Annotated in this window: 39 protein-coding genes, 1 tRNA gene and 1 riboswitch; of the genes, 24 read left to right on the top strand and 16 right to left on the bottom strand. The window is 61.7% G+C overall.

Annotated elements, in window-relative coordinates; all coding sequences use genetic code 11:
• Positions 1-283 precede the first annotated feature (283 nt).
• The 6 genes from ASO19_RS02690 (at position 284) to ASO19_RS02715 (ending at position 8433) form a co-directional block, all read left to right on the top strand.
• Positions 284-1546: an NAD(P)/FAD-dependent oxidoreductase gene (locus tag ASO19_RS02690; protein ID WP_081562941.1), complete on the top strand. Its 1263-nt coding sequence runs from the start codon at positions 284-286 to the stop codon at positions 1544-1546.
• A gap of 237 nt (positions 1547-1783) precedes the next feature.
• Positions 1784-2521, top strand: a complete 738-nt coding sequence (locus tag ASO19_RS02695; protein WP_103765339.1) for a 2OG-Fe dioxygenase family protein — start codon at positions 1784-1786, stop codon at positions 2519-2521.
• 78 nt (positions 2522-2599) lie between these two features.
• Positions 2600-3148, top strand: coding sequence for a hypothetical protein (locus tag ASO19_RS02700; RefSeq protein WP_052349154.1), 549 nt, complete (start codon positions 2600-2602; stop codon positions 3146-3148).
• A gap of 335 nt (positions 3149-3483) precedes the next feature.
• Complete coding sequence (locus ASO19_RS02705) at positions 3484-4464, top strand: homocysteine S-methyltransferase family protein (RefSeq protein WP_043560884.1); 981 nt, start codon at positions 3484-3486, stop codon at positions 4462-4464.
• A gap of 42 nt (positions 4465-4506) precedes the next feature.
• Positions 4507-7017 (top strand): TonB-dependent receptor plug domain-containing protein, encoded by a 2511-nt coding sequence (locus tag ASO19_RS02710; protein ID WP_258036041.1) that lies wholly within the window; start codon positions 4507-4509, stop codon positions 7015-7017.
• Positions 7018-7056: 39 nt separating this feature from the next.
• Entirely contained in the window at positions 7057-8433 is a 1377-nt protein-coding gene (locus tag ASO19_RS02715; RefSeq protein ID WP_081562940.1) for a purine-cytosine permease family protein, read from the top strand.
• A gap of 32 nt (positions 8434-8465) precedes the next feature.
• Here the strand turns inward: ASO19_RS02715 and ASO19_RS02720 are convergent.
• Positions 8466-8539 (bottom strand) — tRNA-Gly (locus ASO19_RS02720).
• A 169-nt stretch (positions 8540-8708) separates the two neighbouring features.
• Positions 8709-8789, top strand: a riboswitch (SAM riboswitch).
• Positions 8790-8867: 78 nt separating this feature from the next.
• Between ASO19_RS02720 and metZ the strand changes: the two genes are divergently transcribed.
• The 3 genes from metZ to ispF all read left to right on the top strand — a co-directional run bounded on the left by metZ (position 8868) and on the right by ispF (position 11967).
• The gene (gene metZ / locus ASO19_RS02725) at positions 8868-10079 is read left to right on the top strand and encodes an O-succinylhomoserine sulfhydrylase (RefSeq protein ID WP_103765340.1); all 1212 of its coding nucleotides are present in this window, start codon (positions 8868-8870) and stop codon (positions 10077-10079) included.
• 161 nt (positions 10080-10240) lie between these two features.
• Complete coding sequence (apaG, locus tag ASO19_RS02730; RefSeq protein ID WP_154981641.1) at positions 10241-10717, top strand: Co2+/Mg2+ efflux protein ApaG; 477 nt, start codon at positions 10241-10243, stop codon at positions 10715-10717.
• A gap of 26 nt (positions 10718-10743) precedes the next feature.
• Complete coding sequence (gene ispF / locus ASO19_RS02735) at positions 10744-11967, top strand: 2-C-methyl-D-erythritol 2,4-cyclodiphosphate synthase (protein WP_086431165.1); 1224 nt, start codon at positions 10744-10746, stop codon at positions 11965-11967.
• Positions 11968-12066: 99 nt separating this feature from the next.
• Here the strand turns inward: ispF and ASO19_RS02740 are convergent, their stop codons facing one another.
• From ASO19_RS02740 to aat, 8 genes are all read right to left on the bottom strand, one after another.
• A complete protein-coding gene (locus tag ASO19_RS02740; protein WP_103765341.1) occupies positions 12067-12780 on the bottom strand; it encodes an ATP12 family protein in 714 nt (237 codons plus the stop codon).
• 20 nt (positions 12781-12800) lie between these two features.
• Entirely contained in the window at positions 12801-15413 is a 2613-nt protein-coding gene (locus tag ASO19_RS02745; RefSeq protein ID WP_103765342.1) for an AsmA family protein, read from the bottom strand.
• 69 nt (positions 15414-15482) lie between these two features.
• Positions 15483-16454: an RluA family pseudouridine synthase gene (locus ASO19_RS02750; RefSeq protein WP_043560896.1), complete on the bottom strand. Its 972-nt coding sequence runs from the start codon at positions 16452-16454 to the stop codon at positions 15483-15485.
• Positions 16451-17836, bottom strand: a complete 1386-nt coding sequence (locus ASO19_RS02755; protein WP_373364564.1) for a replication-associated recombination protein A — start codon at positions 17834-17836, stop codon at positions 16451-16453. The genes ASO19_RS02750 and ASO19_RS02755 overlap by 4 nt, the downstream gene beginning before the upstream one ends.
• Positions 17837-17879: 43 nt before the next feature.
• Positions 17880-21173 carry a YhdP family protein gene (locus tag ASO19_RS02760; protein ID WP_146046904.1) on the bottom strand — a complete coding sequence of 1098 codons (3294 nt, stop codon included), beginning with the start codon at positions 21171-21173 and terminating at the stop codon, positions 17880-17882.
• Positions 21174-21275: 102 nt separating this feature from the next.
• On the bottom strand, positions 21276-21791 hold the full coding sequence (locus ASO19_RS02765; RefSeq protein WP_103765344.1) for a peroxiredoxin: 516 nt from the start codon (positions 21789-21791) through the stop codon (positions 21276-21278).
• A 4-nt stretch (positions 21792-21795) separates the two neighbouring features.
• On the bottom strand, positions 21796-22713 hold the full coding sequence (locus ASO19_RS02770; RefSeq protein ID WP_052349159.1) for a hypothetical protein: 918 nt from the start codon (positions 22711-22713) through the stop codon (positions 21796-21798).
• 35 nt (positions 22714-22748) lie between these two features.
• Positions 22749-23423, bottom strand: a complete 675-nt coding sequence (aat, locus tag ASO19_RS02775; protein ID WP_081562935.1) for a leucyl/phenylalanyl-tRNA--protein transferase — start codon at positions 23421-23423, stop codon at positions 22749-22751.
• Positions 23424-23455: 32 nt separating this feature from the next.
• On the opposite strand from aat, the gene ASO19_RS02780 reads away from it, so the two are divergent.
• A complete protein-coding gene (locus tag ASO19_RS02780) occupies positions 23456-23653 on the top strand; it encodes a hypothetical protein (protein WP_043560907.1) in 198 nt (65 codons plus the stop codon).
• Positions 23654-23732: 79 nt separating this feature from the next.
• On the opposite strand, the gene ASO19_RS02785 is transcribed toward ASO19_RS02780, so the two are convergent.
• On the bottom strand, positions 23733-24548 hold the full coding sequence (locus ASO19_RS02785; protein ID WP_043561605.1) for an EcsC family protein: 816 nt from the start codon (positions 24546-24548) through the stop codon (positions 23733-23735).
• A gap of 57 nt (positions 24549-24605) precedes the next feature.
• A complete protein-coding gene (locus tag ASO19_RS02790) occupies positions 24606-25025 on the bottom strand; it encodes an EVE domain-containing protein (protein WP_081562934.1) in 420 nt (139 codons plus the stop codon).
• A 201-nt stretch (positions 25026-25226) separates the two neighbouring features.
• Here ASO19_RS02790 and ccmC point away from each other — a divergent pair, with 201 nt between their 5' ends.
• The 10 genes from ccmC to ASO19_RS02845 all read left to right on the top strand — a co-directional run bounded on the left by ccmC (position 25227) and on the right by ASO19_RS02845 (position 33841).
• Complete coding sequence (ccmC, locus tag ASO19_RS02800; RefSeq protein ID WP_086431171.1) at positions 25227-25976, top strand: heme ABC transporter permease CcmC; 750 nt, start codon at positions 25227-25229, stop codon at positions 25974-25976.
• The gene (gene ccmD, locus ASO19_RS02805) at positions 25973-26164 is read left to right on the top strand and encodes a heme exporter protein CcmD (RefSeq protein WP_103765345.1); all 192 of its coding nucleotides are present in this window, start codon (positions 25973-25975) and stop codon (positions 26162-26164) included. Before ccmC ends, ccmD begins: the two co-directional genes overlap by 4 nt.
• Before the next feature lie 33 nt (positions 26165-26197).
• Positions 26198-26746, top strand: coding sequence for a cytochrome c maturation protein CcmE (gene ccmE / locus ASO19_RS02810; RefSeq protein WP_052349160.1), 549 nt, complete (start codon positions 26198-26200; stop codon positions 26744-26746).
• Between the two features lies 1 nt (position 26747).
• Positions 26748-28772, top strand: coding sequence for a heme lyase CcmF/NrfE family subunit (locus ASO19_RS02815; protein WP_258036042.1), 2025 nt, complete (start codon positions 26748-26750; stop codon positions 28770-28772).
• Complete coding sequence (locus tag ASO19_RS02820; RefSeq protein ID WP_103765346.1) at positions 28763-29365, top strand: redoxin domain-containing protein; 603 nt, start codon at positions 28763-28765, stop codon at positions 29363-29365. Before ASO19_RS02815 ends, ASO19_RS02820 begins: the two co-directional genes overlap by 10 nt.
• The gene (locus tag ASO19_RS02825; RefSeq protein ID WP_103765347.1) at positions 29362-29814 is read left to right on the top strand and encodes a cytochrome c-type biogenesis protein; all 453 of its coding nucleotides are present in this window, start codon (positions 29362-29364) and stop codon (positions 29812-29814) included. Before ASO19_RS02820 ends, ASO19_RS02825 begins: the two co-directional genes overlap by 4 nt.
• Before the next feature lie 3 nt (positions 29815-29817).
• On the top strand, positions 29818-30279 hold the full coding sequence (gene ccmI, locus ASO19_RS02830; RefSeq protein ID WP_103765348.1) for a c-type cytochrome biogenesis protein CcmI: 462 nt from the start codon (positions 29818-29820) through the stop codon (positions 30277-30279).
• Positions 30276-30644, top strand: coding sequence for a hypothetical protein (locus tag ASO19_RS02835; protein WP_052349162.1), 369 nt, complete (start codon positions 30276-30278; stop codon positions 30642-30644). Before ccmI ends, ASO19_RS02835 begins: the two co-directional genes overlap by 4 nt.
• 79 nt (positions 30645-30723) lie before the next feature.
• A complete protein-coding gene (locus tag ASO19_RS02840; protein ID WP_103765349.1) occupies positions 30724-32391 on the top strand; it encodes an NAD-dependent malic enzyme in 1668 nt (555 codons plus the stop codon).
• A 43-nt stretch (positions 32392-32434) separates the two neighbouring features.
• Positions 32435-33841 carry a class II fumarate hydratase gene (locus tag ASO19_RS02845; RefSeq protein WP_103765350.1) on the top strand — a complete coding sequence of 469 codons (1407 nt, stop codon included), beginning with the start codon at positions 32435-32437 and terminating at the stop codon, positions 33839-33841.
• Between the two features lie 79 nt (positions 33842-33920).
• On the opposite strand, the gene purF is transcribed toward ASO19_RS02845, so the two are convergent.
• The 3 genes from purF to ASO19_RS02860 all read right to left on the bottom strand — a co-directional run bounded on the left by purF (position 33921) and on the right by ASO19_RS02860 (position 36434).
• Complete coding sequence (gene purF, locus ASO19_RS02850; RefSeq protein ID WP_086431176.1) at positions 33921-35363, bottom strand: amidophosphoribosyltransferase; 1443 nt, start codon at positions 35361-35363, stop codon at positions 33921-33923.
• A gap of 140 nt (positions 35364-35503) precedes the next feature.
• Positions 35504-36058 carry a CvpA family protein gene (locus ASO19_RS02855; RefSeq protein WP_081562928.1) on the bottom strand — a complete coding sequence of 185 codons (555 nt, stop codon included), beginning with the start codon at positions 36056-36058 and terminating at the stop codon, positions 35504-35506.
• Between the two features lie 52 nt (positions 36059-36110).
• A complete protein-coding gene (locus ASO19_RS02860) occupies positions 36111-36434 on the bottom strand; it encodes a hypothetical protein (RefSeq protein WP_052349163.1) in 324 nt (107 codons plus the stop codon).
• 492 nt (positions 36435-36926) lie between these two features.
• On the opposite strand from ASO19_RS02860, the gene ASO19_RS02865 reads away from it, so the two are divergent.
• The 3 genes from ASO19_RS02865 (at position 36927) to ASO19_RS02875 (ending at position 41166) form a co-directional block, all read left to right on the top strand.
• A complete protein-coding gene (locus ASO19_RS02865; protein WP_219811879.1) occupies positions 36927-38411 on the top strand; it encodes a Hint domain-containing protein in 1485 nt (494 codons plus the stop codon).
• Between the two features lie 149 nt (positions 38412-38560).
• Complete coding sequence (locus ASO19_RS02870; protein WP_103765352.1) at positions 38561-39268, top strand: hypothetical protein; 708 nt, start codon at positions 38561-38563, stop codon at positions 39266-39268.
• Positions 39265-41166 carry a ShlB/FhaC/HecB family hemolysin secretion/activation protein gene (locus ASO19_RS02875; protein WP_103765353.1) on the top strand — a complete coding sequence of 634 codons (1902 nt, stop codon included), beginning with the start codon at positions 39265-39267 and terminating at the stop codon, positions 41164-41166. Before ASO19_RS02870 ends, ASO19_RS02875 begins: the two co-directional genes overlap by 4 nt.
• Here ASO19_RS02875 and hemA read toward each other — a convergent pair.
• The gene (hemA, locus tag ASO19_RS02880; RefSeq protein ID WP_043560936.1) at positions 41163-42371 is read right to left on the bottom strand and encodes a 5-aminolevulinate synthase; all 1209 of its coding nucleotides are present in this window, start codon (positions 42369-42371) and stop codon (positions 41163-41165) included. The genes ASO19_RS02875 and hemA overlap by 4 nt on opposite strands.
• Positions 42372-42567: 196 nt before the next feature.
• On the opposite strand from hemA, the gene ASO19_RS02885 reads away from it, so the two are divergent.
• Positions 42568-43833, top strand: coding sequence for an MFS transporter (locus ASO19_RS02885; RefSeq protein ID WP_086431179.1), 1266 nt, complete (start codon positions 42568-42570; stop codon positions 43831-43833).
• A 114-nt stretch (positions 43834-43947) separates the two neighbouring features.
• Here the strand turns inward: ASO19_RS02885 and ASO19_RS09040 are convergent.
• Positions 43948-46792 (bottom strand): autotransporter outer membrane beta-barrel domain-containing protein (locus ASO19_RS09040; protein ID WP_146046905.1); only part of this gene is annotated, 2845 nt, incomplete at its 5' end.

Here is a 46792-nt window from a genome sequence, read left to right on the forward strand (position 1 = left end):
TGATCTGACACACGGTTACATCGACATAAACGGCTCATACAGAAGCTGATACCGGGGGCATTTCCGCCCATATCCGGCAGGGTCAACCCCCAGTTGCGGACGGGGGCAGGCCCTGCCCCGGCAGGCACCGGTACCCCCCGGGGTGATAGGGGACCGGGACAATCAGAAAACAACATCGATGACCATGACAGGGCTTGTATATGGCAGGGCGGACCGCTAGAGCTCAGATATTGCTGCGCGTTCTGTTTGCGCCTGTCACGTCGGAAAAACGAGGAACGGTTCCATGTCCGCAAAGAAACATGTCGTCATTCTGGGAGGTGGTGTTGGCGGGCTGGAAGCCGCAACCCAGCTCAGCCACAACTCCCATGTCCGCATTACCCTGATTGATCAGAACGCCGTCCATATCTGGAAGCCTGTCCTGCATGAGCTGGCATCCGGCACGATCGGCCAGAAAGGCAACCTGTTCGCCTTCAATGAGCTTTCCAAACGTTTCGGCTTCTCCTTCATCCAGAGCACGCTGGACACCATCGACAGCACAACAAAGACGCTGAACCTGGAAAACGGGCAGGTCCTGAATTACGATCTGCTCATCGTGGCTCTGGGCTCCTGCGCAAACGACTTCGGCACGCCCGGGGCGAAAGAAAACTGCCTCTTCCTCAATACCCTGGCTGATGCCAACGCCATCCACGACCGTTTCCGTACGCTCATCGAGCGGGCGCAGCTGACAAACAAGCCTGTCCACCTGAACATTGTTGGGGGTGGTGCCACTGGGGTGCAGCTGGCTGCCGAGCTCTGCCAGGCCATCGACAGCACTCCCGGCCTTGGCCCCTCTGCCCGCAAAAGGCTGCTCAGGCCCACGCTGATCGAGGCGCAGGACAGACTGCTGCCGCCTTTCCCCGAGCAGGTTTCGGCCGAGGCCAAGGCCGAACTGGAGAAGCTGGGATTCGATGTCATCACCGGCGGCATGGTCAGTGAGGTCGGCTGCGGCTACATCGCCCTCAAGGATGGTCGGCGCATCGAGTCCGACTTCCCCATCTGGGCTGCTGGGGTGAAAGCCTGCGTGGCGACCTCTCTCCTGAAGAATCTTGAGCTCAGCCGCAGCGGGCAGATCATGGTCACCAACACGCTCCAGACCACGAAAGACCCGTCCATCTATGCCATCGGTGACTGCGCCCGCATGGAGGTCAACCCCACAGCCCCCACGGCGCAGGCCGCCCGGCAGGAAGGCCGTTATGTCGGCCGGGTTGCCATTCCCCGCCAGCTGGCTGGCAAGGCAGCGGTCCCGTTCGTCTATAACGACCGTGGCGCCGTCGTGGCTCTGGGGCGGTACAATGCCTGGGGCATGTGGCCCTCCAAGAAGGGGTTCGGCGGCCATGGCTTTGGAGCCCAGCTGGCCCGCTTCATCCATGAAGGTCTGTTCCGCCAGCACCAGATGGGCATCAGCGGTCTTTTCCGTACCGTCTGCGCAGCCCTCGGCGAACGCTTCAAGCCCAACAATCCTGATCTGAACGGCAAGAAACCGTCAGCACAGCCGGAACAGGACTGAAGCGGCCCTTCCCCCCAACCCGGCAGCCCCCTTCACGGCAGGTGAAGGGGGTTTGCCCTGCGGGGGCTCAAAAAGGCCTGTACACTCCACCATCAAGGTTTTTCACCAGGACGGCACAAGGCGCAAGACAGTTGCCGGGAGACCTTTTATACTCGGGCTCTGTGCCATCATGATCCGTACCGCCAGAAAAGGGCAGCCCCAGTCTGCTCCCCTTGCGGCGACAGGGGAACGCCTGCCATGACCCTATCCTGTACAGCTTCCACCGGTTCTATCGAACAGCAGATCATCAAAAACGGTTTTGCCTTTCTCCCCGCTCGACAGGCCAGAGCGTGGCTGGAGCCCTGCGGCCTGAAAGACTGGCAGGGTTTTGCTGAAAGCTGGAATGATCTGGGCATGGACCTCTACATGGCTGATGGCGGGCGCTACCGCCGTCGTCGCTATGGGACCTTTTCCATCACCGGGAACAGCCTGACCCGCAAGGACCATCAGCCCCATTATCAGAGCCGGGATTACAATCTGCTCAATGGCGGGGTAGAACGCTGGTTCAGTCCCATCACTGACGGGATGGGGCGACATCCGGCCCTTGCGGCCATTCTCCAGGCCACCTCCACCATGGCGGACCACCTCTCCCCGGAACGACCCCAGCCAGCCCCGTGGCATGTGGAGGTCCATCAGTTCCGCATCGAGGCCGCCAGCGATGCAGAGGCTCTTCCCACGCCGGAAGGGATGCATCGTGATGGCGTGGACTGGGTTTTCGTCTTCATGGTCAACCGCTGCAACATACGGGAAGGCGTCACGAGCATCCATGCGCTGGACCAGCAGACCGTATTGGGGTCCTTCACCCTGACAGAGCCGCTGGATACTGCCATTGTGGACGATCACCGTGTCTATCACGGCGTGACGGCGGTAGAACCGGAAGACCCCACCCTGCCCGCCTACCGTGACGTGCTCGTCGTCACCTTGCGGTATGAATGAGCACAACCCCGTTACCCTGCCATTCATGGCGGGCTTCCCTGTCTTTTCCTGACCCGTCCCCCAGAGGATAACGACGCCATGACACGTTCATCACCTGTTCCTGTCCGCCTCCGTGGCCTTGCCGGAAACCTGTGCCGTTCCGCCATCGTCATGGGTCTCTTCGGTTTCATCCAGACCAGCCCGGCCGAGGCGGCCAGCCAGAAGCATCCGTCACGTCATCATCATTCAGCACAGCACTCCAGCACGACACCCGTGGAGCTGAAAGCCCAGCCCGGCACGGAGCTGGACAGGCAGGCCCGCAGCCTGAATGCAGACCTTCTGGACGATGCGGCCCGCCACAACGAGACACCCATCGTCCTGACAGGGACAGCCAAACTCGCCCCAAAGCAGAAAAACATGATCCTGTTCGTGCAGCTGCAATCATACCGCCTCTGCGGGTCTGCAGGCTGTACCACCTCCATCTATCGCAGGAATGGCAACAAATGGGACACACTGCTGGACAGCGTGAACGGTTCCATCCGTATTGCCCGCCAGCGTCACAACGGTCTGGCTGACATCATTATTGATGGCAACGACCGCTGGGTATTTGACGGGCAGAAATACGAGGACACTCTCAACAGCCCCTGATTCTTCGGGCTCCACCGTCATGTTGGCAGGCGCTGGGGCCCTTTTTCATCTTTCTGCAAAGGAATGACAAAATCCGGCTGATACCGGAGAAAATATTTTTTACAGTTTTTTATATGGATATAATCATATCATTATATGATAAATACAATACATTAACTTGCCGTCACCTTTAGCTCTCAATAATACCCATCTCCGCCCACTTCTATACTTTACATATAACATCATGCTTATATGTGTATGGGATTGATATTTTCGTCAAGTTTTTTTACCCATGGCGCTCCTTCAACAGACAGAAAACGGGGACCAGACCACAGCCCCCCCAATGAGCCAGCGCCATGCCTTCTTCCACCACGCCCTTCTCTTCCGTAGCTGACCGGACACCTCTCATCCTTGATGGTGGCATGGGGCGGGAGCTGCACCGCATGGGAGCTCCGTTCCGCCAGCCGGAATGGTCAGCCCTCAGCCTGATGGAGCGGCCCGATCTGGTGCAGCAGGCCCATGAGAACTTCCTCAAGGCCGGGGCGCATGTCATCACGACCAACAGCTATGCCGTCGTGCCATTCCATATCGGTGAGGAACGTTTTGCCGCACGGGGCGAGGAACTGGCCCGCCTCTCCGGCCATCTGGGACGGCAGGCCATTGCAGCACAGGCCCAGGGTGGAAAGCCGTCTCTTCTGGCCGGTTCCCTGCCACCGGCAGGCGGCTCTTACCGTCCCGACCTGTTCACCCCCCAGAAGGCAGAGGCTATCCTGACGCCGCTCATCCGTGGGCTGGCACCCTCGGCCGATCTCTGGCTGGCAGAAACACAGAGCAGCATCGCCGAACTTCAGACAGCCCACAGGCTCGTCCAGCAGAGCACGGACGATGCACGCCCCTTCTGGGGAAGTTTCACGCTGGATGATTCCGATCCCGCCGCTCTCATCCACCAGCACGCCCCGGTCCGCCTGCGGTCGGGTGAACTGCTGGAAGAAGCCGTGGAAGCCGCCCTTCAGCTGAAGCTGGAGGCCCTGCTCTTCAACTGCAGCGACCCCCGCATCATGGAAACGGCCCTGCACACAGCCCGAAAGGTGCTGAAGACACACGGTGATTCCACCACCCTGAAACTGGGCGTGTATGCCAACGGTTTCGCCCACAACCATCATGACGGCGAAGGCGAAGGAGCCAATGAAAGCATCACTCCACTGGATGGCACGCTGACATCCCAGCGTTACGCCGACTTCGCCCAGCACTGGCTTGCTGCCGGGGCCGACATCATCGGGGGCTGCTGTGGCATCGGGCCGGAGCATGTCGCCGCCCTCGCCGCCCGTTTTTCCTGACCTGCTGACCCACCGCCCATTTCGCACTCTGGAGACACCACAATGCCCCGCCTGCATGGCTCTCACCGTCTGCCTGCCTCCCTGCTGTCCCTCTCCTGGCTTATGGGGTCATGCGGCATGGGCCTTGGCCTCGCCACGGCCCTGTCAGGCTCACTATCCACCGCCAGAGCCGCCACAGTGACAGGCACGGCCACGACCTCCCCAGCGGCCAGCAAAAAGACACAGGCCCGCAAGAGCACATCCACAACCCGCCACAGGCCCCACGCCATCAATGCCAAATCAGCCGAACATCTGACCGTCCACCGGACAAACACACCGCTGAAACGGGCACGGGCCAGCACCTCACCGGTGGATATCGTCACGGCACAGCAGCTCCAGCGCACGGGGCAGCTGAACGTGGCGGAAGCTCTGGCCCGCATCAATCCGTCCATCACCATCAGTGCAGCAGGGTATGACGCCTCGGCCCTGACCTCCTCCATCCGCCTGCGGGGGCTGAACCCCAACCACACGCTCGTGCTCGTCAACGGCATACGCCGCCACACCACGGCGAACATCAGTGCCGACAGCGGGCCGGAGGAAGGCTCCAGCCCGGTGGACCTGAACATGATCCCCCCGGAAGCCATCGACCATATCGAAATCCTGCGGGACGGTGCCGCCTCCCGCTACGGGGCGGACGGGCTGGCCGGTGTCATCAACATCGTGCTGAAAAAGGACGTCAGAAGCTCCGACATTGATGCCCAGACAGGCGCAAATGCCTATAACGGCGATGGCTGGCAGTACCAGTTCGGCTTCGACAAGGGCCTAGCCCTGGGCGAGGACGGGTACGTCAATCTGGCCGGGCAGATGTACCATACCGACCATTTCATCCAGAAAGGTCTGGACGTCCGCACGAACCGTTATGACGACCCGGCCCTCAGCCTTGCCGAGGAAACCCGCCAGACCCTCAGCCTCAATTTCGGCAAGCATTTCACCCAATCCCTGGAAGGCTACGGCTTTGTCACCTATGCCCACCGTCACGGTGAAGGCTTCCAGGATTACCGGACGCCGGACACGTTCCCGCAATATTATCCCGACGGGTTTTCTCCCATCGAGGCCATGGAGGAACAGGACTACGCCGTCACACTGGGGCTGAAGGGCCGCCTGCCTGCCGGGTTCCACTGGGATGCCAACACGACATACGGGGCCGATGATGACCACATGACCCTGAAGAACAGTGGCAGCCCGGCCTATTATGCCGATTACGGCACATCCCCCACGAAGGTCCGGACGGAACGCTTCAAGAACGAACAGTGGAACAACACGCTGAACATCAGCCGCAGGTTCGCCTTTGCTCCCGGCCGCTCGCTGGACCTCTCCTTCGGCGCCCAGCACAGGCTGGAGAAATACACCATCGGGGCCGGTGAGCCTGCCTCCTACTACAAGGGTGGTCTCCAGGGCTTTGCGGGCCTGATGCCGCAGAATGCGGGATCATGGACCCGCAACGTCTGGGCGGGCTACATTGATGCGGACTTCCACCCGCTCCGGCATCTCGATGTCGATTTCGGCGGGCGGTATGAGCATTATACCGATTCCGGCAATGCCGAGACGGGCAAGATCGCCGCCCGGTATGACGTGACGAAACGCTTTGCCCTGCGGGCCACCATCAGCAACGGCTACCGTGCTCCCACCCTGCTGGAGCAGCATTACAGCGTGCTCAGCGTCATCCCCAACGGGGCCTCGGCCAGTCTGCCTGTCAGTTCCGCAGCGGCCAGCTCCCTCGGGGCCCAGCGGCTGAAGGCGGAACGCTCCACCAACGCCAGCGGCGGCATCGTGCTGGAACCCGTCACGAACCTTCATGTCTCGGCTGACGTGTACCAGATCAACATCCGCAACCGCATCTCACCGGGCGGCAGCTTCCAGGGCAGTGCGGCAGAAAATGCCATCGCCCTGATGGGGGCCTCCCTGCCCGGCGGGCTGGACCCGGACAACGTCACAGCCACCTACTTCACCAACGGGGCCAGCACCCGCACGCAGGGGCTGGACATCATGGCCGATTACGCCCTGAAGCTGCACCGCTACGGGTCACTCAATCTCAGCCTGGCCCTCAATCTGAACCGCACCCGCATCCACCATCTCAACACCTATGCGGACGGATCGCCCATCCTCAATGCACAGCAGATCGGCTACCTCACCACGGCGTCACCCCGCAGCAAGATCGTTCTCAACGCATACTGGAAGCTGAACCGCTGGAATGTGAACCTCCGCCAGACACGCTATGGCGAGACGGTCAACAACGTGACCTATCAGGACCAGGCCCCGGCGGCCCTGCAATATTCGCAGAGCCAGTTCCACCGCTTCGTGAACACACCTGCCTGGCTGACGGACCTTGAGGTCGGCTTCCAGGCCACGAAGCGCATCCATCTGGCCGTCGGCGGGAACAACCTCTTCAACGTCCGGCCCCGCCGGATGCCGCTGGAAAACTCCTACACCGGCTCACTGTTCTACGACAACAATTCCGCCGGTATCCCCATGACGGGCGGCTATTACTACGGGCGCATCAACATCAGCCTGTAACCCCGGAGACAGGCACGGACCACGACAGGGCAGACCACCATGTTCTCAGCGATCGAGCAGCACACCATCCACCCAATCCCCGCCTCGGACAGGCGGGGCCGCCCGCGGGACCAGTTCACCATCTGGTTCAGCACCAACATGACGCTGCTGACGGTCGTGACGGGTGCGCTGGGGCCGTTGCAGTGCCACATCTCCTTCACTCTCACGGCCCTTGCCTTCCTGCTTGGCAGCCTGCTCGGGGCTGTCTTCATGGCCCTTCATGCCGTGCAGGGGCCACGGCTTGGGGTGCCGCAGATGATCCAGAGCCGGGGGCAGTTCGGTGCATGGGGGGCCATGCCGGTCATCCTGATGGTCGTCGTCATGTATGTCAGCTTCGTCGCCTCCAACTGCGTGGTGGGCGGCGATGCGCTGCGGAGTGTCCTGCCCTCGCTGGGAGCACATCCGGCCATCCTCATCATGGCCGTCCTCAGCCTGCTGCCCTGCATCATCGGCTACCGGACGATCGAGATATTCTCCTCGGCGGTTTCCTTCATCACGACGGCCGTCATCCTGCTCTGCTTCTTTGTCGGGCTGGCGAGCCTGCCACACGGGCAGGCCTTTCTGGCAGACATGCACGGCTCCTTTGCCGGGTTTCTCCAGGCCTTTTCCATCGCCGTGCTCTGGCAGATCGCCACGGCTCCCTATGTCTCCGATTCCTCACGCTACCTGCCGGATGAGAAAGCCAGCTATCCCCGCATCTTCCTCGCCTGTTATGGCGGCACGGTCGGCGGAACCTTTCTGGCGATGGCAGCGGGGGCCTTCCTCAGTGCCGCCACAGGGCTATCACCCGCCGTCGCCATCACCCACATGACGGGACCATGGGCAGGGCTGATCATCCTCGTCCTGGGGCTGTCCATCGCCTTCGCCAATGCCATGGACCTCTACTGCTGCACGCTCTCCCTCATCACGCTGCTGCACAGCTGCCGCACCAGCTGGCAGCCACGGGGGCGCAGCCGCCTCATCATCACCCTGCTGATCATCTTGACAGCCACGGCGATGGCCCTTTTCATGGCGAAGTCCTTCAATGCCGCCTACAGCGCCCTGCTGGACCTGCTCATGGCCGTCATGATCCCATGGACAGCCATCAACCTTGCGGACTTCTACCTCATCCGCAAAGGGGACTATCATGTCCCATCCTTTTTCGAACGGGATGGCGGGGTCTATGGGCTTGTGAACGGCCCGGCCCTGTTCAGCTACGGGCTGGGGATTCTGGCGGAAATTCCCTTCCTCAACCTGTCCTTCTATCACGGCCCGCTGCTGGAACGGCTGCATGGCGTGGACATCTCATGGCTGACGGCCCTGCTCGTCTCCACGCTCAGCTATCTTCTGCTGGCACGGTACGGAAAAGCCCACCACACCCAACAACCGGGCGGATGAAGAGACGACCTTCTGATTTTCAGGGGAAAGACTGGAGCGGATGAGGGGAATCGAACCCCCGTATGCAGCTTGGGAAGCTGCCGTTCTACCATTGAACTACATCCGCTTCGTGGGGCCTCTTATACCGGCTGGCAAAAACCTGCGCAATCCCCTTTCCATCATATTTTCCAGCAGAGTATCGCCCTTTCCCGAACATCTTCCAGCGAACCGTGACCGGTTCTCCTTGACGCCCCCCTTCCACCGGGCGCATAGTCGGGGCGTGGCGTTGCTGGACGGTAACCCACCCTCGTGATTTGATAGGCCGGCTTGCGGCGAGGTAAAAGAACATGCGCTAAAGAGGCCCTGTTTCTCTCCCGCAGAATCAGGACTTCATACGGCCTCCATCCTAATCGGGCAGGCCGCCGGGTGGTCTGCCTCTTCAGCTGGAGGAACCCATGCCCTCTACCGACCAGTCCTTCCTCTCCTCCTGCCGCACCGACACACGTCTGCTGCACGAGGCCCGCAACCGCACCGAACATGGTGAAACGTCGGACGCCATCTTCCCGACATCCGGCTTCGTCTATGACAGCGCAGAGCAGGCCGAGGCCACCTTTGAAGGGACGATCCAGCATCTTCAGTATTCCCGCTATGGGAACCCCACGGTTGATGCGCTTCAGGATCGCCTTGCCCTGCTTGAAGGGGCCGAGGCCTGCCAGACGACATCCACCGGCATGGGGGCCGTCTCCTGTGCCCTGCTGGCCCAGCTGAAGGCTGGTGACCGTGTCGTGGCCAGCAGTGCGCTCTTCGGCTCCACACACTGGCTGCTGGACTCGCTACTGCCCGGCTATGGCATCGAGACCGTCATGCTGGACGGCACCGACCTCAAGGCCTGGGAAGAGGCTCTTTCCAAACCCACCCAGGCCGTGCTGATCGAGACCCCCTCCAACCCGATGCTGGATGTTCTGGACATCCGCCACATTGCCGACCTTGCCCACAAGGCGGGGGCCATCTTCATGGTGGACAATGTCTTCGCCACACCTGTCGGCCAGAAGCCGCTGGAACTCGGGGCGGATGTCGTCATCTACTCCTGTACCAAGCATATTGACGGTCAGGGCCGTGTGATGGGCGGGGCCATTCTGGGCAGCCGGGACTGGATCACCGGGACGCTCCAGCCCTTCGTCCGCAATACGGGCAACACGCTGTCTCCCTTCAATGCCTGGGTGCTGTCCAAGGGGCTGGAAACGCTGCGCCTGCGTGTGGAGGCCATGGCCCGCAATGCCGCCCGCCTTGCTGACGCCCTGAGCGAACTGCCCGGCATCACGTCCGTCCGCTATCCCGGCCGCAAGGATCATCCCCATGCCGACCTTGCCCGGAAACAGATGAGCAATGGCGGAACACTGGTGGCCTTCAGCGTCGCCAATGGCAAGAAAGGGGCGTTTGCCTGCCTCAACGCCTTCCGGCTCATTGCCATTTCCAACAATCTGGGGGATGCCCGCAGCCTTGCCACCCATCCCGCCACCACCACCCACCGCAAGCTGACGCAGGAACAGCGTGATGCCTTGGGCATCACGGATGGCTCCATCCGCTTCTCGGTCGGGCTGGAAGATGTGGAAGACCTTATCGAGGACCTGCGCCGTGGGGCCGAAGCCGCCCGGCAGGCAGGCTGAACGACCCGGCCTGCAAGCCCGTCCCCGCACTCCCCGTGAACGGGACGGGCGGCCACGACAGGTCAGACATATGAAGACATTCCAGAATACCAGTAAGGGAAAATCCGCCGCTCCTGACAGAATGACCTGACAAATCCCCATAATGATTCTAGTAAAGGCCCATGTCCGATAATTCCCTCCCCCCGGAAGGCCCGATGGCCGAGACGGAAACCCTCGAGATGGAGCCCATCACGTCCCTGCCCGCCTTTACGGCCCATACCGGCGACGTGACCGTGAATGTCCGCCCTTTCTGGGTTGATGAACATTCCGACCCGGAAGAACACCGTTATGTCTGGCTCTATCATGTACTGATTGAAAACAGAGGCAAGGAGAGCATCCAGCTTCTCTCACGCAGCTGGACCATCACGGATGATCGGGGTGGGCGTGAAGACGTGCATGGTGAAGGCGTGGTGGGCGAGCAGCCCGTCATTGCTCCAGACAGCAGCTATCAATATACATCCGGAGCTGAACTCAAAACACCGAGCGGCTTCATGGAGGGCCTCTACCACATGGTCACCCCGGCCAGCGGCCATCGTTTTGATGTCACCGTGCCCGTATTCAGTCTGGACAGTCCCCATCACATGGGCATGACCCACTGACGGACAGCAGAAAAGGACCCGCCATCTTGAACGCCCCCCATGCCCGCCCGAAACACAGACGCATTGCCGCCCTTCTTCTGGCGGCGGGGCGTGGGCGGCGGTTCTCTGCCGGTGCCCCGCAGGAACAGGCCAGCATAAGCAAGCAGTTCCATCTTCTGGCCGGGCAGCCGGTCATCCGGCACGCCGCCATGGCCCTGCTGCCGCATGTCGATGTCCTCCAGCCGGTTGGCAGCGACCCGCTCCTGCCCGAGGCCCTGGCAGGGCTGGATGTCCTTCCCCCGGTCGAGGGCGGAGCCGAACGGCATGACAGCGTGCGGGCCGGGCTGGAGGCCCTGGCAAAACTGCCCGAGCCGCCTGATGTCGTTCTCGTGCATGACGGGGCCCGCCCCTGCGTCCCGGCTGCTGTCATCACCCGTACCCTTGAGGCACTGGAGACCCATGAGGGTGTCATCCCGGCCCTGCCTGTCAGCGACACGCTTAAGAAGGTGGAGAATGGCCTCATCACCGGGACGGTCTCACGGGAAGGCCTCTGGCGTGCCCAGACCCCGCAGGGCTTCTCCTTCCCGCTGCTGCGGGACCTGCATGACCGGCACCGCACCGCCCTGACCGATGATGCCGGCCTGCTGGAGGCGGAAGGCCACAAGGTGGCGATCGTCATGGGTTCGGAAGACAATATCAAACTGACCGTTACGGAGGATCTGATGCGGCTTGAACGTGTAATTGAGGACCAGAAGACCCAGCCTGCGCAAGCTCCCGTTCTTCTGCCCCGTGTCGGTCTGGGCTATGATGTTCATGCCTTTGCCGAGGGCCGCAAGCTCATCCTCTGTGGCATCGAGATTCCCCATGAGAAGGGCCTTGCCGGTCACTCCGATGCCGATGTGGGCATCCATACACTCTGCGACGCCATCTATGGTGCGCTGAATGAGGGCGACATTGGCCGTCACTTCCCCCCCACGGATGAGAAATGGCGTGACATGGATTCCGCCCGCTTCCTCATCCATGCCGGAGAGCTGATCCGCTCCAAGGGTGGGATGCTGGTCAATGCGGACCTGACGATCATCTGCGAACGCCCGAAGATCGGCCCTCATGCCAAGGCCATGTGCGCCCGCCTTGCCGAGCTGCTGAAGGTCAGTCCCAGCCGCATTTCCGTCAAGGCCACGACCTCCGAGCGTCTGGGCTTCACGGGGCGGGAAGAAGGCATCGCCGCCACGGCTGCCGTCAGCATCATGGTGCCGGACAGCGGGGAGTAAGACGCTCCCTCCTTCCGCAGGGCCAGTCGTGAAAAAGCCCCTCCAGAGACCCGTTCTGGAGGGGCTTTTCCGTTCCATGAAATCACGCTTCCTGTCCGGTCAGGCTGCTTTCACCCGCCCCTGCGCCAGATGCAGGAAACGGAGCGCATCGGCAATGTCTGTGTTCCGCTTCTCAAGCAGTGTGGCGAGTTCCCTGTCGTGGCCCCATTTTTCCAGCTGGCGGTATTCGTCGGCATGGGCAAGATGCACGGCCTCGTCAAAGCTGACCACGTCATGCACCAGAGCCAGCGGCAGAAGCAGGCTGCCCATGATGGGCACCATGACACCCAGAGCCGTCAGCTGGGCAGGCTCCAGCTGCGACAGGTAATGCGTCAGGGCCTCGCCATAGGCGGCAGGCTGCTCCAGAGGCATGAGACCATCCGTCATGGCCGGATGCAGCCCCTGTTCCGCTGCCCAGGCCCGGATGCGGGCCGTCACGGCATCATCCTGCGCCACACTCCGGTAGCAGAGATTGTCATCAATGCCATAAGCGTGCAGGGCGGCTTCCATCGCTGCACGATCGGGCAGGATGCGCTCGATCTGACTGCCCGCCATGCGGGTCAGGACCAGATCATCCGGGGTGAACTGGGCACCCTCGGCAATCTGACGCCATTCTTCCGCAAGAGCCTCTGCCAGAGCAGGAGATGACACGGCCAGGGCCGTTCCGGCAGGCAGCTTCACGGGCCTGCCATCCAGCAATGGTCCCTGCTGGCCAGACTCACCGACTGGCCCCACTGTCACCTGTTTCCAGAAACGCCTGTGCAACTGTGCCATGACGCTGCCCTTCCTTCCTGTCAGTTGCCACCAAGACCAAGGGCCCGGAGAATCCCGCCTGCCCCGCCAGAATGGCCATCATCCCGTGCAGGCAGGGCCAGACCCTTCTGCCCGCCACGAGCCTGCTGGACAGCATGAGCACAAGCATCACTGCCAAAACGGGCTGTATCCAGAGCAGCCTGATCCTTGTCCTGCGCTCCTATATGAACCGTGCCATTCTGCCCTGAAAGGGCCAGTGGTGTGGAAAAATCCGCCCCTACAAGCGTGACATGCGGCATGAGCTGGAACGTGTAGCTCATGTCACCCAGCTTCATCGTCCCCTGCCCGATGAGGGAAAGATGCTTCACCTCCAGAGCCATGTCACTGAAATGTGCCTGACCATGCCCGAATGTCGCCGTCCCGGCAAAGCAGCGCAGCCCCATCGTGCCAGAACCCAGCTTGAGGAGACTGGCCGCAGGGCCTGCCAATGGTGCCAGAACCTCCCTTTGGACACGGCCATCCACAAGGGACAGGCCCATCTGGCCATCCAGGGCCTGCCACAGAGCCTCAGGCTGGGCGCCTTCCGTCCCGAGAGCCCCTTCCAGCTGCACAGGTCCCTCAAACATCACAGGCTGCCCCAGCAGGCTCTGTACCCAGCTGGCCGGCAGAATGAATGGATGCGCCTTCATGCCCATCCGCAGAGGGTCAGCCGTGCCATCCAGCACAACCTCACCAGCAAGCGGCACGTCCTGCACGCTCCCTCCCAGCACGGAAAGACTCAACCGCCCCCCCAGCCCCAGAAGATGCAGATGCAGCCCCTGATAGGCGATGCCTGCCACATGGAGCTGATCTGCCGTCATATCCACATCGAACGGTCGCCCCGCCATGCTTCCGAACCACTGCATCAGACGGGTCTCAGACGCCTTTCCTTCCGCGGGGGCCACCTCTGGCGGCCGGGATGCCTGCGCAGCATCACCGGGCTCTCCCTTGCCCGCTGCGGGCACAGGCCCCGCCTGCACTGCCGGCTCGGCAGCAGGTGTGAGCGATGCGGAAGAGACACGCTCCCCCTCCAGATGGGTCAGATGCAGTTTGCCCACAAGCCCCGCATCCGGCTGCATGGGCAGGTCCGCCGACAGGTTTCCGCCCGCTTCCTGACTGTCAAACACCACATCCTGAAGCGACAGGAAAGAAAGGCCTGCATCCTTCACCGGCCCCAAGACAAGCTGCCCCTTCACATGACCATCATGCACCAGCAGGCCCGGAATTCCCCTGATGTCAGGAAACTGGAACAGGGCTGCCTGGCCGGAAAAAGCCAGCGTACTGCCCTGCCGCCCGGCCTGTCCCTGAAGGTCGAAAGACACATTGTCCTGTCTGGCATCCGTTCTGGCGGCATCACCCCGGCTGAACAGGCTGGATAATGTTCTGTCCTGCCCCTGCACGTTCAGCTTCAGCCCGACAGATGCCGGGATGCGGCCCAAAAGAGCAGACTGTGCCTTCTGCAAACTCTCTGCCTCACCATGAAACAGCCAGGCATAACGCCCCCAGGCAGCCTGCCCCTGAAGGACAAATGGTGCCTGCGCACTGTCAGCATCAATCTGGATGTCGCTCAGCTGCAGCGGTGCCGCCACATGCCACATGCCCGCAGGCAGGGTCGCACTGCCCAAATGGGCATGAACCTGATCCAGCACCAGACGCCGGGGCAGATGCAGCAGGGCATCCGTCAGAGCCATGTCCGTTCCGTTGCTGGCAGCCACCATGTCATCATCACTGTGGAAACGGACTGTCCCCTCAAGCTGCCCCAGATCAACCGGCATCGCCCGTGAGAGCAGATGCCGCAGGCCCCGCAGGGATGTCCAGCGACCGGACAGCGTGAAATTCACACCTTTCAGCCGGTGGGCGTCCCGCATGAGGCCATCAAGCGTGGCATGGTCCTGGTGCTCGCCGGTCCCCAGCGTCAGCCCCAGGCTGAAAGCCCACGGGTCTTTCTGTCCGGCAGACGCAGAAAGAAGCTGATGGAGAGGGCCAAGCCGTCCCCGCAGCGTAAAAGGCGTGTGCCCATATGTGCCCCGCAGATCCACCCACGGGCTCACACTGCGCATGCCCGCCATCTCCAGACTGGCCAGATGAAGGTGGCCTCCTTCCGGGACATGACTGTCCGACAGATCATCCTGCCATGAGAGTTCAGCATCAGTCAGATGCAGCCCTCCGAAGCTGACCTTCCAGCGGGGGGTGACGGCATCACCGGCCACAGGCGCTGCGACCCTCTGATCCTGCGAGATTACAGGGAGCCACGTGGAGCACTGTTTCTCGCTGGCCCGATGCAGCATGATGCCCGCTCCCCTCACCGTGAATTCCTGAAAGGAAATCTCCCGGTTCAGTATCGCCAGCAGAGACAGGTCCGCATGGACGGACCGGGCCGCCACGAAGGGCGTGCAGCCCGGTCTTGTCAGTACGACATTTGTTGCCTGAAAAGACGGCCATGGCAGCAGCTGGAAGGACGTTTCCCCCATCTTCAGCTCCAGCCCCGTCTGCTGCTGGAAGGCCTCCGTGACACGCTGCCGCAGCCTGTTCTGGTCTATCAGAAACTGCGGAGCAAGGCTCACGCCTGTCACCACCACCACCAGCCCGATCAGGATTGCTGCCAGCTTTTTCATCTGCCTGTGTCCTCGTTTTCTCAGGCGGCCAGGTCCCCCTGCAAAGGGCCAGCCGTCCCTGTCAGTCTTTCACCGTGTCCGGCGTGGTGCTGGTGTGTCACCAGCAATGAAACCCAGCGTCTGGAACGTCTCACGCATATGGGGCGGCAAGGGAGCCGCCACCTGCAACCTTCCCCCCGCCGGATGAGGGAACTCCAGCATCCTTGCATGGAGGTGCAGCCTGTCCGGGAAACCCTCCACATGGGCCGTTTCGCCCCCATAGCGGGGATCACCCAGAATGGGCGTGCCCAGACTCTCCGTATGGACACGCAGCTGGTGCGTCCGCCCCGTCCAGGGGGACAGGGCCAGCCAGCTGAAACGCTTGCCTGTGGCATCCAGCGTCTCGTAGGAACTCTTGGCACTCATCGCATCCTCTTCCCCACGGGCGACCGGCACGATAAGCGAGGCCCCCCCGGCCCCGACCTTGGCCAGAGGCTGGTCGATCACACCTTCAGCAGGGCTGGGCCGCCCGACAACCACCGCCCAGTAGGTCTTGCTCACCTCACGACCCCGAAAGGCCGCTGCCAGTTTTGCCGCCACACCAGGCGTGCGGGCCAGCAGTAGGATGCCGGACGTATCACGGTCAATGCGATGCACGAGGCGGGGCTTGTCGCCTCCCTCCGGCCTCAGCCCCTCCAGCATCATGTCCACGTGTACGGTGATGCCGGGGCCACCCTGTGTTGCCAGTCCGGACGGCTTGTTCAGCACGATGAGATGGTCATCCTCATAAAGGATCATGTCCCGCAGCTGCTGGACGAGTTCCGGGTTGGGCGGTGGCGGCGGGGCCGGGCGGCTCTGGTCCGGCAGAGGGGGGATACGGATGCTCTGGCCGGGATTGAGCCTTTTATTGGGCTGCACCCGCCCTCCATCAACCCGCACCTGCCCCTTGCGGCACAGCTTCTGCAACCCGCCCTGTGTCAGGTTGGGATAATGACGGCGAAACCAGCGGTCGAGACGCAGATCGGCCTCATCTTCGCTGACAATACGATTCTCAACACTCATGACTGGCGAGATGCCCGTTTCTGCGCCAGCATGTCCAGCCGTTTCCTGATTCTTTCTTCAAATCCACGGTCGACCGGCCTGTAAAGCGTCACCCGTTCCATGCCGTCGGGGAAGTAGTTCTGGCCGGAAACACCATCCTCGCAGTCATGATCGTATTCGTAGCCCTTCTTGTAACCCAGCTCCTTCATCAGGGCTGTCGGAGCATTGCGGATATGGGCCGGAGGCATGAGGCTGCCCGTCTGCTTCGCCAATGCCCTAGCCTCATTATAAGCCCGATACACTGCGTTGGACTTGGAGGCGACCGCCAGATGGACCACAACCTGCGCCAGGGCCACCTCCCCCTCTGGAGAGCCGAGCCTCTCATAAGCCATCGCTCCGGCCTGTGCCAACGGCAGGGAGGTCGGATCAGCCTCGCCAATATCCTCACTGGCAAAGCGGACGAGACGGCGGGCAATGTAGCGGGGGTCTTCCCCGCCTTCCAGCATACGGGCGAACCAGTAAAGTCCCGCATCAGGGTCACTCCCCCGCAGGGATTTGTGCAGAGCGGAAATCAGATTGTAATGTTCGTCCCGGTCCCTGTCATACAGGACAGGCCGCCGGGACAGGGACCGGGCCAGCTCCTCCGGCCCCAGCGGGCGGGTTCCATCCTTCGTCAGGGAAAGAAGCTGCTCGACCATGTTCAGCAGATAGCGCCCATCCCCATCCGCCATGGCCCGCAGGGAGGCCCGGCCCTCATCCGTCAGGGGCAGGGTCCGCTCCGTGGCCGTTTCGGCCCGCACAAGAAGCTGCTCCAGCGCAGCATCATCCAGCCTGTGCAGGACAAGAACCTGACAGCGTGACAACAGGGCAGAGTTCAGCGTGAAGGACGGATTCTCGGTCGTGGCTCCCACCAGCACGACCGTTCCCCGTTCCACATAGGGCAGAAAGCCATCCTGCTGCGCCCGGTTGAAGCGGTGAATCTCATCCACGAAGAGCAGCGTGCCACGCCCGGTGGCCTCGGCCTTGCGGCGGGCTTCATCAAAGGCTTTTTTCAGATCCGCCACACCGGAAAAAACAGCGGAAATCTTCGTGTAAAACAGTCCCACCCGTTCGGCGAGCAGCTGGGCAATGGTTGTCTTGCCGCATCCCGGCCCACCCCAGAGAATCAGGCTGGACAGATGGCCACTTCCCAGCATCCGGGTCAACGTACCCTCCGGCCCCAGAAGATGGACCTGCCCCTGCACCTCATCCAATGACTGCGGACGCAGACGGTCCGCCAGCGGCTGGGTGCCCGCAGCACGGCGTGACGGAGAGGACTCTGACCGACGTGCCCCCTCCTCATGCCGGGAAACACCACCCGATGAGGAACCCCCAAAGAGATCCGGCATGGTATCCGACATCATCATCCCTCCTGCCTTTCCCACCACTGCCAGACCCGGCAGCCTCTCATTCGAACAGACGCCGCAGCCCACCGGGCAGCAGGGCGGAGAAAGGGTTAACATGCATCTGTGGCTTGGCCAAACTGCCATCCAGCCTGTAGGTCATGGCCATGATGCCACTTCCCTTCCGGGCCCCGAAAAAACTGCCCGCAGCCTGATTGATCCCAAAGAATGGCGAGATGGTGCCCTGCATCTGCATCATGGCCTGCCCGAAATCCATCTGCCCTTTCATCGTCACCCCCAGAATGGCATTGCCGGCCCGCGCCTCTGCCAGATCAAGCCGCTCCCCCGCTACCCGGAAGGACGCCCGCAACTGGACATCTTCAAACTGTTTGCGGGAAATCTGCCCCCAATGCAGAGGGGCAGCCAGCGTGGCAATGACAAGAGCCGTCGGCGGATTTTTCAGCGTCAGATGGTCCACGGCCAGCGTGCCATCAAAGGGCGGCAGCCCCAGTCCCAGCCCCATGGTACGCTCGGCACTGGTCACATGCGCATCGGCCGCCACGGGCTGGCAATGGCCCTGGAGGTCCACCGTGCCACCAGCCAGCTGGTCATACACACCAAGAGACGCCAGAATCCTGCCCAGATCAGCAGCAATGAGCCTTACATCCAGCACGCCTATCCGTCTGGAATCCTGTGCGAGATCAAACGTGAGGGACGGCTGGGCCACATGCAGGAAAGCCCCCTGCACCCGCTGCGCTGCCCAGCGAAGGCTGGCTGACACATGGCTGGCTGTCTGTTCAGCTCCATAGATCACCCTGTCAGCCCGCAACCCGATAGCCCATATCCCCTCCGGCAGGATGGAGGCCTGGCCGGCGCTGCCGGGTGCCCGTCTGACCTTTTTCTCCACGGGATGAATAGGCTGTGAGCGTGACTTTCCGGTGGCCGGATGCCCGAACCAGGGGGTCAGGTCCAGAGTACTGGCCTGCACGGATATCTGGTACCGCCGGTCATCCGCCGTTCCGTCCCGCACCGGCCAGTCCATCACGGCACTGCCGCTCGTCCGTCCAAACTGGAAATGGGTGAGATTGATCCCTCCCAGCTGACCAGACCTCATGCGCCCTTCTGCCTGAAGGGCCAGCTGGGGACCATGGGCGCGAACATCATCCAGACGGATCATCTGCCCATCCTGCCATGTCACTCCTGCCTGCAAGCCCGCAGGGACACCAACAGGCTTGTGCCAGAAACGGGCCCGGACACCCAAACCTCTCAGGTCCACCTGCACCGAGGCAGTCCCCCGACTATGGCCTGGGCCCCCACCGTACTGGCTGTAGACAACATGCCCCACGCCACTGCCCTGCATGATGGAGTCCTGCGCCAGCCCCGCCGGAACCCCGAGACTGCGCAACTCCTTTGCCCCCAATGAGGCCTGCAGATCTGCTTTCAACATCAGGCGTCCCGGCACATTGGCCTGAAAACTGTCGAACAGGCTGCCCGTCATCATCACGCCACGGAACCGGGCACCTCCCTTCACGGCAAGTCCGGCTTCATTGACCGAAAAGTGCCCATTCCCCTGCTGTATCCGCCCCAGGGACGGCAGAGCGAACCAGATGTTCTGGAAATCAAACTCTGCCCCATATCCCACATCCTTCATCAGAAGGTGACTGTTGAGCGGCAGCTTCAGCGAGAGCGTGCCTTTCAGCATCCCGCCCGTATTGGCTGGATTGACCGGATGACGGGACAGCAGATTGAGCCGTGGATAGGAAAGGACCGCCACAAAAGCTGACAGGGGACCTTCCATCCCCAGCGAGAATTCACCTGTCTGCTCCCGCTTGAGCAGATCACTCAGAACAATATGCCCCGTCGGTACGATCACCGAGCCCCCTCGACCATCCGCAAGATGACCATGCTGCACGTCGATCAGCAGACGGTCATCATCCACAAAATGGGCGTAGGCATCCTCCCCCGTGACCTGTGGCATACCCTCCATCCATGTCACGCTCAGGCTATGGCCTGTCAGTTCACCCCCCAGCGCCCTGACATCCAACCCGTCGAGACCGGTATTGCTGGTAAAATCAAGCTGAAGATGCAGATTCTCACCACGTCCTGCCGTCATGTTGGTGGTCATCCAGCGACGGGCTCCACGGGCTGTGCCATCCGGCCAGACACTCGCCAATGTGGCAAAATCGAATGTTGGCACATGGCCATCCACCAACAGCTCCATATCCTTTGGCCTGTCCAGATGATCCAGCCGCCCATGGGCATCAATGATGAAAGGGACCGTCCGCCCCAGGGAGTCCAGTGCCGCAAGCTCCGTATGCAATGCCAGAACCAGGGGGGCCTGCTGGCCAGCCTCCGCAGGGTCCAGATGGAACGATACCTTCCCCGATGAGAGACGGAACGGAATGCGGCCAGGCCGGTCAATCTCACCAGCTCCAGCGTCCACCTCTCCTGCCATGTGAGCAAAATGGCCGACCAGTCCATGCCCCTCCAGAATCCCTTCCAGATGAAACGCCAGAGGCATGTTCGGGATGCCCATGCCTTTTTTCCCGGCTGGCGACAGCGGCAGCCAGGCCGCCAGAGCCGGAAAACGGACCGGAGAAACAGTCAGCTGCCAGCGTGTCCGTGCCGCTCCGTCGGGAGCCATGTCACCTGCCAGATGGACCGTGGCCTCCTCCTGCCCTGCACCCAGCCCGACCCCCTGGAGGGACGCCTCCATCCGCCCCTGCCAGCCGGTCTGCCTGTCATGATCCGCCTTCAGTTCCGGCAGGGTTACAATGAGCGAAGAATTCGGTGCCGTCTCATCCCTTATGGTCAGCCTGATATCCTGAAGATCAAGATGCCAGGGCATGATGGCAGCCAGAGGTGGCAGAGTGCCTCCACCCGGATGCTGCGCCCCGGGCCTCACACCGCCCAGGCTGACATGACCCTCCGCATCCCGGAACGCCACAAGGCGCAGCCCCCGGACATCCAGCGACCGCAGGCCCACCTGCCCATGCAGCAGGCTCGCAAGCCGGAAAACAACCCCGACATGATCAAGCTGCTGTTCCGGCACTTCGGCAGCCACCTCATCAGCCCCCCCGCCTTCTGGAAGGGCACGATACCGGACACCCTCAAGGCTGAGCAGAATCTTGGCCGAATGACCGTTCTTTCCGGGTTTCCACGACAGGGCCATGCGCTCCCAGTGGAGACGCCCCCCACCAGCATGGGTCAGGGCCCCTCCCCAACGATGGGACAGCCCCGTCACATCCAGAGGCCCCTGGGCCAGCCGTCCCAACAGCAGGGCCACCGCCAGCAGCAGCCCCACCAGCGGCACCAGAAGCCCCAAGGCCACACGGCGCAGGATTGTCTGCCATGTCATGTCCACGATACCCCGGATAAAGAGACATCCCGTGATGTCCTGAAACAGAAAAACAGGAGAGCGGCTGCCCGGAACAGACCGGAGACTGGCGGAAACCGGCTGTCAGAGCCGGGACAGAGCCTCCTGCACCCATGCCACATGCTTGGCGGGGCTGACCTTCCGCTTGAAAGCAGCAAGACGCCCTTCCGCATCGACCAGAAAGGAGCTCCGCTCAACCCCCATGAACTCCCGCCCATAGAGCTTCTTCTTCACCCACACGCCATAGGCTTCGGCCAATGCATGATCGGGGTCTGACAGCAGGGTGAAGCTGAGCGCCTGTTTCAGAATGAATTTTTCCAGCGCTCCCACACCATCGGGACTGACACCCAGCACACGCAGACCATCCCCACCGGGGATACGCAGCTCGGCCAGATGGTCACGCAGATCGCAGGCCTGAGTGGTGCAGCCCGGCGTGGAAGCCCGTGGATAGAAATACAGAAGATAGGGCTGCCCGCGGAGGGCATGGCTGCTCACCCTCTCCTCGCCTGTGGGGCCCATCCCCGCCAGATCGAAATCGGGCACCGGGGCCCCCACGGCCAGCCCCTCACCGGAACCTGAAACCTTTTCTGCCTGTGTCATGCTTTTACTGCTCCGCACTGTTGGGCTGGTCACCATGGGAGACACTGCCATCTCCCACCGAATCATCAGGGCTGTGTGGCTGATCCGGCACGCTGCTGCCCTCACCCCCAGTACGGGCGGCACCATGCGCCGTACCATCCAGTGGAGCATCCGGAACGGGACGGGCCTGTGCCGGCTGGGATGCCGGCCTGCCCTTGAGGAAGGGACTGACCCTCTGAAACCCGGCAGGCGGCTGGAAACGGTCTGCCGGAATGTCCTCATACCGCACGGACACGGCCTGAAGATGGCCCTGAAGACCATCAGCATCCACACCATCCTCGGCGAGGATGAGGCCATCCTCCGTCACGCAGGCCGTTGCCTTGCCACGAGGGCTTTCAATGGCCCATTCCCGGCAAGGCACGCCAGCAATCTGCTTCATCCCGCCAGCATGGTAGGTCATATCCAGACTGAGCAGGAACGTATTGTGCAGCCCATGCATGGGACGGAACTGGATGTAGCGCCTCTCCTGCATGCTGACGAGCGTCATGATCTGGTTGGGGCGGTCCAGAATGGTGGCGCTCTGCCCATCATCAGGATCAATCCGCAGCCGGTCACCCGAAGCAGCAAAAGAAACCGCCACCTGATGCTCCGGCCCGGCTTCCTTCCCCTTGCCCGGCAGCACTTCTGTCTGGAACCGGTAGGTCACCACGGCATCCCGCATCGGTGCCAGAGGGGGATGATCCGCTGGCGCAGCGGCTTCGGCAATGCCACAGGCCAGCACGGCAGCCCCAAGGGCCGCCAGCACTGTCCCCCCGGCCCGCCGCACGACCTTATCCCGCCCCGGCATGACTTCCCTGATACACCACTGCATCCGCACGTCTTCCTCCATCTCCATCCATGACCGGCGCCGGACACCGCCCAGCCTGCAAACGGGCAAAAGCATATCAGACCATGACAGCAGGGCCAGAGAGAAATTGGTTACCTTTCTGCCCGCCCGGCAGAGCCCTGCACCATGGCCTCCAGTTCCGGCCCCAGAGCAGCAAGGCTGACATCTCCAGGCCATCGGGCAGGCTGCTGCATGGCCGCCGCAAGCTGCTGCCTGTAAGCCGCAAAGGGCACTCCCACACAGCCAAGACTGGCCAGATGCGGGGTGACGTACTGCGTATCCAGCAGGCCATATCCCCCCTGCCGCAGGGCCGCCATCAGATGTACCAGCGCTATCTTGGACGCATCCCGCACATGGGACACCATGCTCTCCCCGAAGAAGGCACCATGCAGGGACACACCATAGAGCCCCCCAAGAAGCGCTCCACTCTCCCTGTCCCGGACCTCCACGGAATGGGCATGGCCCAGACGGTGCAGCTCGCCATAAAGCTGGCGGATGCGCCCGCTGATCCATGTTTCCGGCCGGGAGGGCGTCAGGCGGGCGCAGGCCTGCATCATGCCATCGAAATCCTCATCACTGCACAGGCGGTACTGCCCGGCCATGACGGTCCGCATCAGCCGCCGGGGCAGGGCTGGTGCCTCCAGGGGAATGATCCCCCGCTCCTGCGGGCAGAACCATTCCAGCTCATCGCTCTGCTCATCCGGTGCCATGGGGAACAGACCTTCCCCATAAGCACGCAGAAGCAGGTCAGATGTGATAGGCTCCATCAGATAATCTTTCCCTACAGAGAAGCCGAATCATGTCCAGCCAGTCTCCCTCACGCCCTTCATCGCAGACCTACATCTATACGATCGCACTGGCCCTGTCCTTCCTTCTTCAGCTGGTCTGGCCTGCATTGACTCCCCTCATGGGTGTCATGCGCGTTTTTGCCCTCATGGGTATTCTCGTCTTCGGACCACTGGAGCTGTATCAGCTCTACCGCATGGCCCCACGCTGAAAACGCCACCCGGACAGAAAAACAGAGGGGCGGCCCCTGCCGGAGTCCGCCCCTCTGAAAGCCGTGCAGACAGCCCTGCTCACGCTTCTGCGCTGCGACCTCGATACGCCTCGGCGGCATCCCGCACAGCAGCCCCGTGCAGGCGCTCCAGCCTGCGGATGGTGAAATGGGCCTTGGCCAGAGCCCGATAATGAGCAAGGAAGGCCGAGTTGATGGCCGCCCCGCACAGAGCCCCGGCTACCGGCACCATCTGGGCTGCCAGCTTGCGGGACAGGGCCATGCCATAATGTCCCGCCACCTCGGCCATCAGCATCACAAGCGGCTGGCCACGCATCAGGCCACGGGCAGCGAAAAAGCCCAGCTCCCCCTCGCCTTTCTGCTCCCCCATGCTCCGCAGGGCGAAGACTTCCAGACAGGCCCGGCGTGTCTCCTCGCTCCGCAGGTCTTCACCATTTTCCTGAGCGATGGCGGCAATCTCCCGCATGATGGCCAGCGTGGTGAACCCGACATCCGGCACCATGCTGGCAAAGCCACCAAAACCACCCGCCGCACCGGAGACCGCCACGGCGGCCTGGATCAGATTCTCACGCCGTGCCCCGGCCCCACCTGCCTTGCGGTCCAGACCAAGAATGGCCAGACGGTAGGCCTGGTCCAGCGCAGAACTGGCCAGCTTCTGGAGTTTTTCCTGAAGGCCCGGCGCCAGAGACAGGCCCTGCAACCCCATATGGGCTGCCCGGCCCACAGCACCACCCATCAGGTCACCCAGACGGGCCAGCGTGCCCCGACCTTTCTCCACCCCATCCAGCACGGCATGGAGCTGGGACAGGGCTTCTGCATCAAGATCATGGGACAGGAAACTCGCACTGGGCACATGGTCCTTACGCTGTTCCGTCATGGTCTGAATCTCCTCATTTCCAGAGCGGGCCACCACAGCAGGGGGCCGGGTCCATCGTTACTGCGCTTTTTCCCACTGGCCCTTGCGGGTCAGATAGGCGAATTCTTCCTCTGTCACCGGGGCAACAGAAAGGCGGGACTGCTTGAGCAATGCCATGCTTTCCAGAGCCGGGTCAGCCTTGATCTCCGCAAGCGTGATGGGGGAGCGAAAGGCTCCATCGGCCTTCACGTCCACGCAGACCCAGCGGGGATCATCCGCCGTCGGGTCTGGAAAGGCTTCCCGCACGACCTCGACCACACCGACGATGCGCTTTTCCGTCACGGAATGGTAGAACAAGGCCCTGTCCCCGCACTTCATGGCGGCAAGATTGTTGCGTGCCTGGTAGTTCCGTACGCCGGTCCACGGTTCGACATCATTCTTCACCTGCTCATCCCATGAGAAAGAGGCCGGTTCCGATTTGATCAGCCAGAAGGCCATGCGTCACAATCTCCCTGTTTTCCGGGGCGGCACTCCCGGTTTTTCCGCTCCATCTGTCCACGGCCATATCGTGTGTGGCCAGCCACTCTACAATGCCTGACTTTGAGGCTTTTTCAAAGCGGGAGCTTCCCGGAACGTCTGCCGCCATGATGACACCATTTTTCATTTCTCTTCTTTCCGTGAAGCCGCCATACTTGCCCCATGTCTTTTTCCACCTACCCCGCACCATCCGGACGATGGACAGGCAGCCCGGCCCGATTCCTGCATGTCACCCGCCCCATGGCCCTGCCCTGCCTGCTTGTCGGGCTGGCGGTACTGGCTGCCGGTCTGATCTGGGGCCTCGGCTTCGCCCCGGCAGACTGGCAGCAGGGCGAGACGGTGCGCATCATGTATCTGCATGTCCCCATGGCGTGGCTGGCTTCTGCCGGTTACGTGCTGCTGGCTGCCTGCGGGCTTCTGTCCCTCGTCTGGCGGCATCCGCTGGCCGGTATCGTCGCCCTCGAAGCCGGACCGCTGGGAGCCACGGCCGCCGCCCTGTGCCTGATCACCGGGTCGCTCTGGGGCAAGCCGGGCTGGGGGACATGGTGGGTCTGGGATGCCCGACTGACCTCCATGCTTGTGCTGTTCTTCCTCTATCTCGGACACATCCTGACCATCCGGGCCTTTGACGACCCCGTGCGGGGCCAGAGGGCCGCTGCCCTGCTGGCTCTGGCCGGTGTGGTGGACCTGCCCATCATCAAGTTCAGCGTGCAGTGGTGGAACACCCTGCACCAGCCCGACAGCATCACCCTGACCGGTGCCCCCACCATGGCCATGAGCATGTTCTGGCCCCTGCTCGTCTGCACGGCAGGCTTTACACTGACGGGAACGGCCCTGCTCCTCATACGCTGCCGGGCCGCCCTGCTGGAGCGCCGCACCCAAGCATTGGCCCTGCGGGACATCTCACCATGACCGCACCCGCCTTCTGGCCCCCGCACTGGGGGTTCGTGCTGGCCAGCTACGGGCTGGTCATCGTCATCCTGGCCGTGACGGTCAGCAGCAGCCTGCTCCGCCTTCGCCGGGCCCAACGGCGGCTTGCCCTCATGCAGCGTCTCCAGCAGAAAACGGCAAATCTGCCTGCCGGACAGGAAAGGGATTAACAGCCCGCCCTCGTGCCTTTAAACGGGAACGGTATGTCTGCGTCATTTCCCCTCACCCGCCGCAAGGCCGGACGTTTCTGGATCATCCTGGCCTGCCTGCTCTGCCTAGGTGGGGCGGTCGGGCTGGTCCTCAATGCGCTTTCCAGCACCATCGTTTTCTTCATGGCCCCTTCACAGGTGCTGGCCCATCCGCCGGCACCAACCCGGACCATCCGGCTGGGCGGCATGGTCGTGGCCGGGTCCCTCCATACTGGCAGGGCCTCCGACGACACGCCAGAGGCCCGCTTTGACGTGACGGACGGGCAGGCTGCCGTCACCGTGCAGTATAGGGGCATCCTGCCGGACCTGTTCCGGGAAGGGCAGAGCGTGGTGGCTCTGGGCCGGTATGATGGCCACGGCTTCACCGCCAGCGAGGTTCTCGCCAAGCATGATGAAACCTACATGCCCAAAGAGGTTGCCGATGCTCTCCAGAAAAGTGGCCGGTGGGACCCCCGTTTCGGCCCTCCTCCCAATGCCGCCGACTGGAACAGCATGACCGTGCCCCACCCGGACACGCCTCCCGGGCCAGGGGCCGCACCGTGACATGACCATGCTGGCCACCATCTTCTGCCCCGAGGGCGGGCATTTTGCGCTGGCTCTGGCCTGTGCCCTGGCCCTCATGCAGGGTGTCCTGCCGCTGGCCGGTCTCCGCCGGACGGACAGCCCCCTGACGGCCCTGGCCCGCCCTCTGGCCCTCAGCCAGTGCCTTGCCCTGCTTTTTGCATGGACCTGCCTCGTCACCGCCTCTCTGGGCAATGATTTCTCCCTGAAACTCATTGCCGAAACCTCGGCCATCAACAAGCCGTGGGCCTACAAGATCGCCGGTCTCTGGGGCAATCATGAGGGTTCCCTCCTGCTCTGGGTCACGCTGCTGAGCCTCTGGTGTGCAGGGCTGGCCCTTCTCCCCGGCCAGAGTGCCGCCCGGCCGGAAGGGCTGCCCCTCCGCCTGCGGGCACGGCTTCTGGCCCTGCTGGGACTGGTGGGAGCTGGCTTCCAGCTCTTCTGCCTGACGACCTCCAACCCCTTCCTGCGGCTCTGGCCCGTTCCGGCCGACGGGATGGGCATGAATCCGCTCCTTCAGGACCCCGGCCTCGCCGTGCATCCCCCGCTGCTCTATAGCGGTTATGTCGGCTTTGCCGTGCCCTTCGCCTTTGCCATCAGTGCACTGCTGGACGGCAGGGCTAATGCGCTCTGGGCCCGCCACATGCGCCCGTGGGTCATCAGTGCCTGGGCCCTGCTGACGCTGGGAATCACGCTCGGGTCATGGTGGTCCTATTCCGTGCTGGGATGGGGGGGATACTGGTTCTGGGACCCGGTGGAAAATGCCGCCCTCATCCCATGGCTGACGGGCACGGCCCTGCTGCACAGCGTTCTGGTCGTGGAGAAACGCAATCTGCTGCACGTCTGGTGCCTGCTGCTGGCAATTGCCACCTTTGCCTTTTCCCTCTCCGGGACGTTCCTCGTCCGGTCGGGCATTCTCAATTCCGTCCATGCCTTCGCCAACGACCCGGCCCGGGGGCTGTTCATTCTGGGGCTTCTGGGCCTGTATGGCGGCGGCAGCCTGCTGCTCTTCGCCATCCGTGCTCCTGCCCTGCCTACCCCGCAGGCAGGTTTCTCGCCCCTCTCCCGTGAGAGTGCGCTGCTGCTCAACAACATCCTGCTCTGCACGCTCTGCGCCGTCGTGCTGACGGGGACGCTCTACCCCCCCTTCATGCAGCTGCTCTTTGGCCGCACCCTCTCCGTTGGCAAACCCTTCTTTGACGCCACGACCATTCCGCTCACCCTGCCACTTCTGGCCGTCATGGGGGTGAGCATGGCCCTGCCATGGCGACAGGCCAGAGCGGACAGGCTCCTGCCCCGTCTGGCCCCGGCCCTGCTCATCACGGCCGGAAACATCCTGCCCGCCTTCTGGCTGTTCCCCACACCACTGGCGGCCCTGTCGGCCCTGCTGGCCCTGTGGGTCATCAGCGCCGCCCTCTGTGACCTGATCCTCCGTCTGCGTGGCCTGCCTGAAGGCAGCCGCCAATTGCACCGCCTGCCCCGCAGTCTCTGGGCCGCCAGCCTGGCCCATGTCGGCGTGGGGGTGACCATCCTCGGTCTCTGCGGCATGGCGGGCAGCCAGGAACGCCTCATAGAGGCCAGACCCGGCACCCATGCCACGCTGACCGGGCGGGACTGGGAACTGACCGCCCTGACCGCCCATCACGGCCCCAATTATGAGGCCGTGGAAGCACACCTGACCATCCGCCATCACGATGCCCACGGGCCGGTTCTCACCGAACTGACGCCAGAGATCCGCCTCTTCCCCCGGCAGGGGCAGCGTACACTGCATGTCGCCATCCTCCACCGCCCGCTGGAAGACCTCTATGCTGCCCTTGGCAGCGTGAAGGAAGAGCGTGACCCACAGGGGCAGAGCCATTACAGTGCCATCCTGCGCCTGCATGAAAATCCTCTGGCCTCATGGATATGGCTGGGCGGCATCATCATGGCCCTTGGCGGGGGGCTGCATCTGCTCCCCTCACGGCGGCGTCCGAAACCGATGGAAGGGGAGGTCGGATCATGCAGCTGACACGCCGCCATCTTCTGGCCGCCCTGCCCTCCCTGGGGGCTGCGGGGCTGGGACTTGGATTCATCAGGATACTTCATGGACTGGATCGGGGGCAGTTTGATCCCAGAGCCATCAACACCCCGCTGACGGGCCAGCCCGTGCCGGAGTTCCCCGCCCTCTCCTCCCTGCCCGGACAGGCCGGGCTGACCCGGGAAGATTTCAGGACCATGACGCAGCCGGTCCTGCTGTCTGTCTGGGCCTCATGGTGCCTGCCCTGCGTGGAAGAAATCCCGTTCATCAGCCAGCTTGCCGCCTCCCTCGCCGCTCCCCGGAAGAAGCGTGATGCACCGCTGGCCCTCTGGGGCCTCTGCTACAAAGACCAGCCCGCCAGTGCCTCCCGCTGGCTGGAACGGGCAGGCCAGCCTTTCACCCGGCTTGGTCTGGATCAGGATGGACAGGCCGCCATTGAATGGGGTGTGACCGGCGTGCCGGAAGCCTTTCTCATCATGCCTGACCCGCAGATGGGCGGACGGATTGTCTGGCATGGAACGGGTGGCCTGACGGAGGCGGTCTACCAGACCCGTGTCGTTCCGCATCTGGAGGCAGCACCATGAGGCTGGCCGTCACCCTGCTCCTGCTGCTTCTCGTCAGCCCGACCTGTCTGGCCGTGGACACGCCGGATGAGATGCTGTCTGACCCGGCCCTTGAGCGGAAGGCACAGCAGATCGGCCAGCAGCTCCGCTGCCTCGTCTGCCAGAATGAAAGCATCGAGGAAAGTTCTGCCCCTCTGGCCAGGGACCTGCGCCATGCTGTCCGCCAGCAGCTCCAGCTGGGACATACGGCGAAAGAGATCAGGGCCTGGATGGTCCAGCGATACGGAGAATTCATCCGGCTTCGCCCCGCCTTCTCGCCAGCCACGGCGCTGCTCTGGCTCATGCCCCTGCTCGGCCTCATGGTGGCCCTGCTTCTGGCCTGCCGTTTCTGGTACCGTCCCGCTCCGCCACCGGCACCCCTCACACCGGAAGAACGCCGCACTCTGGACAGCCTGCTGAAAAAGGACTGACCCATGTCACTGCTGATCGTTGCTCTCATCTGCCTGTTCATCGGGCTGCCCATCGGCCTCAGCCTCATCCTGCGGGTGAAGGTCTCCAGCCAGACGGACGACCCCACCCTGTCCCTCTACAGACGTCGGCTTGATTCGCTGGAACGGGACCGGAAGGCCGGCCTGCTGGAAAAACAGCCCTATGATGCAGCCCGCATCGAGACGGAGCGGGAGATCGTCAACCATGTCTCCACCCCGCCCCGGAGCCTCTCCGGTGCAGGCAATGCCCACAAGATCATCGGCCTTGCCACCCTGCTGCTCATCCCCCTGCTGGCCCTGCTGCTCTATGCCATCAATGGCCAGCCCTTCTTCGGACCGCAGTCTGCCAGCCAGATTCCAGCATCCGCCTTCAGGACCTCGCCCATCAGCCCACCGGCCAGCACCATGACACCATCATCCACTTCCCAGAGTGGCCAACAGCCATGAAACCCGGTCCACTCCCCCGCCTGACACGCAGTGCGGCCACCCGTCTGGACAGCACCCCGCAAAGCCTGCCCCCACGCAGCATGAGTGCCTGCCCCTGCTGCCATCAGCCGCTACAGAACACGGCCAGTGTCTGCCCGCACTGCCGGGCCGAAAAACATTATGGCCCTGTGAAACGGGAGGTCCTGCTCTCCTCTCTCTGCGGTCTGGCGCTGGTCCTTGGCCTCACCCGGCTGCTTTTTCCCCAGCTCTTCGCCCCCTTCTCCCCATGGTTGATTCTGCTCATGCTGGCAGGACTGGCCGTAGGGTTCATCTTTGCCCAGTTCCGCTTTGCCGGAGACCGGTGGCTGCACCTCCACAAAGACTGAAGGCGGGTTCCTTTTCACCCTTCATGAGCCTATCATCTGCCCCGTTTTCCAGCCTGCATGATTCCGGAGGATCATACCCATGTCCGCTACGCCATCTTCCCATCCCGTCACCCAGCGTGGCATGGCAGTGCTGAATGATCCCCTCCTGAACAAGGGCACCGCCTTCCCCTGGGAAGAACGCACGGCCCTGGGGCTGCATGGTCTCCTTCCACCCGGCATCCACACGCTGGAAGAGCAGGTCGCACAGGCCTATGAAAACATCATGAGTGAAACGGACATGCTGGACCGGCATGTTCGCCTCCGTGCCATACAGGACACGAACGAGACCCTCTTCTATGCCCTGTTGCAGAAGTATCTCACGGAGCTCATGCCTGTCGTGTACACACCGGGTGTAGGGCAGGCCTGTCAGGAGTTCTCCAGAATCTGGCAGAAACCACGGGGGCTCTTTCTCTCCGGGTCGGACCGTGGACACATGGCAGGTCGGCTGGCTGCCATCCCCAATGACGACATCCGCCTTGTCATCGTCACGGATGGTGAGCGCATCCTCGGGCTGGGCGATCTGGGAGCCAATGGCATGGGCATCCCCATTGGTAAGATTTCCCTCTACACGGCCTGCGCCGGGATCAATCCGGCCCTGATGATGCCCATCATGCTGGATGTCGGGACGGACAACGTCGCCCTCCGCAATGACCCTACCTATATCGGCAGCCGCACCCCCCGCCTGAGAGGGCAGGACTATGAAGACTTCATCGAGGAATTCGTAACGGCCCTTCAGGCCCGCTGGCCGGGCTGCCTGCTGCACTGGGAGGATTTTGCCGGACGCAATGCCGCACCACTTCTCCAGCGTTATCGGAACCGTATTCCCAGCTTCAATGATGACATTCAGGGCACGGCAGGCATTGCCACGGCTGCCATCCTCAGCGGCCTGAAGGCCAAAGGCGAAACACTGGAGCAGCAGTGCATTGCCTTTGCAGGCGGCGGTGCGGCGGGTATTGGCATTGCCGGGCTTCTCCTTGCCGCCATGAAGGCCGAAGGGCTGTCGCAGGAAGAGGCCCTGAAGCGTTTCTATATCGTGGACCGCCAAGGCCTGCTGACCCATGACATGGACGGGCTGAGCGAAGGGCAGGCCCTCTTTGCCCGGCAGGATGAAACAGCCCAGAATGGACAGGGGCGGACTCTGGCGGAGGTCATCAGCAAGAATCACCCGACCATCCTCATTGGTGTTTCCGGTCAGGCGGGCCTCTTCAAGGAAGCCATGATCCGGGAGATGGCGTCATACTGCTCCCATCCCCTCATCTTCCCTCTCTCCAACCCGACAAGCCATGTCGAGGCCACTCCGATGGACATTCTGACATGGACAGGCGGACGGGCCATCGTCAGCACGGGCAGCCCGTTCTCCCCGGTTGAACTTGATGACCGCAGCATCATCATTGACCAGACCAACAATTCCTACATCTTCCCCGGTCTTGGGCTGGGGGCGCTGGCCTGCAAGGCAGAAAACATCAGCGAGGGGATGATCATGGCCGCAGCACAGGCTGTTGCGGCCCTCTCCCCGATGCAGACCGGGGGCAGCAACCTGCTTCCCCCCATTGAGACCATTCATGATGTCGCCCTGAAGGTTGCCCACGCCGTAGCCCGGCAGGCCCAGGAAGAACAGCTCTGCCCTGCCCTTGATGATGAAGCCTTGCAGGAAGCCCTCTCCACCCTGAGCTGGCGGCCCCGCTACCAGCCCTACCGGGCAGCCTGACCCTCTCCTCTTTTCCACCATTCTCCGGCAGGACCTCTTCATCATGGCAAACCGTACAGAAACTGATGGCCTCGGCCCGATCGACGTTCCCCAGACAGCCCTCTGGGGGGCCCAGACCCAGCGGTCACTCCGCTATTTCAGCATCGGGCAGGAACTCATCCCCCGTGAGATGATCGAGGCCTATGCCATTCTCAAGCGGGCCTGCGCCGTAGCCAATGCGGCCAGCGGACGGCTGGAAAAGGACAAGGCAGAGCTCATCGTCCGCATCTGTGACGAGATCATGAGCGGAATGCATGACCGGCACTTCCCTCTCCATGTCTGGATGACTGGCTCCGGCACGCAGTTCAACATGAATGTCAATGAGGTCATCGCCAACCGGGCCAGCCAGATGACCGGGCAGAAACTGGGCAGCAAGAAGCCGCTGCACCCGAATGACCATGTAAACATGGCACAATCCACCAACGACACCTTCCCCAGTGCCATGTACATTGCCAGCGCCCTGACAGCCCATCGCCGCCTGATCCCGGCGCTGGAACGCCTGCACGGGGCCATTGCCCACAAAGCCGCACAGTGGAAGCACATCGTCAAGGTAGGGCGGACACATCTTCAGGATGCCGTGCCCATCACGCTGGGACAGGAATGGGAAGGCTATGCCGGGATGCTGGAAGACAACCTCCAGCGGCTGGAGCAGGCCCGTGACGGACTGCTGCCGCTGGCTCTGGGGGGGACAGCCCTTGGTACGGGCGTGAACACCGACCCGCAGTTCGCTGCCCGGGCCTGCAAGGAGATTGCCCGCCTCACCCAGCTGGACTTCACCAGCGGGGCCAACAAATTTGCCCTGCAGGGAGCACATGATGCTCTGGTGCATCTCTCCTCTACCCTGCGGACGCTGGCGGGCAGCCTCTTCAAGATCGCCAACGACATCCGCCTGCTGGCCTGCGGACCCCGGGCGGGGCTGGGTGAGCTGAACCTGCCGGTGAATGAACCCGGCTCCTCCATCATGCCCGGCAAGATCAACCCCACGCAGGCCGAAGCCCTGACGATGCTGTGCCTTCAGGTCATGGGCAATGACGTGGTCGTGGGCATGGCGGGCGCTGGCGGAATGCTGGACATGAACGCCTACAAGCCCGTGATGATCCAGAACATCATGCAGAGCCTGACCCTGCTGCATGACGGCATGGAAAATTTCCGCCGCTTCCTCATCGAGGGCACGACCGCCAATGAGGACCATATCCGCCAGCAGCTGGACCATTCCCTTGTGCTGGTCACGGCCCTGTCCCCCAGCATTGGGTATGACAGAGCCTCGCAGGTCGCTCACCATGCCATGGAGAACGGTCTCAGCCCCCGCCAGAGTGCGCTGGCTCTCGGCTTCATGACAGGTGAGGAGTATGACCGTGTGGCCGACCCGAAACTGATGCTCCAGCCGAACATCAAACCACCCAAAAACTGAGAGGCAGCATCCACACACAAAAAAGGCCTGGCAGAACCAGCCGCCAGGCCCTTTTTTATGCAGCGTGGGCTTGACCCACTTACTGCTGGATCAGATTGCCATCCTTGTCCACCAGTGTGATGGGGTAATCCCCGGAGAAGCAGGCATCGCAGTTTGTATGGTTCTCCACCGGGCGCCCCTGATGACCAAGGGCACGGTAGAGGCCATCGAAACTGATGAACGCCAGACTGTCCGCATTGATGGCCTTGCACATCTCTTCCAGCGAATGACGGGCGGCCAGAAGATGCTTCTCGGAGGGCGTATCAATCCCGTAGAAGCAGGGATGTTTGGTCGGTGGAGAAGTGATGCGCATGTGCACTTCCTTCGCTCCCGCCGCCCGGACCATGTCCACAATCTTGCGGGATGTTGTGCCGCGCACGATGGAATCGTCCACCAGAATGACCCGGCGTCCTTCCAGCACGGCCTTATTGGCCGAGTGTTTCATCTTCACGCCAAGATTACGGACCTGGTCGGTCGGCTGGATGAACGTCCGGCCCACATAATGGTTGCGCACGATGCCCATCTCATAAGGCAGGCCACTCTCATGAGCATACCCGATGGCAGAAGGCACGCCAGAATCCGGCACAGGCACGACCACATCAGCGTCGACCCCACTCTCCCGGGCCAATTCGCCACCGATGCGGGTCCGCACTTCATAGACGGACTGTCCCTCCAGCACGGAATCCGGCCGGGCAAAATAGATGTATTCAAAAATGCAGAACCGGCGGCCAACATCCCCAAACGGCCAGAGAGATTTCACCCCATCCGCATTGATGACGACAATTTCACCCGGCTCGATGTCACGCACATAGTCAGCACCGATGATGTCCAGCGCACAGGTCTCACTGGCCAGCACCCAGCCGCCCTGTTTGTCCTCATGCCCGGGCATGCGGCCCAGAACCAGCGGTCGCACGCCCAGCGGGTCCCTCATCCCCAGCATCCCGTCATCCGGTGTCAGGGTAATGAGGGAATAAGCCCCCTTGATCTTCTTTGCCGCATCCATCAACCGCTCGATCACCGTGTCATAGAGCGAAATGGCGACAAGATGGACGATGACCTCCGTATCCATCGTGGAATGGAAAATACAGCCACGCTTTACCAGCGCCTTGCGCAGGGTGGCGGCATTGGTCAGATTGCCATTATGGGCCACGGCCAGACCACCAAAGGCGTAATCGGCATAGATGGGCTGGACATTGCGCACATGGCTGCCACCCGTTGTGCCATAACGGTTGTGCCCTATGGCCGCCTCCCCCGGCAGGCCTGCTATCACGTCCTGATTGCCAAACACATCTCCGACAAGGCCCAGCGCCTTGTGCTGGTGGAACGTGTCGCCATCAAAACTGACGATACCGGCCGCCTCCTGACCACGATGCTGGAGGGCATGCAGGCCGAGAGCTGTCAGCGCTGCCGCATTCGGCACACCCCAGACACCAAAAACACCACATTCCTCATAGGGACGACTGGACGATTCAGGAAAAGACATATCGATGGAGCAAACCTGACGGGCGAATCCCGCTCATATCTAAGTGGCACAGCGGCACAGGCAGCCAACCCCTTGAAAAAACCGGCCATTGCCCTTCTTCAGGGCAGCCTGTCCGTCAGGGTGATGCCTGCGACCCCCCTTCAATGGCTATTCGATGGCAGAAAGGCAAGATGTTCCGACCATGAAAGCGGTATATATCCCTGCAAAAAAGCCACGCCACGCACCACGAAGGGTGCAAGGACGCTCCCCTGCATGGCGGCTTCCAGCCAGTCCTGCGCCAGATAGCTGCCCGCACAGAAGAGCAGCACCAGCACGACATAACCCCGCACCAGCCCGAAACCAGCCCCAAGCAGTGCGTCCAACGGGCCGGAGAGCAGCCCTCTCATGCCACGGGCCAGCTGGCTGGTCACCAGATTCAGAACAATCATGACCAGAACGAACAGCCCCAGCCGCCCGCCCCAGGTGAAAACAGCCGTCCCCTGAAAGGTAGGGGAAACAAGCGGAGCCAGATGGGACAAGGCCACGCCCCCCCAGCGGCCTACCAGCCAGAAACTGCCTATCCAGACCAGCAGGGCTCCGCTCTCGTGCGAAAGCCCTCTCACCAGCCCCCAGAGGGCCGACAGGCCAACAAGAACCAGCATGGCCCAGTCCATCGCGCCAAGATGCTCCAGAAATGTTCCGTGCAGGCCTGTCATTGCGGCTCCCGTCGCTCTTCCACCATCAATCCCGCTACCTGCCACCAGCCTGTCAGGGCAGCTTCGTGGAGCGGTAACGGCCCCCCTTGCGGGCCCGGATGCCACGTTTCAGCAAATCGGATGAAAGGTCAATCCGCTCACTCAGTTCCTGCCAGATGGCACTTTCATCCACACCATGCTGCTGCCATATCTTCCGTATCTCCAGCAGGAACACCGCACTATCCTCGACCAGGGCCTTCGGCTCCCCGTACAGATAGTCCAGAAGACAATCGGTAGCCTGCTCGGCCAGCATCTTGCATTCCTGCCCATCCTTGTTTCTGACCCCAGCCATGGCTGGCCCATATCGTGCAGACTGTGTCATTTCGGCTCCCATCATATCCACCCTGCCCCTCCTGCAAAAGAGGAGAGGGCACACAGGTCTGTTACTCACATTCAAGGGAGGAACAGAAATTAATAAAAATTCAATAATAAATTGATTAATACTATATTAGTGAAAAATAGTACAATTCATTAACAGGAAAATCTTTTCTTTTTCTAATACCATTCAAGGAATTCAGATATCATCGCTGAAATTACACCACAAAAATACCACAGAGCCTCATCATCATCTCCCTATTTCGTACAGAATCATCGACGGTCTGCACCCCACTGGAGAACAGTCATGTCAATCACATGGGAAAAACCACAGAAGTACTCCAACCTGTCTCCTGATACAGGGGGCGGCAATACTACTGGTCTCCCCGGCTTCTGGTTTGGTCCGGAGACCCTCCCGAACCCAGCAACCGGGAACGTTTTCAACACCCGGCTCACTGCAACAAACCAACTCACTTCTGCCCAGCCGATATATCAGCTGGCCATGGTCCAGGGCGTGAACATAAGCCAGTCGGGAGACAAGGCTGTTGTCCTCATGCATATCCCCAACACAAATGTTTTTGCTGTAACGTACCTGTCTTATGTAGGTTCGTTTACCTACATGGATGTCATTCCTCCAACTCCTTCTGTCGTTGCAGAGTTTGCGATAAAGAATGTTCAATTCATAAAACAGATAGGGGACGGGCAACAGTATGCCCCTCTTCCTCCTGACGAACAACAGACGTATCTTGGCCTGTCCAATCTGGCAGCAGCCGTCCAAACCGGGAAGCATTATCTCTATCTACAGCTTGTCCCCAATACGGGCTTTGATTCCCTGAATCAGGGCAGCCCAGCGACACCGGGATCGCCTGTAACACTCAGCAATGTCGACTGGACCTTTGACACCGGCGTCACCAACATCGACATTGCCTGCTTCCTCCCCGGGTCCATGATCATGACGGATGCTGGACCTCGGGCTGTCGAAACTCTCGCTGTTGGTGATCTCGTCCTGACCGGCCCTGACGGCAACCAGAAGCTGGAGCCGATAACATGGGCAGGGCGGGGCCGTATCGATGTCCAGCCCCATCTGCCGGATGACCGGGCAGGCTATGCCGTCTGCATCAGAAAAAATGCACTGGGAGATGGCTGCCCTGATGCCGACCTGTATGTAACATCAGAGCACACGCTCTATCTTGATGGCCATTTCGTCCCGGTGCGGATGCTCGTCAATCACCGGTCCATCCACTATGACCGTGAACGTCTCTCTTATGACTATTATCACTTTGAGACGGCAGAGCACAGCATCGTCCGTGCCAACAGCGTGATGACGGAAAGTTATCTCAGCGGCAGCAGCCGCCGCAATTTCCATGAGATGACTTTCCTCCAGGAAGGAAATGTCGTGGCCTTCCCGCCCTCCAAGAGCTGGGAAAAGGATGCCTGCGCTCCGCTGACCGTGGATACCGCCTCCATCCAGCCACTGCATGAGGCGCTGGACGAGCGGGCCCGCGCCCTCGGTTTTACCCGGCAGGTACCACCTGTCTCCCTGGTGCAGGATTCAGACTTCCATCTGGTCACCAATGCCGGGGACGTTCTCTACCCTGTCCGCCGGATACAGGACCGGGCCATCTTCCTTCTGCCGGAAGGCGTGACAGCCCTTTACCTTCGCTCCCGCACAAGCCGCCCCTGCGACACCATCGGCCCCTATGTGGATGACCGCCGTTTCCTCGGTGTCCTCGTCGGTGCCGTGGAGCTGTACCAGGAAAAGCAGACCCACAGCCTGACATCCCATATGTCGGATCCTCACGCTTCCGGCTGGGATGTGGTGGAGAACAGCCCCTGCCGCTGGACAAACGGCAACGCCCTCCTCTCTCTGGAAGAGTTTCCCACCATTCATGAGCGGGACATGCTGAGCATCCAGCTCCTGGCGGAAGGGCCCTATGTTGATGAGGCCGGGATAGCCCAGCCAACCATTTCCCTGCCTGAAAGTGTGGCACAGAGATGAGGCCCCTCCCGGCCTGTCCCGATATGGTCGGGACAGGCCGGGACTGTTCCCACTTCCCCGAAATACTTTGCCACTCATGAAAGATACTTTATACATCCCCTGTCCGTGAACGGCTGCATTGTCTGTCCACCAAGGGGGGGTCATCTGTCATGGGTGCCTGCACCACAGCCATTCTGACCAGAATCCTGCCTGCCCTGCTGGCTGGCGGTGTACTGTATGTCTCTGCTCCCCGGTCAGCATTGGGCCAGAGCACACCGGTGGCCGGTTATTCCCCGGGCGCCCGGAGCGCAACCACCGCCAACACGATGCTCGACAGTGTCGTGGGCAACACCCATTCCCCCATAAAGAACCAGACCAGCCTTACCGGGGAACTTTACCATATTGCAGCGGATGGCACGGTCACAGCGCCCAACGGGCTGCTTGTCTCTCCCGGCGGGTGCCAGACACCGGGCACGGCCCATCTGCCAACCTCCATGAAAACTGCAGGGCCACACACGCCGTACCGCTTCGGCACGCTGAGACACGGCAAAGGGTTCGAGACGGTAACCATCGGAGTCAGCGCCCAGCCCGACCTGACCACGACAGACCCCAAGGCGCCCAGGGCACGCCGTGCCACCCTGAATGCCTCCTTCGGCCCGACCGGGCTTTACATTCTCCCGGAACCCTGCGCCCGCACCGGCTCCAGCGACAGCGCCCTGACGCTGGATGCCGCCGCCAGCCTGGCCAGTGCCGACGGGAATGCCTTTACCCTTGCAGGAAACCGCTCCAGCGAAATTCCCGTCAACAAGGCGGAGACCCTGCCTGATGGAGATGTGGAGCTGCGCAACAGTGCTCTCCCCGGTGCTGCTGCCCCGTGACCGTCAGCCCGTTCCGTCTTTTCGCCCTGCCCGTCCTCTCTTTCCCGTCCTGCGGGTCCGCCATGGCTCTGGCGGCCCTGTTTCTACCGGGAACAGCCATGGCCCAGACCATTCCTCCGGCCAGCACCCCCGCCGGGATTCCGGCTACAGCCCTGCCCACCCCCTTGGGGTTTTTCAATCATCATACGATCGGCAGTCCCTCTGCCGATACCAGAGGGACCGAACCGGATACCAGCCGTACACCATCATCCCACCCCATCATCCCTCTCCAGCCGGGGACTGCGGGCCCCAACCCGACCCCGCATCTGGAAGACACTCTCGCCCTGCCCCGCCTCCAGGCCGTCATCCTGCAGCCGGCAGGCCATACAGGCAGCAGAACAGCCCAGCAGCCCATTTCTTCCGAAGGGCTGAAGCTGAGCCACGCACCCGGTCTCTATCGGGTAATCCTCCCCTATATCGGCCATCCTCTGACATTCCAGAAAATGCATGAGCTGACGGGAGCCATCGCCATCTTCTTCCGCCAGCATGACCGGGCCTTCATCAGCATCACCGTACCTCCCCAGCGTGTACACGGGGGCGTGCTGCATATTGATGTCTCGGAATACCGGCTTGATCGCATCACCGTGCATGGCAACCGCTGGACGCCTGCCTGGCAGGTCCGGCAGGCCAGCAACCTCACTCCCAACCAGACCATGGCCCTGACGGCCCTCCAGACAGACCTGGACTGGCTGAACCTCAACCCCTTCCGCACGGCGGACCTCATCTACCGCCCCGGCAGCCACCCCGGCAGCACGGATGTGGACATCAACGTGACAGACCGCTTTCCCGTCTATGGCTATGCCGCCATGAACAATCAGGCGGACCGCTCACTGGGCCGGCTCAACTGGTACACGGGGGCCTCATGGGGCAATGCTTTCGGGCTGGGACAGATACTGACCTACCAGTTCAACCGCACCTTCATGAACCGGTTCGACAACCACACGGGCAGCTGGACCATCCCGCTCCTCGGCCATAATGCCTTGCAGATTTTCGGGAACTATGCCCTCTCCCACCCGACCAGCAACACGCCGGGCCTCATCAACCGGGGTCTCAGCGGGCAGGTTTCACTGCGCTGGCTGCACATGTTCGACCATATTGCCCTTGGCCGGGATGCCGGGCTGGACGGCATGATCCAGCTCGGTTTTGACTGGAAAAACACCCATTCCGACCAGTTCTACCATGCCCACACCATCACGCTCTCCAAAGCCGCCACGGCCCAGTTTGTCGTGGGCTATACAGGGTCCATACAGGACCCGTGGGGGCAGACGCAGATCAACAACCAGTTTTTCTACGGTCCCGGCGGCCTGATGAAAAATGATACGCGGCGAGCCTATGAGAGCATCTTCCCTCTCTCCAGCCCCAATTATGTCTATGACCGGCTGATGCTCACCCGGACACAGAACCTGCCCTACGGCTTTTCTTCCACAACGAAGGTAACATTCCAGCGGGCCAGCAAGAACCTGCTCTATAGTGAACAGCTCATGATCGGCGGCATGGGCAATGCCCGTGGCTATTTTGCCAATACATCCTTCGGCAGCAACGGCAATGCCGTCAGCGAGGAAGTCTTCACTCCCGCTCTCTCCCTGCTCCAGCTGGCTCACCTGCCCACACCGGGACAGCCGGACAGCAACAAGCTTGGCATCTTCTGGGACTGGGCGGACAACCGGCAGGTCCACCATGTGGGCACGGGCGCCCGGGCGGCCACCCTCGCCAGCGTGGGCGCCGACCTTACCGGCAGTCTGAACCAGCACATCAACGTCACTTTTGATGCTGGCATCCGCCTACGCCGCATCCACACGACGGAACTGGCAAACCGTCGTGGGACCTTCTGCGACTTTCAGATTGTCGGAGGCTTTTAAGCCTCCGAACGGGGCAGTTTCAGTTCTGTCCAGAGCGTGTCCAGCGCACTGACCAGAGAGGTCAGCTCCTCTTCCGTATGGAGCGGCCCCGGGGTCAGGCGCAGGCGCTCCGTCCCTCGGGGGACGGTCGGATAGTTGATAGGCTGGAGATAATGGCCGAAGCGCTTCAGCAGGCTGTCCGTCAGCTCACGGCAGAGGGTGGCATCTCCCACCATGACGGGCGTGATGTGCGACTGACCAGGCATGTAGGGGATTTTCACCTCGTCCAGCTTCTTCCGCAACAGGGCCACGGCCTCCCGCTGCCCCTTGCGCTCGGCATCGCTGTGGCGCAGATGCCGGACACTGGCCAGCACACCCGCCGCAATCATCGGCGGCAGGGAGGTGGAGAAAATGAAGCCTGAGCCAAAAGAGCGCACGAAATCACACAGGGCAGCAGAGGCTGCGATATAGCCCCCCACCACGCCATAGGCCTTGCCCAACGTCCCCTCGATGACGGTCAGCCGGTGTTCCAGACCACGCTCCTGCGCTACGCCGCCACCCTGCGGGCCATACATGCCCACGGCATGGACCTCATCCAGATAGGTCATGGCGTTGTAACGGTCGGCCAGATCGCAGATTTCTTCAATCGGAGCAATGTCGCCATTCATGGAATAGACGGACTCGAAGGCGATGATCTTCGGCGTATCCAGAGGCAGCTCTTTCAGCCTGGCCTCAAGGTCTTCAAGATCATTGTGCCTGAAGATGCGTTTCTCCGCACGGGAATGGCGGATGCCTTCAATCATGGAGGCATGATTGAGTTCATCAGACAGCACGACACAGCCTTTCAGCCGTGCGGCCAACGTGCCCAGCGTCACCCAGTTGGAGAGATAACCGGAATTGAAAAGCAGGGCACTTTCCTTGCCATGCAGGGAGGCCAGCTCCTTTTCCAGCAGGACATGATGATGGTTGGTGCCGGAAATGTTCCGTGTCCCGCCTGCACCTGCACCACTTTCATCCAGAGATTTATGGATGGCCTCCAGCACTGCGGGGTGCTGCCCCATACCCAGATAGTCGTTGGAGCACCAGACCGTTACATCACGCCCGACGCCATGGTGGAAGGCTTTGGGAAACCTGCCGACGTGACGTTCCAGCTCCGCAAAATAACGGTAGCTGCCATCAGCCCGGAGGCCATCCAGCGCATTCTGGAACAGGGTATCATAATTCATAGACATTGCTCTCCTCAGGGTCATCAATTTATGGTCCGCCCCCCAGAAAGCAAGGTTTAAACACTGTTATAAACGAAAACATGGTTACAGGACCCATTAAACAGGACTATCTGGCTACAGTTTTTTTACCCACTCCTCTATAGCTGGTGGCTCCATATCTCCCCAGGCGGGGACCATCGTTTGCCGGAGGCCTGTCTTGCCTGTTTCCGCTTCTTCCTCCTCTCCGGGTGGCCGGCCCGGATTCAGCGCCCTGCTGCCTTACTGGCAGGTCACCCTTGCTGCTTTCAGCGGCTGGTTTCTCGATGCCTTTGACCAGACAACCCTGATGTTCACCCTGCCCGACATTGCCCGGGATTTCGGCTGCACGCTGGCCGCCCTTGGCAGTGTCTTTCTGGCACAGGCTCTGGGACGGGCCGTAGGCAACACGGGTTGGGGCTGGCTCTCCGACCGTTTCGGTCGCAAGCCTGCCTTCACGCTCGGCATCCTCTTCTTCGCCCTCTTTGCCGCCCTCACGGGGACAACCCACAGCATCACCACGCTGGTCATCACACAATTCCTGTTCGGGATCGGTTTTGGTGGAGAATGGACGGCCTCCGCCACCCTGCTGATGGAAAGTGTTCCCGGCCCGCTGCGGCCTCTGGCCTCCGCCACCATGATGGCCGGTTACGAAATCGGCTATATGGCAGCGGCCGGAGCACAGGCCCTCATCCTGCCCCATCATGGCTGGCGTGTCATGTTTTTCATCGGGCTGCTGCCTGCCCTGCTCATCTTCTTCATCCGTTTCAGGGTGAAGGAAAGCCCTCTCTGGCTCGCTGCGCAGGAAGAGAAAAAGCGTCAGCACGATCAGGCTCCGGCAGAACCGGCCGCCTCTTTCTGGCAGACTGCCCGGCAGTTCTGGAACGGCGCCGCCTTCCAGGCCATTGCCTTCATGTGTTTTCTGGAGTTCCAGAAGGCCGCCCTCTACACATTCTATCCTGCTATCCTGCGGGACAACCACCATCTCAGCCCCCAGCTCATCTTCTGGCCGGTGGCCCTCTACTGCCTCGGCTCGCTTGCCGGGAAGATCCTCTGCGGGGCACTGGCAACCCGCTTCGGGGAAGGGCTCGTCATGCGGGTGGCGCTCGGAGCTGTCATGCTGCTGATCATCCCCTTCCTCACAGCTGGACCATGGGCCATCCTGCTGGCCTCCGCCTTCTTCATCGGGGCAGCGGCCTCCGGTATCTATGCTCTGGTGCCCCATTATCTCTCCCAGCGCTTCCCCGATGCAGGCCGCAGCGCAGGCATGGGCACCAGCTATGCTGTCGGCTCTCTGGGGCAGGGTGTGGCCGGGCGGCTGGTCCCCTCCCTTGCTCCGCTGCTGGCAGGAGGGTTGCCTGCTGCCGCCATCCTCTGCGTTCTTTCGGGAAGTTTCATCAGCCTCGGCATCACAGTCTTCCGCCCGAAAGACGTGCAGGATTTCTGAACCGTTCCGCCTTCCCTGAAGGCCTTTCTCCCTGGCAGAAGGGCATGAAAAAACGGGGTGGAGCCTGCGCCCCACCCCGTTCCTTCCAGCAGGAGATGTCCCCCGGTCCGCCTCTCAGAAGCGGACCTTGACGGACCCTGTCCCACCACTCTCGGTGGACTGGTTGCCATACTGCCCGATATAGGACAGGTCCAGGTCAACACGCTCGCTCACCCGGGCGGTCACACCAGCCTGCACGACGGCCGCATTTCTGGAAAGCAGCACACCGGCCACATCCATGTCACCGGCACCACTACCCATGGCGAAGGTCTCACGCTGGCGGGAGCCCGTCCGACCAAAGGCATGACGGTATGCAGCGGACAGGTGCGGCATGAAGACCGCCTTGCCAATGCCTACAGTCGTTGCCGTGCGGAAGCCGAAGCTCGAGAAGGTCACACCCGTATCCGTCCCGTGGCTGTGCAGGGCAGCCTCGTTGCCATGCTCACGATAGCTGTCGCTCTGCATGTTCACATAAGCCACGTTCATGAACGGCTCGAACATGCTGCGTTCCCCACGGAACTTGTAACCCAGCTCCCCGAAGCCCTGGGCCGTACCACCCAGATAGCTGCTGCTGAGACGCCCGCCATAATCACCCACGGCAACATGACGATGGGTATTGATGACGTTCCAGCTATAGATGGCCCCGAAGCGGAGATTCAGGCGACCCCAGTGCGTCCCGGCATAGGCACCAATGCTGATATTGTTGCTGTTGGCCGAGGAGGAACGACCACGCTGAACGTTGAACTGGGAATGACCGTAAGAGATCAGCCCGCCAACACGCCAGTTGCTATGGTTGATTGGCCCATCCGCCCCGATGACAAAGCCTGCGGTGTTATGGTGCATGAGGGCAGCATTGCCGTCCCCACTGTTGAAGCCCATGCCACCATAGGCCTGCCCCCACAGGACCGCATGATCGGAATAGCAGGCGCCATCCTTCCTGCGTGTCTTCAGGTCATAGAAGCTCTGGCCATTGTGACCATAGTCACAGTCGGCCGCAGCCAGACGGTTCAGGGCTGCATTGCGGATATAGAAGCTGTCCTGGATCAACCCTGTACGGATGGAGGCGTGAAGCTCACCAGACAGGTTGTTCAGGGCATGACGGGCCTGGTCTTTTGTCAGGACCGTCATGGCCTTGGCCAGATCACTGTTTTCGGAGATATGGTTCAGCCCTTCCCCGGCAGCGATCTCGTTGCGGGTCTGGCCCACATACTCGAAACCATGGATGGAACGACGCAGCATCACATCCACATCATTGCCCTGATAGACAAGACGAGGATCAAGATAGGCGTAATCCTGACCGATATTGGTCTCCAGGTCATCATAATGACCATTCACGCCACCATTGGCCGTCAGCACATGGTAGGCCTGACCATATTTCAGGGCCGTCGGGTCCTTCACCTTCAGAGCCAGCGTACCCCCCTGGAGGTCCGCCTTGCCTGAGACCAGAACCTGGTCAGACTTCAGCTCGCTGTAGGAGAAGCCGTCCGGTGCGACCAGCTGACGCCCGGTCGCCTCATTGCTCCCGCGGATGGACAGGACCGAGCCCTTGGCCATGGTCAGATCACCCATGACATGCAGGGCACCCGCATCTGTCTCGTTGCCAGCTCCCAGCATACCACCGCTGGACACGACCGTGCTGCCCACGGAGCCATTACCGGCCAGAACGGCACCATGCTGCACGGTCATGGCAGAATGGCCCATGTTGCCATCAACAATCATGTCTCCGGACTGGATGTCCGTCGGACCACTGAAGCCGGAACCATCACCAGCAAACGTGAGCACCCCGGTGCCCGTCTTGGTCAGGGCATGATCACCGGCACTGCCATCATCCGTCAGGACGACATTATTGCCCAGTGTCATCCGGTTCTCATCCTGCACGTCGAACACTGCCCCCTTGGAGCCGATGGCCGTATTCACGTTGCTGGTCAGATCAGAACCCTTGATGTTCTGGAGCGTACCGCCATCCAGCGTCAGCTGGGCCTTGGCACCCTCTTCGGCCACCAGGCCGGGCTTGCCGTCAACATCACCAGCACTCAGCCTGCTGCCACTCAGCACATCGAGTCTGGCGTCGGTGCCATCAGCCGGAGCTGTCTCCGCTTTGGCAAACACGACCGGACCATGGCTGTGGAGAGCTGCACCATCAGAGAGGCTGACGTCACCCGCCTTGCCTGCACCAATCTTCACACTACTGTCTGTCGTCAGCTGAGCCTTCGCCCCGGCCAGAGCCAGCGTACCACCAGCCACGGAGACAGGCCCCCCAAGATGGGACTGGTCTGTCAACGTCTCATGACCACCGGAAAGTGTCAGCCCGCCATTGCCGGACAGGGACCCGGCATAGGTATCCTTGGCATTGGTCAGAGTCAGGGTGCCATTGAGAACACCATTTCCAGACCCGGCAAGGGAGCCGGCATCAGAACCATGATCCGTGACGCTGAAAGATCCGCCATTGGCCGCCAGCGCCCCGGCAATCTGGTTCCCGTCAAGGGTCAGGTCACCCTTGCTGTTGGTGACATCACCCGTGACATGGTTGCCTGCACCCAGCGTCATGCTGCCGCTGTTGTCCGCAGAGGCCAGAGTGCCACCCGTCGCCTTGAAGGTCGCCCCGTCAGCGTTGGTCACGTGACCAGCCGTGCTGTCCGCCAGAGAGGCCGTACCAGCCTGGTTGGCAACATCGGCCAGCGTGGCGTTCTGTGCCGTCAGCTGACCATGGTTGGCCGTCGTCCCGGCAATCTGGTTCCCGTCAAGGGTCAGGTCACCCCTGCTGTTGGTGACATCACCCGTGACATGGTTGCCTGCACCCAGCGTCATGCTGCCGCTGTTGTCCGCAGAAGCCAGAGTGCCACCCGTCGCCTTGAAGGTCGCCCCGTCAGCATTGGTCACGTGACCAGCCGTGCTGTCCGCCAGAGAGGCCGTACCAGCC

The sequence above is a fragment of the Parasaccharibacter apium genome (assembly GCF_002917995.1).
GTDB lineage: Bacteria > Pseudomonadota > Alphaproteobacteria > Acetobacterales > Acetobacteraceae > Bombella > Bombella apis.

What these genes read in the sequence shown, in the direction of transcription:
- ASO19_RS02690 (WP_081562941.1), top strand. Translation starts at nt 284, where the DNA reads ATGTCCGCAAAGAAACATGTCGTCATTCTGGGAGGTGGTGTTGGCGGG.
- ASO19_RS02695 (WP_103765339.1), top strand. Translation starts at nt 1,784, where the DNA reads ATGACCCTATCCTGTACAGCTTCCACCGGTTCTATCGAACAGCAGATC.
- ASO19_RS02700 (WP_052349154.1), top strand. Translation starts at nt 2,600, where the DNA reads ATGACACGTTCATCACCTGTTCCTGTCCGCCTCCGTGGCCTTGCCGGA.
- ASO19_RS02705 (WP_043560884.1), top strand. Translation starts at nt 3,484, where the DNA reads ATGCCTTCTTCCACCACGCCCTTCTCTTCCGTAGCTGACCGGACACCT.
- ASO19_RS02710 (WP_258036041.1), top strand. Translation starts at nt 4,507, where the DNA reads ATGCCCCGCCTGCATGGCTCTCACCGTCTGCCTGCCTCCCTGCTGTCC.
- ASO19_RS02715 (WP_081562940.1), top strand. Translation starts at nt 7,057, where the DNA reads ATGTTCTCAGCGATCGAGCAGCACACCATCCACCCAATCCCCGCCTCG.
- metZ (WP_103765340.1), top strand. Translation starts at nt 8,868, where the DNA reads ATGCCCTCTACCGACCAGTCCTTCCTCTCCTCCTGCCGCACCGACACA.
- apaG (WP_154981641.1), top strand. Translation starts at nt 10,241, where the DNA reads ATGTCCGATAATTCCCTCCCCCCGGAAGGCCCGATGGCCGAGACGGAA.
- ASO19_RS02740 (WP_103765341.1), bottom strand. Translation starts at nt 12,780, where the DNA reads ATGGCACAGTTGCACAGGCGTTTCTGGAAACAGGTGACAGTGGGGCCA.
- ASO19_RS02745 (WP_103765342.1), bottom strand. Translation starts at nt 15,413, where the DNA reads ATGAAAAAGCTGGCAGCAATCCTGATCGGGCTGGTGGTGGTGGTGACA.
- ASO19_RS02750 (WP_043560896.1), bottom strand. Translation starts at nt 16,454, where the DNA reads ATGAGTGTTGAGAATCGTATTGTCAGCGAAGATGAGGCCGATCTGCGT.
- ASO19_RS02755 (WP_373364564.1), bottom strand. Translation starts at nt 17,836, where the DNA reads ATGATGTCGGATACCATGCCGGATCTCTTTGGGGGTTCCTCATCGGGT.
- ASO19_RS02760 (WP_146046904.1), bottom strand. Translation starts at nt 21,173, where the DNA reads ATGACATGGCAGACAATCCTGCGCCGTGTGGCCTTGGGGCTTCTGGTG.
- ASO19_RS02765 (WP_103765344.1), bottom strand. Translation starts at nt 21,791, where the DNA reads ATGACACAGGCAGAAAAGGTTTCAGGTTCCGGTGAGGGGCTGGCCGTG.
- ASO19_RS02770 (WP_052349159.1), bottom strand. Translation starts at nt 22,713, where the DNA reads ATGCTTTTGCCCGTTTGCAGGCTGGGCGGTGTCCGGCGCCGGTCATGG.
- aat (WP_081562935.1), bottom strand. Translation starts at nt 23,423, where the DNA reads ATGGAGCCTATCACATCTGACCTGCTTCTGCGTGCTTATGGGGAAGGT.
- ASO19_RS02780 (WP_043560907.1), top strand. Translation starts at nt 23,456, where the DNA reads ATGTCCAGCCAGTCTCCCTCACGCCCTTCATCGCAGACCTACATCTAT.
- ASO19_RS02785 (WP_043561605.1), bottom strand. Translation starts at nt 24,548, where the DNA reads ATGACGGAACAGCGTAAGGACCATGTGCCCAGTGCGAGTTTCCTGTCC.
- ASO19_RS02790 (WP_081562934.1), bottom strand. Translation starts at nt 25,025, where the DNA reads ATGGCCTTCTGGCTGATCAAATCGGAACCGGCCTCTTTCTCATGGGAT.
- ccmC (WP_086431171.1), top strand. Translation starts at nt 25,227, where the DNA reads ATGTCTTTTTCCACCTACCCCGCACCATCCGGACGATGGACAGGCAGC.
- ccmD (WP_103765345.1), top strand. Translation starts at nt 25,973, where the DNA reads ATGACCGCACCCGCCTTCTGGCCCCCGCACTGGGGGTTCGTGCTGGCC.
- ccmE (WP_052349160.1), top strand. Translation starts at nt 26,198, where the DNA reads ATGTCTGCGTCATTTCCCCTCACCCGCCGCAAGGCCGGACGTTTCTGG.
- ASO19_RS02815 (WP_258036042.1), top strand. Translation starts at nt 26,748, where the DNA reads ATGACCATGCTGGCCACCATCTTCTGCCCCGAGGGCGGGCATTTTGCG.
- ASO19_RS02820 (WP_103765346.1), top strand. Translation starts at nt 28,763, where the DNA reads ATGCAGCTGACACGCCGCCATCTTCTGGCCGCCCTGCCCTCCCTGGGG.
- ASO19_RS02825 (WP_103765347.1), top strand. Translation starts at nt 29,362, where the DNA reads ATGAGGCTGGCCGTCACCCTGCTCCTGCTGCTTCTCGTCAGCCCGACC.
- ccmI (WP_103765348.1), top strand. Translation starts at nt 29,818, where the DNA reads ATGTCACTGCTGATCGTTGCTCTCATCTGCCTGTTCATCGGGCTGCCC.
- ASO19_RS02835 (WP_052349162.1), top strand. Translation starts at nt 30,276, where the DNA reads ATGAAACCCGGTCCACTCCCCCGCCTGACACGCAGTGCGGCCACCCGT.
- ASO19_RS02840 (WP_103765349.1), top strand. Translation starts at nt 30,724, where the DNA reads ATGTCCGCTACGCCATCTTCCCATCCCGTCACCCAGCGTGGCATGGCA.
- ASO19_RS02845 (WP_103765350.1), top strand. Translation starts at nt 32,435, where the DNA reads ATGGCAAACCGTACAGAAACTGATGGCCTCGGCCCGATCGACGTTCCC.
- purF (WP_086431176.1), bottom strand. Translation starts at nt 35,363, where the DNA reads ATGTCTTTTCCTGAATCGTCCAGTCGTCCCTATGAGGAATGTGGTGTT.
- ASO19_RS02855 (WP_081562928.1), bottom strand. Translation starts at nt 36,058, where the DNA reads ATGACAGGCCTGCACGGAACATTTCTGGAGCATCTTGGCGCGATGGAC.
- ASO19_RS02860 (WP_052349163.1), bottom strand. Translation starts at nt 36,434, where the DNA reads ATGATGGGAGCCGAAATGACACAGTCTGCACGATATGGGCCAGCCATG.
- ASO19_RS02870 (WP_103765352.1), top strand. Translation starts at nt 38,561, where the DNA reads ATGGGTGCCTGCACCACAGCCATTCTGACCAGAATCCTGCCTGCCCTG.
- hemA (WP_043560936.1), bottom strand. Translation starts at nt 42,371, where the DNA reads ATGAATTATGATACCCTGTTCCAGAATGCGCTGGATGGCCTCCGGGCT.